Source organism: Streptacidiphilus fuscans (assembly GCF_015690355.1).
GTDB lineage: Bacteria > Actinomycetota > Actinomycetes > Streptomycetales > Streptomycetaceae > Streptacidiphilus > Streptacidiphilus fuscans.
Genome location: NZ_JADPRT010000004.1, coordinates 114,298 through 170,627 on the forward strand (window position 1 = coordinate 114,298; position 56,330 = coordinate 170,627).

A 56,330-nucleotide genomic window follows, 5' to 3' on the forward strand; every position below is an offset into this window, starting at 1 on the left:
CGAGGCCACCGAGGTCGACGACGAGGCCGGCGAGGTCACCGAGGTCGACGAGGTCGTCGAGGCGGAGGAGCAGCCCCAGGCTGACGCCGCCGAGGAGACCTCGACCGAGGGTGGTTCGGAGGCCGCGGCCGGCTGACGCCGGTGCGCCCCGACCGCATCGGCCCCCGGGCACCCGCCCGAGGGCCCCAGTAATCACGAAGCGCTCCCGCTCGTCCCGCCGTGAGGCGGTCGCGGGCGGGAGCGGACCGACGAGGAGAGTACGGCGACATGCCGAAGAACAAGACGCACTCCGGTGCCAGCAAGCGCTTCAAGCTCACCGGCTCCGGCAAGGTGCTGCGCCAGCGCGCCGGTCGCCGCCACCTGCTCGAGCACAAGTCGTCGACGCTGACCCGCCGTCTGGCCGGCACCGTCGAGGCTGCCCCCGCCGACGCGAAGAAGATCAAGAAGCTTCTCGGCAAGTGATCGCTGCCCGACCAGGGCACGCCGATCCTTTTCGACCACATCAGTAACCGGACCGTGTGACAACGACCACGGTCCCTTTGAAGGAGTAAAAACGTGGCACGCGTCAAGCGGGCAGTCAACGCCCACAAGAAGCGCCGGGTCGTCCTCGAGCTGGCCAGCGGTTACCGTGGCCAGCGCTCGCGCCTGTACCGCAAGGCGAAGGAGCAGGTCACCCACTCGTTCGTCTACAACTACAACGACCGGAAGAAGCGCAAGGGCGACTTCCGTCAGCTGTGGATCCAGCGCATCAACGCCGCTGCCCGCGCGAACGGCATGACCTACAACCGCCTGATCCAGGGCCTGAAGGCTGCCAACATCGAGATCGACCGCAAGATGCTGGCCGAGCTCGCCGTCAACGACTCCGCCGCGTTCGAGGCGCTCGTCGAGGCCGCTCGCAAGGCCCTGCCGGCCGACGTCAACGCGCCGAAGGTCGCCGCTGACGCCGCCTGAGTGACAGGCATCGCACGTCTGTAGTGCTGTGGGCCCGCAGGGGGTAACCCCCTGCGGGCCCGTTCTGTGGCTGCGGCGGTGGCGTCCTTCGCCCCCCGCACGGCCGTCTTCTGTGGAGTGATCACCGCGATGTCCCTGCCGTTCTCGCAGTCCCAGCCCGAGCTCACCTCGCTGCGCTCGCCCCGAGTCAACGCCGCAAGGCGGCTCTCCCGGCGCGCCCAGCGCGGCAAGGAGCGGCGCTTCATCGCCGAGGGGCCGCAGGCCGTGCGCGAGGCGGTCGACTTCGGGACGCTGCCCGACGGCAGCCACTCGGTCGTCGAGATCTACACCACCTTCGAGGCCGCCGAGCGTCACGCGGACCTGATCGCCCGGGCCCGGGCCGAGCGGGTCCCCGTGCTGACCGCGACGGACGAGGTCATCGCGGCCGTCTGCCAGACGGTCACCCCGCAGGGGATCGTGGCGGTTTGTCGCTTTGTCGACGCCACGTTCGCCTCGGTGCTGGCCGCCAAGCCGCGCCTGGTCGCGCTGCTGGCCAACGTCCGCGACCCCGGCAACGCCGGCACCGTCCTGCGCACCGCCGACGCCGCCGGCGCGGACGCGGTCGTGCTGACCGACGCCTCCGTCGACCTGTACAACCCCAAAGCCGTGCGCGCCTCCGTCGGCAGCCTCTACCACCTGCCGGTGGCCGTCGGCGTCCCGGTGGAGGAGGCCGTGGCCGGACTGCGCGAGGCCGGGATCCGGGTGCTCGCCGCGGACGGCGCGGGCGACCGCGACCTCGACGCCGAACTGGACGAGGGCACCCTCGGCGCGCCCACCGCCTGGCTCTTCGGCAACGAGGCCTGGGGCCTGCCGGAGGAGACCCGGGCGCTGGCCGACGCGGTCGTCCGGGTCCCGATCCACGGGCACGCCGAGAGCCTCAACCTCGCCACGGCCGCCGCCGTCTGCCTCTACGCCTCGGCGCGCGCCCAGCGTGCACCCGGAGGGTGTCGTTCCTGACTGCCGTGGGTAGGGCGGAAGTCGCTAGGCTCTGAGCCGAGGGCGACCGTGCTGTCGAAAACACGGTCGCGGGGCCGCGCATGCACGCGCCCCGGGTGCAGGGCCTGGATCACGGGGCCTGGAGGGGAGGCGCGGCCATGGGGAGTCCGATACCGGGACAGCGCGGTGTCCGCGTTCCCACAGCCCGCACCGCTCCCGGGGTTGACGCAGCCGTCGTCGTTCCCGCGGTTGATGCCCCCTGCGAGTCGACCCTCGACCCCGAGGACCTGCCCGACGGGCTGTTGGTCGCCGACGAGCACGGCGTCGTCGTGGTCTTCAACCGCGCCGCCGCCCGGATCACCGGCCTGCCGCGCGACGCCGTCCTCGGCCGTCCGCTGGCCGAGGCGCTCCCGCTTGAAGACCTCGAAGGCCGCCGCTGGTGGCAGGTGACCGACCCGTACGGCGGCCTCGCCATCCGCACCCGCCAGCCCGAACGCAATCTGCTGCTGCCCGGCCCCGGCGGACGCGAGATCCTGGTCTCCGCCCGCTACCTCCGCGCCGACGGCCGCACCGGCCCGGTGCGACGGGTGGTGGTCGCGCTGCGCGGCACGGAGGCGCGACGGCGCACGGAGCGCAGCCACGCGGAGCTGATCGCCACCGTCGCCCACGAGTTGCGCTCGCCGCTGACCAGCGTCAAGGGCTTCACAGCGACCCTGCTGCAGAAGTGGGAGCGGTTCACCGAGCCGCAGAAGAAGCTGATGCTGGAGACGGTCGACGCCGACGCCAACCGGGTCACCCGGCTGATCGCCGAACTGCTCGACATCTCCCGGATCGACTCGGGTCGGCTGGAGGTGCGCCGCCAGCCGGTCCGACTGGACGTCGCGGTGCGGCGACATGTCGACGGACTGGTCGCGGCGGGCGTGCCGGAGGAACGTTTCGCGGTGCGTTTCGCGGAGCCGCTGCCGCAGTTGTGGGCCGACTCCGACAAGCTGGACCAGGTGCTGGGCAACCTGCTGGAAAATGCGGTGCGACACGGTGAGGGCACTGTCACCATCGAGGTGGAACCGGCGAAGTCCGAGGAGGCCTCGGGCCGTGTGCGCGAAGGGACGGCGGTGACGGTGAGCGACCAGGGGCCCGGCATCCCCGAGGAGTCGATCCCGCGCGTCTTCACCCGCTTCTGGCGCGGCAGCAAGCGCGGCGGCACGGGGCTGGGGCTCTACATCGTCAAGGGCATCGTCGAAGCGCACGGCGGAACGATCCGCGTCGACCGTGGGCCCGAGGGTGGGGCGAGTTTCCGATTTATTTTGCCTGCGGGCATTCCAGAGGTTCTTGCCTGAAGGCACTTTGGGTTCGTTGCACTATCCAGGGGCGCGGGGCTCTGCTGATATGCGGTTCCTCCCCCTGCCTTCGGCGGGGGGACCCCCAGCGCGGGCGCGACAAGCCACCCTCCCAGGATCAGTGGTTTCTCGCGCAGTTCCTCGCGCCCCTGAGGTCCGAGGCGGCGAACCGTCTGCCCACCCCAACCCATTAGACTCAACTTTTGGCCGCGCTTTGCCGCAAACGGGAAGAGAGAGATGTCCGCACCCAACAAGTCGTACGACCCGGTGGAGGTCGAGGCCTTGAAGCCGGAGGAGATCGAGCGCCTGCGCGACGAGGCGATCGCCGCCTTCGCCGCTGCGACCGATCTCGACGCCCTGCACGAGGCGAAGGTCGCCCACACCGGTGACCGTTCCCCGCTCGCGCTCGCCAACCGCGAGATCGGCGCACTGCCGCCGGCGGCCAAGGCGGACGCGGGCAAGCGCGTCGGCGCCGCCCGTGGCGCGGTCAACAAGGCCCTCGCTGAGCGCCGCACGGCGCTGGAGGCCGAGCGCGACGCGCGCGTGCTGGTCGAGGAGGCCGTCGACGTCACGCTGCCCTACGACCGCGCCCCGCGCGGCGGCCGGCACCCGCTGACGACCTTCGCCGAGCGGCTGATGGACGTCTTCACGGCCATGGGCTACTCCGTCGCCGAGGGCCCCGAGGTCGAGGCCGAGTGGCTCAACTTCGACGCTCTCAACATGGGCCCGGACCACCCGGCGCGCTCCACCCAGGACACCTTCTTCCTCAAGGACGCCGACTCCGTCGTCCTGCGGACGCACACCTCCGGCGTGCAGATCCGCTCGCTGCTGGCCGCCGCCGAGCCGCCGGTCTACGTGATCTGCCCGGGTCGCGTCTTCCGCAGCGACGAGCTGGACGCCACGCACACGCCCGTCTTCAGCCAGATCGAGCTGCTGGCCGTGGACGAGGGCCTGACCATGGCGGACCTCAAGGGCACCCTGGACCACATGGTCCAGGCGCTGTTCGGCGAGGGCATCACCACCCGCCTGCGCCCGAACTACTTCCCCTTCACCGAGCCGTCCGCCGAGATGGACATGGTCTGCTTCGTCTGCCGTGGCGAGTCCGTCGGCAACCCGGACCGTCCCTGCCGGACCTGCTCCTCCGAGGGCTGGATCGAGCTCGGCGGCTGCGGCATGGTCAACCCGCGGGTGCTGGTCGCCTGTGGCGTCGACCCCAACAAGTACAGCGGCTTCGCGTTCGGCTTCGGCATCGAGCGCATGCTCATGTTCCGGCACAACGTCGAGGACATGCGAGACATCGTCGAGGGTGACGTGCGGTTCACCCTCCCGTTCGGGATGGAGATCTGATGCGCGTCCCGCTTTCCTGGCTGCGGGAGTACGTCGACCTCCCCGCCGGTGAGACCGGCCGAGACATCCAGACCAAGCTGATCCGGTCCGGCCTGGAGGTCGAGACCGTCGAGCAGCTCGGCGGCGACCTCAAGGGCCCGCTGGTGGTCGGCAAGGTCCTGGCCATCGAGGAGCTGGAAGGCTTCAAGAAGCCGATCCGCTACTGCCAGGTGGACGTCGGCAACGCCAACGGCACTGGTGAGCCGCAGAACATCGTCTGCGGCGCGCGGAACTTCGCCGTCGGCGACAAGGTCGTCGTGGTGCTTCCCGGCGCGGTGCTGCCCGGTCCGTTCCCGATCGCGGCGCGGCAGACCTACGGCAAGACCTCCGAGGGCATGATCTGCTCCGCCCGCGAGCTGGGCATGGGCGACGACCACGACGGCATCATCGTGCTGCCGCCGGAGTACGAGCCCGGCACCGACGCGATCGAGCTGCTGGAGCTGGTCGACGAGGTGCTGGACATCGCCGTCACCGCCGACCGCGGCTACTGCCTCTCGGTCCGCGGCGTGGCGCGCGAGACCGCGATCGCCTACGACCTGCCGCTGCGCGACCCGGCCCTGATCGACGTGCCGCCGGCCAACTCCTACGGCCCGCTGGTCAAGGTCGAGGACCAGGCGGCCTGCGACCGCTTCGTCGCGCGCAGCGTCATCGGCCTGGACCCGGCGGCCAAGTCGCCGATCTGGATGCAGCGCCGGGTGCAGAAGGCGGGCATGCGCCCGATCTCGCTGGCCGTCGACATCACCAACTACGTGATGCTCGAAATGGGTCAGCCGCTGCACGCCTACGACAAGCACCGCGTCGAGGGCGGCATCACGGTCCGCCGCGCCGTGGCGGGGGAGAACCTGCGCACGCTGGACGGCGTGGAGCGCACCCTCGACCCCGAGGACCTGCTGATCACGGACAACAGCGGCCCGATCGGCATCGCCGGCGTCATGGGCGGCGCGGGCACCGAGATCGCCGACCCGGTCGTGGACCCGGAGACCGGCCAGGTCACCGGCACCACCGAGGTCGTCATCGAGGCCGCGCACTTCGCGCCGGTCTCCATCGCCCGCAGCGCCCGGCGCCACAAGCTGCCCTCCGAGGCGGCCAAGCGTTTTGAGCGCGGCGTCGACCCGGAGGCCGCCAAGGCCGCCGCGCAGCGTGCCGTGGACCTGCTGGTCCTGGTCGCGGGCGGCACCGCCGAGGCGGGCGTCACCGACGTCGTCGCCCCGCACCCGGTCCACGCGATCACCATCGCCGCCGACCACCCGGACCGCGTCGCGGGCCAGGAGTACGGGCGCGAGACCGTCGTCCGCCGCCTCCAGGAGGTCGGCTGCACGGTCGTCGGCTCGGACGTGCTGACGGTCACCCCGCCGAGCTGGCGTCCGGACCTCACCGACCCGAACGACCTGGCGGAGGAGGTCATCCGCCTGGAGGGCTACGAGAACCTGCCCTCCACGCTGCCGAACGTCCCCGCGGGCACCGGCCTGACGGAGATTCAGCGGCTGCGCCGCCGGATCGGCCTGGCGCTGGCCGCTGCCGGGTACGTCGAGGTGCAGAACTACCCGTTCATCGGCGAGGCGGTCCTCGACCACCTCGGCATCGAGGCGGGCGACCCGCGCCGCGAGACGGTGAAGATCGCCAACCCGATCTCGCACGAGGAGCCCTCGCTCCGCACGACGATCCTGCCGGGCCTGCTGGGTGCGCTGCACCGCAACATCGGCCGTGGCACGACGGACGTCGCGCTCTTCGAGCTGGGCCGGGTCTTCCGCGTCGACGGCACCGCCGACACGCTCTACAGCGCGCCGCGCCTGCCGGTCGACCGTCGTCCCACCCAGGACGAGATCGCGCAGCTGGACGCGGCCCTGCCGCGTCAGCCGTACCGGGTCGGCGTGGTGCTCGCGGGCAGCCGCGACCCGCAGGGCTGGTGGGGCAAGGCCCAGGCCTGGACCTGGGCCGACGCCGTCGAGGCCGCGCGCACGGTCGCGGACGCGGCGGGCGTGAAGCTGACGGTCCGTCAGGACCAGCACAGCCCCTGGCACCCGGGCCGCTGCGCCGCGCTGTACGCGGGCGAGCGCCTGGTCGGCCACGCGGGTGAGCTGCACCCGCGCGTCATCAAGGCGCTGAACCTGCCGGAGCGCACCTGCGCGATGGAGCTGGACCTCGACGTCCTCGTCGAGGACGGCGCGGTCAAGCCGGAGGGTCCGAAGATCTCCACCTTCCCGGTGGCGACCCAGGACGTGGCCCTGATCGTCGACGACGCGGTCCCGGCGGGTGACGTCGAGGCGGCGCTGCGGGACGGTGCGGGTTCGCTGCTGGAGTCGCTGCGGCTGTTCGACGTCTACCGGGGCGAGAGCGTGGGCGCGGGGCGCAAGTCCCTTGCGTACGCGCTGCGATTCCGCGCTTCGGACCGCACGCTGACCGCGGACGAGGCGTCCGCGGCCCGCGAGGCGGCGGTCGCCGAGGCGAGCGCGCGCGTCGGAGCGACGCTCCGCGGCTGACGCTTTGCCGTGAGGCCCGCCCTTTTCCCGCTCCGCGGGGGAGGGGCGGGCCTTTCGTTGCACTTTGCCTGCCCGGGGCGCGGGGAACTGCGCGACAAGCCACCCGCACAGGTAGCAGGCCGAACGTGCAGGGCCATCTGCACTGGGTGGTTGCTCGCGCAGTTCCCCGCGCCCCTGAATAGTGCAACGTCCCCAGTAGTTAAATGATCCTTGAGTGCTCAAGTATCTGCTAGCGTGGGCGCATGCCCGTCCGCCCGGCGACTGACTCGCTCGACACCGCGCTCCGCCTCACCCGCGCGCACAACGCCATGGCCAAGCAGCTCGACGCGGCCCTTGCCAACCGGCACGGTGTCAGCTACGCCGACTTCCAGATCCTGCTGCACCTCGGTGCCGCGCCGAACGCGCGCCTGCGCCGTGTGGACCTCGCCGAGGCGTTGGGGCTGACGGCGTCAGGGGTGACGAGGGGCCTCGGGCCCCTGGAGCGGATCGGGTTGGTGGACCGGGAGAAGGACCCGCGCGACGCCCGGGTCGCGTACGCCGCGCTGACCGAGACCGGGCGCGCGCTGCTTGTCGAGATGACCGTGAGCGCGGAGGAGGTCGCCGCCGACTGGTTCACGCCGAACTGTTCCACCGCCGAGGTGGCCACGCTGTCCGCGCTGCTCGGCGCGCTCGGCGGGGGTGGGCGGCCGCAGCCCGGGAGGGCGGCGGGTGGTTCACTGGACGAGCAGGGCGACGACGAAGGGCGGAAGCGACGGTGACCGGACACGGTGGGCTCGCCGAGGTCACGGCGCTCGGCTATGTCGCCCCGCTGCGTGCGGGCGGTTCGCTGCCCGCGATCGTCGAGACGGACGACTGCGGCACCTATGTGGTGAAGTTCCACGCCGCCGCGCAGGGGCGGAAGGCGCTGGTCGCCGAGGTGATCGTGGGGGAGCTGGGCCGCAGGCTCGGCCTGCGGGTGCCGGAGCTGGTGCTGGTGCGGTTCGATCCGGCCGTCTCCGCCGCCGAGCCGGACCAGGAGGTGCAGGACCTGCACCGGGCCAGCGAGGGGCTCAACCTCGGGCTCGACTACCTGCCCGGCGCGCGGGACTTCCGGCCCGGCCGGGACGGGACCGACGCCGGGGTCGACGTCTCCGCCGAGGAGGCCGGTCGTGTGGTCTGGTTCGACGCCCTGGTGGGCAATGTCGACCGGACCGTCCGCAACCCCAACCTGATGGTCTGGCACCGCCGGCTCTGGCTGATCGACCACGGCGCCGGGCTGATCTTCCACCACCGCTGGGAGACCGCCGAGGACGGCGTGGCGAAGGCCTACGACATGTCCGCGCACGCGCTCGGCGGCTACGCCCCCGACGTCCTGGCCGCCGACGCCGCGCTCGCGCCGCTGGTCACGGAGGCGCTGCTGCGCGAGGTGCTGGCCGAGGTCCCGGACGCGTGGATGGAGCCCGAACTCGACCCCGAGCTCGGCCTGGCGACGCCGGACGCGCTGCGCGACGCCTACGTCGCCCACCTCGCCGGGCGCGTGGCGCGCTCGGACGAGTGGATCCCGCGCTGCTTCGCGACTCCGCAGGAACTCGCGGACCGCGAGGAGGCCAAGCGCCGCGAGACACTGGCCGGACGGCCCGCCTGGCTCCAGCACGTGCGCTGAGGCCGCGCCGCAGCCTGGCCCGCTCCCTCGGACGAGCCATCTGATCGCTCGATCGGATCGATCCGATCGATGTGTGCTTTGCCAGGCACTACGCGCGCGGTATTGGGTAGGTTCAGCCCATGCGGATCACGGTGGTCGGGGCAGGTGCGATAGGCGGGTTCGTCGGCGCGCGGGTCGCCGCCTCGGGCGTGCCGGTCAACGCCGTCGCGCGGGGTGGGACGCTCGCCGCGCTGCGGCAGCATGGCTGGCGGGTCGAGCACCGGGACGGCCTGCTGACCGCTCCCGTGCACGCCGTCGATCCCGGCGAGGCCGCCGCGCTGGGGACGCAGGACGTGGTGCTGGTCGCGGTGAAGGCGCAGTCGCTTCCGGCGGTTCTTCCGGCGATCACTCCCTTGCTCGGCCGCGAGACGGTCGTCGTCCCGGCGCTGAACGGGGTGCCGTGGTGGTTCTTCGACGGCTTCGGCGGCCCGTGCGAGGGGCGGCAGTTGGAGAGCGTCGATCCGGGCGGCGCGGTCGCCGCGGCGATCCCGACGCGTCATGTCGTCGGCAGCGTCGTGCACATGAGCTGCGCGACGCCCGAACCGGGCCTGGTTCGCCATGTCGCCGGGACCGGGCTGATCCTGGGCGAGCCGGACCACCGCGACTCCGAGCGGCTGCGGCAGCTGGTCGACCTGTTCCGCGCGGCCGGGCTGGACGCCACCGCGTCGTCGTCGATCCACACCGACGTCTGGTACAAGCTCTGGGGCAACATGACCACCAACCCGGTCTCCGCCCTCACCCGCGCCACCGCCGACCGGATCCTCGACGACGAACTCGTGCTCGCCTTCTGCCATGCGGCGATGCGCGAGGCCGCCGAGATCGGCGCGAGGATCGGCTGCCCGATCGCTGAGACGCCCGCCGACCGGACCGTGGTCACCCGCAAGCTTGGCGCCTTCCGCACCTCGATGCTGCAGGACATGGAGGCCGGTCGCCCGCTCGAACTCGACGCGCTGGTGGGCGCGGTACGGGAGATCGGGCTGGTCGTGGGCGTGCCGACGCCCTCCGTCGACGCCGTCCTCGGGCTGACCCGGCTGGCCGCGTCCTGTCGGCCTCTGGCCTAGCGGGCGCTCAGGCACCACTCTTGACCAAGGATCACTTCCCGTATGCGTATGCGTACGGGAGTGCGAACGTTCGGCTCACGTGAGGGGTGCTCGGTACATGAAGGCGATACGACTGATCATCGCCGCCGCTGCTGCGGCGTTCGCAGGGTTGCTGATCGCGGACAACAGAGGTGACAGTCCCAAGTACCACGTCACCGTGCTCAACCACGGCATTGGCACGGTCAGCACGCTGGACGCGTTCATCGCCGGACTCGTGCTGGCACTGCTCTTCGGGCTGGCGATGGGCCTCGGATTCGGTGGCCGTTCTCGACGTTGAGGTGGAGGGGGGACACGCGTTGCTCGGCTGGCATCAGTATCTGACGACAGGTCAAGAAGCAGAACTGGAGCGGATCCGGCTGGAGTCGACCGTCTGGGAGCCCGCCGGAAGGCGGCTGCTGGAGCTGATCGGGGACGGGCGCGGCAGGCGCGCGCTCGACGTCGGCTGCGGCAGCCTCGGCTGGCTGCGGCTGCTCAGCGACTGGACCGGTGAGTCCGGCGCGGTGCTCGGGGCGGACGCCGACCGGAGGCGGCTGGAGCATGCGGCCGGCCTGGTCGAGGAGGAGAGCCTGGTCAACGTCCGCCTGATTGTGGACGATCCGTTCGCCTCGGAGCTGGAGCCGCGCGGCTTCGACCTCGTCCACGCGCGGTTGGCGCTCGCCTCGCTCGGCCGCGCGGAGGAACAACTGGCCGGCCTCCTGGGGCTGGTGGCGCCGGGCGGCGTGTTGGTGCTGGAGGAGCCCGACACCTGCTCCTGGCGCTTCAACGCCCCGACTCCGGCCCCGGCAGCGGAGCGGTTGATCGGCCTGGTCCGTGAAGCCGCGGCGGCGACGGGCGGCGATCTGGACGCGGGACGTCAACTCCCCGCCCTGTTCCGGAGGCTGGGCCTCACCCCGCATCTGCGCACCGAGGTCCTGGCCCTCGAACCGGGTCACCCGTACCTGAGGTCGCCGCTCCAGCTCGCGGAGACGCTCCGTCCCCGGCTGCTCGCCTCCGTCGACGAGGAGGCGCTCGACGCGCTGATCGCCGCTGCGACGGGGGAGTTGGCCGATCCGGAGCGATGGGGCACGTCGTTCACCATGGTCCAGTGCTGGGCCCGCGTCTGCCGTTGACGGCCGCCGGTTGACGCCCGGGTCGGCCCACGGCGGGCGACGCGCGTGGGGCCCGGGGGCTCGTCGTACCCCCGGACCCCACGCGCTGGTGACGCTGACAGGATTCGAACCTGCACCGTGCGGTCCCTCAGACCGCTGCCTCTTCCGTTGGGCCACAGCGCCGTGCTGCCTTGCCACCGTGTCGGCGGGCTGTCGTGCGTAGCGTCGGTGCGATTCGAACGCACACTGTTCCGGTCCTGAACCGGATCCCTCTGCCGTTGGGGTACGACGCCATGACATCCGAGAGGCCGCCCGGTGACGGGCCGCTGCTGCGGTGCTGATATCGACTCTACGGACGGGGAATTCGCGCGGCGAACGGTTTTCAGGCTCCCGGTGGCCTGGTTCGGAGGCGGCGCCGAGCGGGCAGGACAGGGACGGCACCACCCCACCAGCCGCAGTCGCCACAAGGGAACCCATGCGCATCGACCGACTCGACCACCTCGTGCTCACCGTGCAGGACATCGACGCCACTGTCGACTTCTACACGCGCGTCCTCGGCATGGCGGAGGTGACCTTCCGCGAGGGCCGCCGCGCGCTGGTCTTCGGCAGCAGCAAGATCAACCTGCACCAGGCGGGCGCGGAGTTCGAGCCGAAGGCCGCCCGCCCGACATCTGGCAGCGCCGACCTCTGCTTCATCGTCGGCGAGCCGCTCGACCAGGTCCTCGCCGAGCTCGCCGCGCAGGGCGTCCCGGTCGAACAGGGCCCGGTCGAGCGCACCGGCGCGACCGGGCCGATCGAGAGCGTCTACGTGCGCGACCCCGACGGCAACCTCGTCGAACTGAGCAACCTCCGCGTGACGAAGGCCGGGTGACGCGTCCCGCCCGCGGACTGAACGCCGCCGCTCAGTGCGGGATCTGGTCGATCAGCTCGCGGGCGCCCTGGCGGAGCAGGGCGAGGGCGGTGGCCATGCCCAGCTCGTCCGGGGTGAGCGCGCCCGCCCACTCGTGGGCGTTGACGACCTTCTTGCCGTCCGGGGTGAAGACCTTGGCGCGCAGCGAGAGGCTGCCGTCGGCGGCGCAGGCGGCGTAGCCCGCGATCGGGGAGTTGCAGTGGCCCTGGAGCGCGTGCAGCATCATCCGCTCCGCGTGGGCCTCGCGCCAGGTCGGGACGTGGTTGAGCGGCCCGATGGCGTCGATGGTGTCGGTGTCGTCGACGCGGCACTGCAGGGCGAGGATGCCCGCGCCGATCGGCGGGCACATGGCGTCCACGTCGAGGATCTGGCTGATGCGCTCCTCCAGCCCGATCCGGTGCAGACCGGAGACGGCGAGGATCAGCGCGTCGAACTCGCCCGCGTCCAGCTTGGCCAGGCGGGAGTTGGCGTTGCCGCGGATCGGCGTGCACTCCAGCCACGGGTGGGAGTCGGCGAGTTGGGCGACCCGGCGGACCGAGCTGGTGCCGACCTTGGCGCCGTGCGGCAGCTCGTCGAGGGTGAGCGGGGTGTGCCCCTCGGGCAGGACGACGGCGTCGCGGATGTCGTCACGCTCCAGATAGGCGGCCACGGTGGTGCCCTCGGGCAGCGGCCGGTCGCCGGGCATGTCCTTGAGGCAGTGGACGGCCAGGTCCGCCTCGCCGGAGAGCAGGGCGGCGTCGACCTCCTTGGTGAACGCGCCCTTGCCGCCGAGCTGCGACAGCGCGCCCTGCCAGCGGTCGCCGCTGGTGGTGACGGGAACGACCTGCGTCACCAGGCCCGGATGCTCTCGGTGCAGGAGCCCACGGACCCGCTCGACCTGGGCGAGGGCCATGGGGGAGGAGCGGGACACGATCCGGATCGTCGAAGCCATGGCAGCGACGATACTCCGTCAGTTTCCGCCGTCCGCACACCCTCCCCGGCCGGCCGTGGCCGGGGAGGACGGCTCACAACTGTCAGTACTGGTAGAAGCCGCGGCCGGACTTGCGGCCCAGCAGGCCCGCGTCGACCATGCGCTGGAGCAGCGGCGGGGCCGCGTACAGCGGCTCCTTGAACTCGTCGTACATCGACTCGGCGATGGAGACGATGGTGTCCAGGCCGATCAGGTCGCACAGGCGCAGCGGGCCCATCGGGTGGGCGCAGCCGGCCTCCATGCCCTTGTCGATGTCCTCGGCGGTGGCGATGCCGGACTCGAACATGCGGACGGCGGACAGCAGGTAGGGCACCAGCAGCGCGTTGACCACGAAGCCCGCGCGGTCGCGGGCGCGGATCGGCTCCTTGCCGAGGGCGTCGCGGGTGAAGGCCTCGGCGCGGGCCACGGTCTCGGCCGAGGTGGTCAGCGTCGGGATGATCTCGACCAGCTTCTGGACCGGCGCGGGGTTGAAGAAGTGCACGCCCAGGACCTGCTCCGGGCGGCTGGTTGCGGAGGCCAGCTTGACGATCGGGATCGACGAGGTGTTCGAGGCGAGGATCGCGTCGCGGCGCTCGACGACCCGGTCCAGGGTCTCGAAGATGGCGATCTTGATGTCCTCGCGCTCCGCGACGGCCTCGACGGTGAGGTCGCGGTCGGCGAACTCGGCGAGGTCGGTGGTGAAGGAGATGCGCGCCAGCGCGGTGTCGCGCTCCTCCTGGGTGAGCTTGCCGCGCTTGACGGCGGTGTCGAAGGAGGTGGTGATCCGGGTGCGGCCCAGCTCCAGCGCCTCACCGTTGGCCTCGGAGACCTTGACGTCCAGGCCGGAACGGGCGAACACCTCCGCGATCCCGGACCCCATCAGGCCGCAGCCCACCACTCCTACACGCGCGATGTCGCTCACTCGTGGCTTCCTCAGTTAGTCGGTTCGTCGGTGCAATCCACGCAACGGCCCGACGTTACCTCCTGTCCCCTCCGCGTGTCCGCCGCCGGTAGGGCCGGGACCGCCTCAGGATGGGCTGATCGAACAACCTGATTACGGATACGACGGACACGACGGACGGGAGGGAGCCGCCATGGGACTCCGGAGCCTTCAGGGACAGTCGGCGCTGGTCACCGGTGCGGGACGCGGGATCGGACGGGAGATCGCGCTCGGGCTCGCCGAGGAGGGCATGAACCTCGGCCTGCTCGGACGCCATCGGGACAGCTTGACCGAGACGCTGCGGCTCTGCGCCCGCCACGGCGTGAAATGCATCGCACTCGCCGCGGACGTCTCCCACCCCGGGCAGGTCAAGTCCGCGGTCACCAGCATGCAGCGCGACCTGGGCCGGATCGACCTGCTGGTCAACAACGCGGGCCAGGTCGACCGCGCCGAGGTGCCGCTCTGGGAGGCGGACCAGACCCAGTGGTGGCAGGTGATGGAGACCAACCTGCGCGGCCCGTTCAACCTGCTCCGCTCCGTACTGCCCGGCATGGTCCAGCGCGGAAGAGGCCGGGTGGTCAACCTCAACTCCGGTTTCGCGCTGCGCCCCGACGGCCGCTACACCGCGTACGCCACCTCCAAGGCGGCCCTGCTGCGGCTGAGCGACAACATCGCGGAGTCGCTGCGCCCGCACGGCGTGACGGTGTTGGACATCTCACCCGGCGCGGTGGCCACCGAGATGACGGCGAGCATGCCGATGTTCGACGGCATGGTGCACTGGGGCAGCATCCCGTACCTGGTCAGCACCGTCGTCGACGCCGCCCGCGGCCGCTTCGACCCGCTCCACGGCCGCTTCCTGCACCTCGGCCAGGACAACCTGGAGGACCTGCTGCGCGACGCGGAGACGATCCGCGAGTCCGACGCCCGCACCTTGCGCCTGCGCACCTACGGCGAGGAGGATCCGCTCGCTGCGTACGCGTGAGCACTGTCGGTGACGGTCGAAAGACGTCCGCTGCCTCGCCGCGACCTCAACGACCGTCCACCCCCTTTGAGCCACGTCTGGCGACCTCGCTGTATATGCATGCCCTTCATTGCATGAATGTGCCATCCTCCGTATAGTTATCCCGACGGAAGCTGGTCGGGTTCGAGGAGGCAGGCTGATGGCATCCCAGGCGACATTCCGCGCGGCGGTAGCCGGCGCGAGCGGGTACGCCGGGGGCGAGGTGCTGCGACTGTTGCTCGCTCACCCCGCGATCGAGATCGGCGCGCTGACCGGCGGGTCCAACGCCGGGGCGACGCTCGGTGAACTGCAGCCGCACCTGTGGCCGTTGGCCGACAGGGTGCTGGAGCCGACCACGCCGGAGACGCTGGCCGGGCACGACGTCGTCTTCCTCGGGCTGCCGCACGGCCAGTCCGCCGCCGTGGCCGAGCAGCTCGGCCCGGACGTGCTGGTCGTCGACTGCGGCGCGGACTTCCGGCTGCACAGCGCCGAGGACTGGGAGAACTTCTACGGCTCGCCGCACGCCGGCACCTGGCCCTACGGCCTCCCCGAACTGCCCGGCGGGCGCAAGGCCCTGGAGGGCAGCAAGCGGATCGCCGTCCCCGGCTGCTACCCCACCTCCGTCTCGCTCGCGCTCTTCCCCGCCTACGCGGCCGGAATCGCCGAGCCGGAGGCCGTGGTCGTCGCCGCGTCCGGGACGTCCGGCGCGGGTAAGGCGCCCAAGCCGCACCTGCTCGGCAGCGAGGTGATGGGCTCGATGAGCCCCTACGGCGTCGGCGGCGTCCACCGGCACACCCCCGAGATGACGCAGAACCTCTCCGCCGTCGCGGGTGAGCGCGTGGCCGTGTCCTTCACGCCCACCCTCGCGCCGATGTCGCGCGGCATCCTGGCCACCTGCAACGTCAAGGCCAAGCCCGGCGTCACCGCCGCGCAGGTCCGCGCCGCCTACGCCGAGGCGCTCGACGGGGAGCCCTTCGTCCATCTGCTCCCGGAGGGGCAGTGGCCCGCCACCTCCTCCGTCCAGGGGTCCAACAACGCGCTGATCCAGGTCGCGTTCGACGAGAACGTCGGCCGGATCATCGCCATCGCCGCCATCGACAACCTGGTCAAGGGCACCGCGGGCGGCGCAGTCCAGAGCATGAACATCGCCCTCGGCCTGCCCGAGGAGCTCGGCCTTCCGCAGACAGGAGTCGCACCGTGAGCCAGAACGTGACCCACGAAAGCATCGGCGTCACGGCGGCTCGCGGTTTCCGCGCGTCGGGCGTCACCGCCGGGATCAAGGCCTCCGGCGCGCCGGACCTGGCGCTGGTCGTCAACGACGGCCCGTCGCTCGCCGCCGCGGGCGTCTTCACCTCCAACCGGGTCAAGGCCGCTCCCGTGTACTGGTCGGAGCAGGTCACAAAGGGCGGCACGATCAGCGCCGTCATCCTCAACTCCGGTGGAGCCAACGCCTGTACGGGTCCGCTCGGGTTCCAGGACACCCACGCCACCGCCGAGAAGGTCGCCGAGGTGCTGGGCCTTAACGCGGGCGAGGTCGCCGTCGCCTCCACCGGCCTGATCGGCGTCCGGCTGCCGATGGACAAGCTGCTGCCCGGAGTCGAGACGGCCGCCGCCTCGCTCAGCGAGGACGGCGGCGAGCAGGCCGCGATCGCGATCAAGACCACCGACACCGTCCACAAGACCGCCGTCGTCCACGGCACCGGCTGGACCGTCGGCGGCATGGCCAAGGGAGCGGGCATGCTCGCCCCCGGACTGGCCACCATGCTCGTCGTGCTCACCACCGACGCCCTGGTCGAGGCACCGGAGTTGGACGCCGTGCTGCGCGGCGCGACGGCGAAGACCTTCGACCGGGTCGACTCCGACGGCTGCATGTCCACCAACGACACCGTGCTGCTGCTCGCCTCCGGCGCCAGCGGCATCGTCCCGGACGCCGACGAGTTCGCCGCCGCCGTGCGCGAGGTCAGCGCCGATCTGGCCCGCCAGCTGATCGGCGACGCCGAGGGCGCCAGCAAGGACATCCGGATCGACATCGTCAACGCCGCCACCGAGGCCGACGCCGTCGAGGTGGCCCGCTCCATCGCCCGCAACAACCTGCTCAAGTGCGCGATCCACGGCGAGGACCCGAACTGGGGTCGCGTGCTCTCCGCGATCGGGACCACCTCCGCAGCGTTCGAGCCGGACCAGCTCGACGTCGCCATCAACGGCGTCTGGGTCTGCCGCGACGGCGGCGTCGGCGAGGACCGCGAGCTGGTGAGCATGAAGGACCGTGAGGTCGTCATCACCGCCGACCTCAAGGCCGGGGACCAGTCGGCCACCGTCTGGACCAACGACCTGACGGCCGAGTACGTCCACGAGAACAGCGCCTACTCCAGCTGAGCGACCGCAGACAGCTGAGCGACCGCAGACAAGGCGAGGACTGAGAACAGTCGTGCAGATCGCACCCAAGGGCGAACAGGCCCGCAACAACACCGCGTTGCCCAAGGCGATGACGCTCGTGGAAGCGCTGCCGTGGCTGGAGCGCTTCCACGGCAAGACCGTCGTGATCAAGTTCGGCGGCAACGCCATGGTCGACGACTCCCTCAAGGCGGCCTTCGCCCAGGACGTCGTCTTCCTCCGCTACGCCGGGCTGCGCCCGGTCGTCGTGCACGGCGGCGGACCGCAGATCAGCGCCCAACTCGCCAAGCTGGGGCTGGAGTCCACCTTCACCGCCGGGCTGCGGGTGACCACGCCGGAGACCATGGACGTGGTCCGGATGGTCCTGGCCGGACAGGTCCAGCGCGAGCTGGTGGGGCTGCTCAACGCGCACGGCCCCTTCGCCGTCGGCATGACCGGCGAGGACGCCCACACCATGACCGCGGTCAAGCGGTTCGCCGACGTGGACGGCGAGCAGGTCGACATCGGCCTGGTCGGGGACATCGCCCATGTCGAGGTGGGCGCGGTCCGGGCGCTGCTGGACGACGGCCGGATCCCGGTCATCTCCTCGGTGGCGCGCGGCGCGGACGGCCACGTCTACAACGTCAACGCGGACACCGCCGCCAGCGCCATGGCCGTGGCGCTCAAGGCGGAGATGCTCGTCGTGCTGACCGATGTCGAGGGCCTCTACGTCGACTGGCCCGCCTCCGACGACGTGATCAGCCTGCTCACCGTGAGCGAGCTGGAGAAGCTGCTGCCGACGCTGGCCAGCGGCATGCTGCCGAAGATGGAGGGCTGCATGCGCGCGGTCCGCGAGGGCGTCGGCACCGCGCGCGTGCTGGACGGCCGGGTCCAGCACAGCCTGCTGCTGGAGATCTTCACCGACGAGGGCATCGGCACCATGGTCGTGCCGGACGCCGCCGAGACGGACGAGACCGTCATGAACGGAGGACTGGCATGACCGGCACCGGGAACGAGGAACTGACCGCCCGTTGGCAGCACGCGCTGATGGACAACTTCGGCACCCCGCGGATCCCGTTGGTCCGCGGCGAGGGCGTGCACGTCTGGGACGCGGACGGCAAGCGCTACACCGACTTCCTCGGCGGCATCGCGGTCAACTCCCTGGGCCACGCCCACCCGGCGATCGTCGCCGCGGTCACCCAGCAGGTCGGCACGCTGGGCCACGTCTCCAACCTCTTCGTCGCCGAGCCGACGGTCCGGCTGGCCGAGCGGCTGGTCGCCCTGAGTGGTCGTCAGGACACCCGGGTCTACTTCTCCAACTCCGGCGCCGAGGCCAACGAGGCCGCGTTCAAGCTGAGCCGGCTCACCGGCCGGACGCACCTGGTCTCCGCGACCGGCGCTTTCCACGGCCGGACCATGGGCGCGCTCTCGCTCACCGCGCAGCCCAAGAAGCAGGACGGCTTCCACCCGCTGCCGGGCGACGTCACCAACGCCCCCTACGGCGACGTGGACGCGCTGCGGGCGGCGGTGACGGAGGAGACCGCGGCCGTCTTCCTGGAGCCGATCCAGGGCGAGAACGGCGTGGTCGTGCCGCCCGCCGACTACCTGCTCGCGGCCCGCGAGATCACCCGGGCCACCGGCACGCTGCTGATCCTGGACGAGATCCAGACCGGTATCGGCCGCTGCGGCCACTGGTTCGCCTACCAGGCGTTCGAGGGCGTGGACCCCGACGTGGTCACCCTGGCCAAGGGCCTCGGCGGCGGACTGCCGATCGGCGCGACGCTGGCCTTCGGCGAGGCGGCGCAGCTGTTCCAGCCGGGCCACCACGGCAGCACCTTCTCCGGCAACCCGGTCGTCTGCGCGGCGGCCAACGCGGTGCTCGACACCATCGAGTACGACGGCCTGCTCGACCAGGTCACCAAGGTGGGGGAGCGGCTCCGCACCGGCGTCGAGGCGCTGGGCGACCCCTTGGTCGACCACGTCCGCGGCGCGGGACTGCTGCTCGGCGTCGTGCTGACCCGCCCGGTGGCGGGCGAGGTGCAGGCGGCACTGCAGCGGGCGGGCTTCCTGGTGAACGCCGCCACCCCCGACACGGTCCGGCTCGCGCCGCCGCTGATCCTCACCGAGCGTGACGTCGACGCCTTCCTGGCCGTGCTCCCGGGTGTGCTCCGCTCCGTCAAGTAAGGAACAATTGCTCCATGACCGAACCCCATCGCGACGCACCTGCGGTGCAGCTGCCGCAGACGCGCACGGCGCGGCACCGACGGATCGTGGAGCTGCTGACCCGTCAGCCCGTCCGCTCCCAGAGCCAGCTGGCCAAGCTGCTCGCCGACGACGGGTTGCTGGTCACTCAGGCGACGCTCTCGCGCGACCTGGACGAACTGGGTGCGGTCAAGATCCGCAACTCCGACGGCGCGCTCATCTACGCCGTCCCGGCGGAGGGCGGCGACCGCACTCCGCTCGCCCCGATGGGCGAGTCCGCGTCGGAGAGCCGGATGGCACGGCTGGCCGCGGAGCTGCTCGTCTCCGCGACGTCCTCGGGCAACCTCGTCGTCCTGCGGACGCCGCCGGGGGCGGCGCAGTTCTTCGCCTCCTCGATCGACCAGTCGGGCGTGGAGGAGATCATCGGCACGATCGCGGGGGACGACACGGTCCTGGTCATCAGCCGCGACCCGCAAGGCGGGGCGGACCTGGCGGAGTATTTGCTCAGGCTTGCGCAGTCCTGATCCATTTGCAGGACGAGGAGGTTGCGCTTACCTGAGGGGCGCGGGGAACTGCGCGAGCAACCACCCTGTGCGGATGGCCCCGCGCGTTGAGGATCATCTGCTCATCAGTGGCTTGTCGCGCCCACGCGGCGGAGCCGCATATCAGCAGAGCCTCGCGCCCCTTAGGCGTTGCCACGAACGGTCGCAGGAATCGGACGGGACGGTTGCAGGGTCAGACCCGTGTGTGGCTTCACCTCGCCCGGCTCGGTCTCGACGCGCCACTTCCGTGCCAGCACGGCAAGCACGAGCACGGCCTCCACCAGCGCGAACCTCGCGCCGAGGCACGTGCGTTGGCCGCCGCCGAAGGGGAACCAGGCGTGGTCGGGGATGACGTCGGGGGCGTCCGGGGCCCAGCGTTCGGGGCGGAACGCGTCCGGCTGCGGGAAGTTCCGGGGGTCGCGCTGGACGGACCACTGGCTCGCCCAGACCGTCGTGCCCTCGGGGACGGGACGGCCGCCCAGCGTCGCTCCGGGGCGTGGGACGGCCGTGATCAGCCAGATCGGCGGGTAGAGGCGCAGTGACTCCTTGACGATCGCCTGGGTGAACGGCAGCCGGGCGTAGTCGTCGAAGCCGGGCAGCCGCCCGTCCAGCACCTCGGTCAGCTCCGCGTCCAGGCGCGCACGCGCCTCCGGGGAGCCGGAGAGGAGGTGCCAGGCCCAGGTCAGGGTGGTCGACGTGGTCTCGTGGCCGCCGATGTAGAGGGTGACGGCCTCGTCCCGCAGCTCCTGCTGCGACAGGGGCGCGCCGTGCTCGTCCCGGGCGGTGAGCAGGCGGCTGAGCAGGTCGTCGCGTTCCCGGCCCGCTGCTGACGCGGCCTGGTGCTCGTCGATGATGCGGTGGATCTCCTCGTCGAGCCGGGCCACGGCCGCGCGCAGGCGCCGTCGGCCCGGGGTCGGGACCCACGACGGCAGGAAGACCGTGACGCCGCGCAGCTCCGCGCCGATCGCCTCCTGTGCCACCGCCATCGCGCCGGCGACGACCTCCTCGCGTCCGGCGGTCTCCACGCCGAACAGCGTGCGCACGGCGATCCGTTGCGTCAGCCGGGTCATCTCCTGCTGCACGTCGACGGCCTGACCGTCCGTCCAGGACGACGCCGTCGCGTCCGCGCACTCGACCATGGTCGCCGCGTAGCTGCGCACCTGACGGGGGCGGACGGAGGGCTGGACCAGGGCGCGCTTGCGACGCCAGTCCGCGCCCGTGCTGGTCACCACGCCTTCGCCGAGCACCTGGTGCATCGCCCAGCCCAGGTCGACGGGGCTGAAGGTGACCTCGACCCCGGCCAGCAACTCGCCGACGTCCTCGGGCCGGGAGACCAGCAGGCTGGGCTTCGGGCCCAGCGACCACGGGACCCAGTCGCCGTAGTCGTCGCGTAGGTGGCAGAAGAACGCGAGCGGGTCCCGCGCGAACGCGGGCAGGTTGCCGAGCAGCGGCAGACCGCGCGGGCCCGCAGTGACGGAGGCGTGGATTCCGTTGGCAGGAGCGTGAGTTGACGTCACGCGGCCATGGTGCCCTGGCTCGCGTCAGGGCACCAGAGGCACTTCGGGGGGTCTCAGGCGGGGGCCTCAGTGGGGGATTCAGCGGGGGTCTCCGCCGCCAAGTCCTGCGTCTCGCGGGTGAGTTCCTCGATCCGCTCACCCGGCAGGGCCACCGCGACGGCCCAGGCGTAGACGGCGACGCTGAAGACCGCGACCGCCACCATGTCCCAGCCGAACGGTAGCCACGGGTGGGCCCAGGGCCCGAAGTCGCTGACCCAGGTGATCAGGCCCATGCCGACCAGGTAGACCGGCAGCCACTGCGCGGCGCGGAAGTCCAGCCGCACCTCGACCGGATTGGTGTGCAGCACCCGGGCGAGCGCGAGCAGCACGTAGCCGATGCCGACGGCGACGCCCAGCTTCCAGACGGTGTCCCAGCCGCTCCAGAAGATGATCAGGTTGGCCACCACGAAAGCCGCAGGGGCCAGCACCCCGCCCGCCTTCAGCCTGAACGGCCGTGCCAGGTGCGGCAGTCGGGACCGGAACACCCCGAACGCCAGCGGCGCGCCCGCGTACATCAGCACACTCGCCGACGTCACCAGGTTGACCAGCGAGTTCCAGCTCGGGAAGGGCAGGAAGGCCACGCAGCCGACCACGAACGCCGCCACGATGCCGACCCACGGCACCCCACGCCGGTCCAACTTCTCGAAGGCGGACGGCACATAGCCGTTGCGGCTGAGCCCGTAGGAGATCCGGGAGGCGGCGGTGGTGTAGATCAGGCCGGTCCCGGCGGGGGAGATGACGGCGTCGAGGTAGAGGACGGCGGCCAGCCAGCCCATGCCCACCACCGAGACCAGACCGGCGAAGGGCCCGGAGATCCCCGCGTATGCCAGGTCCGCCCAGTGGTGGATGGCGCCGCTCGGCAGCGCGCCGATGTAGACGATCTGGAGCAGGACGTAGAGCAGCACGCCCAGCACCATCGAGCCGACCACGGCACGCGGGATGTCCCTGCCGGGGCGCCTGCTCTCCCCGCCGATCTGGATGGCCTGTTCGAAGCCCATCAGCGCGAAGATGATCCCGCTGCCCGGGACGGCCAGCAGCACGCCCTTGGCGCCGAACGGCGCGAACCCGCCGCCGGCCGTGAAGTTGGCGGGGTGGAAGCCGGCGATCGCCAGCAGCAGCACGACCAGCATCGGCACGCCGACCTTCCACCAGGTCGCGGCGTTGTTGGCGCGGGCCAACGTCTTGATGCCCATCAGGTTGATGCCGCAGAAGACGGCCATCAGCAGCACCGCGACCACCAGGCCGGACGCGGTCAGCAGGCCCTGGCTGTTCTCGAAGCCCCTGGCCCAGCTGTAGTGGTTCGCGTAGCCGATCATCGCCATGACCTCGATCGGCGCGGTGGTCGCCACCGAGAGCCAGGCGAACCAACCGAACGACGCACCGGCCGCGCCGCCGAAGGCCAGGTGCGGATAGCGGGCCGTGCCGCCGGATATGGGGAACATGCCGCCGAGTTCGGCGTGGACGAGGGCCAGGATGATCATCGCCACGGCGCCGATGCCCCAGGCGACCAGCGCCGCCGGACCGGCGGCGGTGACCGCGTTCTTCGCGCTGAAGAGCCAGCCCGAGCCGATGATCGAGCCAACCGAGGCCCACAACAGGCCGATCAGCCCGACCTCGCGCCGCAGCGTTCGGCCGTGGCCTCTGCCGTCGGGGTCGGCCTGCCCGGAATCCGTGGAGCCAGTGGACGGTGCGGAGGTTCTGCTCATGGTGGTGCTCCTCTTTGCTATGCACGACCTTCGGCGGCGGCAGCGGCGGAGACGGCGGCGGGCGCGAGTGCGGGCGCGGGCGCGGGCGCGACCAGGGTGGCGATGATCTCCTCGACCATCTGCTCGGTGATGTCGGGGTGGACGTAGGCGAGCCGGGCGACCGTCTCGCCCTCCCACACGGTCGGTGCGACGAAGGCGATCTGACGCTGCATCAAGTCGTCGCACCAGGCCCGGTAGTCGTCGCCGCTCCAGCCGACGCGGCGCAGCACCACGACCGAGAGCTCCGGCTCGCGGACCAGCTCCAGCCCCTCGGTGCGCCGCACCAACTCGGCCGTGAACCGGGCGATCCGCAGCCCGTGCTCCACCGCCGCGCGGTAGGCGTCGGTGCCGTGGACGGCGAGCGAGAACCAGAGCGGCAGCCCGCGCGGGCGGCGGGTGAGGTGGTAGGCGTAGTCGCTGGGGTTCCACTCGTCGTGGTCCTCGGCGCCGTCGCCGTGGATCGCGTCCAGGTAGGAGGCGTCCTGGGTGTGCACGGCGCGGGCGAGGCGCGGGTCGCGGTAGAGCAGCGCGCCGCAGTCGAAGGGCGCGAAGAGCCACTTGTGCGGGTCGATGACGACGGAGTCGGCGCGCTCGATGCCCGTCATGGCCGCGCGGATCTCCGGTGCGAACAGCCCGGCGCCGCCGTACGCGGCGTCGACGTGGAGCCAGAGCCCGTGCGCCGTGGCCTGGTCCGCGATTCCCGCCAGGTCGTCGATGATGCCCGCGTTGGTGGTTCCTGCGGTGGCGACCACGCCGATCACCCGACCGTCCGCTGCGGCGGTGCGCTCGGCCTCGGCGAGGGCCGCCGCCAGCGCGCGGCCGGTGAGCCGGTGGTCCTCGGTGGGGACCACCAGCGGGTCGACGCCGATGATCGAGAGCGTGTTGGCGACGGAGGAGTGGGTCTGGTCGCTGACCGCGATCCGCAGCGGCGCGCGGCGGTCCAGGCCGAGTCGGCGGCGCGCGGTGTCCCGGGCGACGACCAGCGCGGACAGGTTGCCCGCGGAGCCGCCGCTGACGAAGCAGCCGCCCGCCTCCGCGGGCAGTCCGGCCAGGTCGGCCAGGAGCCGCAGCACCTGGTTCTCGGCGGCGATCGCCCCGGACGCCTCCAGCCAGGAGACGCCGTGCAGGGAGGCGGCGGAGACCACCATGTCGAAGAGGGCGGCGGCTTTGGTCGGCGCGCCGGGTATGAAGGCCAGGAAGCGCGGGCTGTCGCAGGAGACGACGGTCGGCTCGACGGCCTCGGTGTAGCGGCGCAGGACGTCGGCCGGATCCGCGCCCCGGGCGCCGATCGCGCCCTTGAGCTGGACCTCCAGCTCGGCCGCCGCGCCGATCCGGCCCAGCGGGGCCGGATCCAGACTCAGGCGGTCGACCAGGTGCCGGACGATCGTGTCGGTGAGGGTGGGGTCGAAGGCGTGCAAAGGGTCGGTCCTCCCGGCGGAACTACCGGCGGCCGAAGCGGGGCGTGCCCTGTGCGGGGATCCCTTGGGGGAGCCTTCGCGGGAAAGCCGTTCGGTGCCGGTCTCACTTTTGGATCTGGCTCAGACCCAATGCCGGGAGGTTAAGGGGGCTGCTCGACGGGGTCAATCCCCTGCGTCGAGATTGGGTTCTCCGCCGCTCGCCGCAGCCGTGCCGGAACCGCCTCCCGGGGTGAGGCGGTCCAGCAGCGCCGTGAACTGGGCAGCGCTCTCCAGCAGATGGCGTCGCATCGACGCCTCTGCTGCGGCTCCGTCCCCGGCGAGCACGGCCAGCGCGGTGGCCAGATGCTCCTCGCGGAAGACCTGGGCGAGATCACGGCCCTCGGGGTAGACCACGCCCCAGTCGGTCTGCAACCAGAGGGAGTTGCCGCCGACGAACATCTCCGTCCGGGCCCGGGTCACGGCCTCGCGCAGCACCTCGTTCCCCGCCGCCGCGGCGACGGCCAGATGGAACCGCGAGTCCATCCGGTGGTAGCCGGCGAGGTCGGTGACCTCCTCGTCGAGCATGCGCACCAGCGCCCGCCGGGCGGCGGTCGGGCCCCGCTCGGCCGCGAGCCGGGCCGCCAGTGGTTCGATCGCGGCCCGGTACTCCATGTAGTCGCGCAGCGAGGCCCGCAGCTCGGCGAGGGCCTCGGCCTGGACGGACGGCGCCGCTTCGGCGTCCTCCGCCGCGCGGACCCGGGTCCCGCCGGCGCGTCCCGGCGTGGTCACCACCAGCCCCTCGTCGGCCAGTTGGCGCAGCGCCTGGCGGACGGTGTTCCGACCGACGCCGAGCGCGGCGGCCAAGTCCCGCTCGGTGGGCAGCCGCGCGCCGGGCGCGAACCCGCCGAGGGTGATCCGCGTCCGCAGCGCGTCGGCGACCACGGCGTGCGAGGGAGCACGCTGCTCCGCGGGGCCGAGCTCGACCTCCGTCGGCTCCCACGCGGTCGGAGTGTCCAGCGCGTCGGACGGTTGGTCCGTTCCCATGGCTACGGCCTCCCCGGCTCCGTGGGCGTCACGGTGATGGTCTTCGGTCTTCGGATCTGTCTTCGGATCTGCGGGAGCCATTGACGGCGCTCCGGGCCCGTGCCAGTCTCGCATGGGGCACTTTGGATCCATAGGGATCCAAAAATTCTCGCGGGATGTCGCCGTCTCAGACGGTCAGACGGTCACGCGGTCATATGGCCGCGCATATGGCCGAAGATCAGGCTGGTCTCGGTGTGGGCGACGGCCGGATGCGCCGTCAGGTGGTCCAGCACGAAGTCGCGCAGCGCGTCGGTGTCCGGGACGGCCACGTGCAGCAGGTAGTCGTCCGCACCGGCCAGGTGGAAGGCGGTGAGCACGCCGGGCAGCAGCGGGATCTCCGCGGTGAAGCTGGAGATCCGCTCCTTGGTGTGCGCGTGCAGCCGGACCGAGATCATCGCCTGGATCCCGAGCCCGAGCGCCGCCGGGTCCACGTCCGCGTGGTAGCCGCGGATGACCCCGCGCTCACGCAGCGCCCGGATCCGGGCCAGGCAGGTCGACGGGGCGATGCCGACCTCCTCGGCGATCGCGTTGTTGGGCATCCGCGCGTTCTCGGCCAGCAGCCGCAGGATCGCGCGGTCGACGGGGACGAGTTCGGGCTGCGGATTCTTCGGCATGCGGCCCATGCTGCCCCTCCCGGCCGAACAAGTACATGCTGTGCACGGCTGCTTGCGAATTTCCTTCGGAACAGTGGCCTTGGACTCGGTGAATCTTCACCCTGGGACCACCCCACAGCCTGGACGAGGAGGTCCCCACCCATGCCCCCCGTGCCGCCCCTCCCCACCCGCTCCGCCGCCCGCTCTGCCGGCCACCCCGACACCCGGGCCGTGCACGCCGGACGCGCCGACCTGCGCGCCCTCGGCGTGCACGTCCCGTCGATCGACCTCTCCTCCACCAACCCGCTGCCCAGCGTCGAGATCGGCGGCGACAGCTACGAGGCGCTGGCCACCGGCGGACTGCTGCCGGAGGGAGGCACCGCCGTCTACCAGAGACTCTGGAACCCGACCACCGGCCGGTTCGAGGAGGCGCTGGCCGAGCTGGAGGGCGCCGAGCAGGCGGTCGCGTTCAGCTCCGGCATGGCCGCGATCACCGCCTGCCTGCTGGCCGCGCGCGCCGAGGGCCGCGGGCACGTCGTCGCCGTCCGTCCCCTCTACGGCGGCACGGACCACCTGCTCGCCACCGGCCTGCTCGGCACCGAGGTCACTTATGCCGACGCCGACGAGGTCGACGCCGCGATCCGGCCCGATACCGGCCTGGTCGTCGTCGAGACGCCGGCCAACCCGACCCTCGAACTCGTCGACCTGGCCGCGCTCGCGGCCCGCTGCGGCGATGTGCCGCTGATGGTCGACAACACCTTCGCCACCCCGGTGCTCCAGCAGCCGATCCGGCTGGGCGCGACCCTCGTCGTCCACAGTGCGACCAAGTACCTCGGCGGCCACGGCGACGTGCTGGCGGGCGTGGTGGCGACCTCGGCGGAGTGGGCCCAGAAGCTCCGCCCGGTCCGCGCGGTCACCGGCGGGATCCTGCACCCGCTCGCCTCCTACCTGCTGCACCGCGGCCTGCAGACGCTGCCGCTGCGCGTCCGCCACCAGAGCGACAGCGCGGGCAAGCTCGCCCTGTGGCTGGCCGAGCAGCCCGCCGTCGAGCGCGTCTTCTACCCCGGCCTCCCGGACTGCGACCCGCTGGGGCTGGTCGGCACCCAGATGTCCGCGCCGGGCTCGGTGCTGGCCTTCTCGCTACGCGGCGGCTACGCGGCGGCGGCCTCGGCGGCCGAGCGCTGCGAGCTGGTCACCCACGCGGTCTCACTCGGCGGCGTCGACTCGCTGATCCAGCACCCGGCCTCCCTCACCCACCGCCCGGTCGCCCCGGAGGCCCGCCCGCACGCGTCGGTACTCCGCCTCTCCGTCGGCCTGGAGGACATCGAGGACCTCTGCGACGACCTCGCCCGGGCGCTGGCCTGACGTCTCCGCCGGACGGTCCGACGCCGAGCCCCGCCGCTGGCCAGCGGGGCTCGGCGAGGCCCTAACTGGGGCTCTCGGGCTGCTCGACCGGGAAGAGGATCGGGCTGAGCAGATAGCGGGCGCGTTCCGGGGTGGGCTCGTTGGCGAGGAGTGGCACGATCGCCTGCTGCAGCGCGCCGATGAGCGTGGTCAGTTCCTCCCGGCTCAGCCAGATCCCGTGCTGGCGGTAGCCGACCAGGTCGGCGAGGGGGTCGGCGGCGGGCTGGTCCAGGTAGCCGCTGAACTCGGCGATCAGGGTCGCCATCGCCGCCGTGAACGCGTGCCGGTGGTCGTCCGCGGTGAGTGACGCGAGGGTCTCGGCGTCCACGGAGGCCTTCTCCTGGCGCAGGCGGTAGCCGCGTTCGACCGCGCCGCGGACGCGGCGCTCCTCGGCGACCTCCAGTACGCCCGCGCCCGCGAGCTGGTCCACGTGCCGGTAGACCGTGGCCTTGCTGGTGTCGGGGATCCGCTCGCACAGCTGACTGGTCGTCAGCGTCCGTCCGCCGCGCAGGGCGTGGATGATGCGCAGGCGGACCGGGTGCGCGAAGAGTTCCAGGGAGTCCATCGTCGAATGCTCTCATGCGTGCTACCTTTCTCAAAGGTGAGAACAATCGAAGGGGGCACCTTATGGAGACAGCACAGCAAGCGGCCCAGCAAGCAGCGATGGCCGTCGGGCTGGCGGTCGTGGACCTGGCGATGCGAGGCGAGTTCGCCGCGATCGAGGCGCGGTTCGCGCCGAGGCTGCGGGTGGCTCTCCCCGCCGGCGGGTTGCGCAAGGCGTGGGAGACCGAGATCGGCGTGATCGGGGCGGAGCTGCGGCGCGGCGAGCCGACGGCTGAGGACATCGCACCGGGCCTGGTCCGCGTCAGGGTCCCGCTGACCGGTCGGCACGGCGGGCTGACGGTGCTGATGGGCATCGACGCCGAGGGCGCGTTGCAGGGCCTGCGGCTCGACGGCGCGGGCGGCGGCGGATCCGCGTGGGCCGCGCCCGCCTACGCCGACCCGGGCCGCTTCGAGGAGCGCGAGGTCGTTCTCGACGCCGGCCTCGGCCCCGTGACGGGAGTCCTCACGCTGCCGCGCGTCGGCGCGGAGGCCGCGCCCAGCGCGTCGGCCGCGTCGGCCCCGTCCGCCGCGACTGCCGGGCCCGCGCCGGGCGTGGTGCTGCTCTCCGGCGCGGGGCCCTTCGACCGGGACGGGACCGCCGGGCCGCTCAAGCCGCTCAAGGACCTCGCCTGGGGGCTGGCGAGCCGCGGCGTCGCGTCGCTGCGCTTCGACAAGGTGACCGGTGTCCACGCCGACCGTGTCGCCGCCACCCCTGGATTCACCCTGGCCGACGAGTACGTCCCGCACGCCGTCGCCGCCGTCCGCGCGCTGCAGGGCGCCCCCGGAGTCGATCCCGCGCGCGTCTTCGTGCTCGGCCACAGCGCGGGAGGCAAGGTCGCGCCGCGTGTCGCCGCCGCGGAGCCCTCCGTGGCAGGGCTGGTCCTGTTCGCCGCCGACGCGGCTCCGATGAACCACGCCGCGGTGCGCGTCTTCCGGCACATCGCCGCGCTCACCCCGGGGCTGGGGGCGGAGGCGGAGGCGGCCATCGCCGAGCTGGAGCGCCAGGCGGCCCGGGTGGACAGCCCCGACCTGGCCGCCGACACCCCCGGCGCGGAACTTCCGCTCGGCCTCTCCGGCGCGTACTGGCTCGATCTGCGCGGCTACGACCCCGTCGCCACCCTCGCGGCACTGGACATGCCCGCGTTGCTGCTCCAGGGTGGGCGCGACTACCAGGTGACGGTCGCCGACGACCTCGCCCTCTGGCGTGCCGGTCTCGACGGGCGGCCCGGGGTGACCGTCAGCGTCCACGAGCGGGCCGACCACCTCTTCTTCATGGGGGACGGCCCGGCCACGCCCGCGGATTACGCGGTCCCCGGACACGTCGACGGCGGCGTGGTCGCGGAGATCGCGGAGTGGATCACTGCGCAGCGGCTTTGAATTTCATACGGGGGCATGCATAATTATGCCTAGCGCCGCGAGGCTACGCCCGCAGTCGCCATGTGCCTTCCGTGGTCGCCCCGGCGGCCCCGGATGCATACCCCCGTCTGCCCTGTGAGTGATTGGAGATAGCCGTGACCGAGCGCGTCGTACTTGCCTACTCGGGCGGTCTGGACACGTCCGTCTGCATCGGCTGGATCGCCGAGGAGACCGGCGCCGAGGTGATCGCCGTCGCCGTCGACGTCGGCCAGGGCGGCGAGGACCTGAACGTCATCCGCGAGCGCGCCCTCGCCTGCGGCGCCGTCGAGGCCGAGGTCGCGGACGCCCGCGACGAGTTCGCCGACGAGTACTGCCTGCCGGCCATCAAGGCCAACGCGCTCTACCAGGGCGAGTACCCGCTCGTCTCGGCGCTCTCCCGTCCGGTGATCGTCAAGCACCTGGTCGCCGCCGCCAAGAAGCACGGCGCCACCACGGTCGCCCACGGCTGCACCGGCAAGGGCAACGACCAGGTCCGCTTCGAGGTCGGCATCTCCAACCTGGCCCCCGAGCTCACCTGCATCGCCCCGGTCCGCGACTACGCGATGACCCGCGACAAGGCGATCGCCTTCGCCGAGGCCAAGAACCTCCCGATCGTGACCACCAAGAAGTCCCCCTACTCGATCGACCAGAACGTCTTCGGTCGCGCCGTCGAGACGGGCTTCCTGGAGGACATCTGGAACGCCCCGATCGAGGACGTCTACGACTACACCCAGAACCCGGCGACGCCGCGCGAGGCCGACACCGTCGTCATCTCCTTCGAGGCGGGCGTCCCGGTCGCCATCGACGGACGGAAGGTGACGGTCCTTCAGGCGATCGAGGAGCTCAACAAGCGGGCCGGCGCCCAGGGCGTGGGCCGCCTCGACATGGTCGAGGACCGCCTCGTCGGCATCAAGTCCCGTGAGATCTACGAGGCTCCGGGCGCGATCGCGCTGATCACCGCGCACCAGGCGCTGGAGAACGTCACCGTCGAGCGCGAACTGGCCCGCTACAAGCGGCAGGTGGAGCAGCGCTGGAGCGAGCTGGTCTACGACGGCCTGTGGTTCTCCCCGCTCAAGCGCGCCCTGGACGGCTTCGTCGACGAGGCCAACCAGTCCGTCACCGGCGACATCCGGATGGTCCTGCACGGCGGCCGGGCCGTCGTCGACGGCCGCAAGTCCGGCGAGTCGCTCTACGACTTCAACCTGGCCACCTACGACACCGGCGACACCTTCGACCAGTCGATGTCCAAGGGCTTCATCGAGATCTTCGGCATGTCCTCGAAGATCGCCGCCAAGCGTGACCTCCAGGGCTGAGCACGATGGCTGAAAAGGCTGAGAAGGAAGACGTCCGGCTCTGGGGCGCGCGGTTCGCCGACGGCCCGTCGGAGGCGCTGGCCGCGCTTTCGGCGAGTGTGCACTTCGACTGGCGGCTCGCGCCCTACGACATCGCCGGTTCCAGGGCCCACGCCAAGGTCCTGCACCGGGCCGGGCTGCTCACCGACGACGAGCTGACCCGGATGCTGGACGGGCTCACCGCCCTGCTCGCCGACGTCGAGTCGGGTGCCTTCACCGGCACCGTCGCCGACGAGGACGTGCACACCGCGCTGGAGCGCGGCCTGCTGGAGCGGCTCGGCCCCGAGCTCGGCGGCAAGCTGCGCGCGGGCCGGTCCCGTAACGACCAGATCGCCACGCTCGGCAAGATGTACCTGCGCGACCACGCGCGGATCATCGGCGGCCTGATCCTGGACCTCCAGCAGGCGCTGGTCGGCCTCGCCGAGGCCCACCCGGGCGTGGCCATGCCCGGCCGCACCCACCTCCAGCACGCCCAGCCCGTCCTCTTCGCCCACCACGTGCTCGCCCACGTCCAGGCCCTCGGCCGGGACGCGGAGCGGCTGCGCCAGTGGGACGCGCGGACGTCGGTCTCGGCGTACGGCTCGGGCGCGCTGGCGGGCTCCTCGCTCGGCCTCGACCCGCAGTACGTCGCGGCGGAGCTGGGCTTCGAGGGCGGCTCGGCGGGCAACTCGATCGACGGGACGGCGTCCCGTGACTATGTCGCCGAGTTCGCCTTCATCACGGCGATGATCGGCATCAACCTCTCCCGCATCGCGGAGGAGGTGATCATCTGGAACACCAAGGAGTTCGGCTTCATCACGCTGCACGACGCCTTCTCCACGGGCTCCTCGATCATGCCGCAGAAGAAGAACCCGGACATCGCGGAGCTGGCCCGGGGCAAGTCCGGCCGCCTGATCGGCAACCTGACCGGCCTGCTGGCCACCCTCAAGGCGCTGCCGCTGGCGTACAACCGGGACCTCCAGGAGGACAAGGAGCCGGTCTTCGACTCCTGCGACACCCTTAAGGTGCTGCTCCCGGCGTTCACCGGGATGATGGCGACGCTGACGGTCCACGAGGAGCGCCTGGAGGAGCTGGCCCCGGCCGGGTTCTCGCTGGCCACGGACATCGCCGAGTGGCTGGTCAAGCGCGGCGTCCCCTTCCGGGTGGCGCACGAGGTCGCGGGCGCGTGCGTGAAGTTCTGCGAGCCGCGCGGCATGGAGCTGTGGGACCTGACGGACGAACAGTTCGCGGAGATCAGCCCGGAGTTGACCCCGGACGTCCGCGAGGTCCTCTCCGTCCACGGCGCGATCGCCGCCCGCAACGGGCGCGGCGGCACCGCGCCGGACGCGGTCGCGGTCCAACTCGCCGAGGTCAAGAGCAACCTGACCCTCCAGCAGGAGTGGCTCGACGCGAAGCGCTGACGCGTCGGCAGTCCCGACAGCCGTGCCAGGCCGGTCATGTGACCGGCTCGGCACGGCTGTCGCATACATCGCCACCTGTAGGGGCGCAGGGAACTGCGCGAGAGGCCACCCTGTGCGGACGGCCCTGTCCATTGAGGACCATCTGCCCCGGGTGGCTTCTGGCGCTGCAGCTACCTCGCCGGCATCAGCTGACCGTCAGGCCGCCTTGCCGACAGTGCTCTCGCTCTCGGCGGCCTTGGCCGCCTTCGCGGCCAGCAGCTTCGCCTTGGTGGCGTAGATGTCCACGTACTCCTGACCGGAGAGGTCGAGGATCGCGGAGACGATCTCGTCCGTCACTGCCCGGAGCACGAAGCGGTCGCGCTGCATGCCCTCGTAGCGGTCGAACGTCAGCGGCTTGCCGAAGTGGATCTCCGGGCGGACCCGGAACGGCCGGCGCCAGCGCATGCTGCCGTTGGCCTGGACCTCGTCTGTGGCCACCAGGCCGACGGGGATGACCGGCGCGCCGCTGGCCAGCGCGAGGTGGGCGACGCCGGTGCGTCCGCGGTGGAGGCGGCCGTCGGGGCTGCGGGTGCCCTCCGGGTAGATGCCGAAGAGGCGGCCCGCCGCCAGCTCGCGCATGCCCGTGTCGATCGCGGCCGTGGAGGCGCGGCCACCGCTGCGGTCGACCGGGACCGCGCCGACGCCGCGGAAGAAGGAGGCCATCAGTCGGCCCTTGACGCCGCGGCCGGTGAAGTACTCCTCCTTGGCGACGTAGTGCACCTGACGCGGCGCGGCCAGCGGGAGGAAGACCGAGTCGCAGAACGACAGGTGGTTCGGCGCGATGATCGCGGGGCCGTCGAGGGGGATGTTCTCGACCCCGGTCACCCGGGGCCGGTAGACCGTGCGGACCACGGGGCCGACCACGATCTTCTTGAGCAGCCAGTAGAACACCGTTCCTCCGTCATCTGTGCCTGGCGCGGGCGCGATGCGCAGGATCCTAGTCGCCTCCCGTTACCGACGGGTACACCGGGCGACGTGCTCTCGGTTACATTCCGTTGATCGCTTGATTACAGCTGAGTGTCCCAGCCGTTCCTGTGGGTTTGCCCTCGTTCGGGTGGCGGTCGGGCCGGCGTGCTGCCGAGGCGGCGTCAAAGGCCGTTGTCCCAGGCATGGACAGTGCGTATGCGATCCCTGAGTTCGAGGTCCCGGCCGGACTGCGGCTGCCGCGACGCGCCACCTGCCCGGAGGCGCGCGTCCTCGCGCGGGAGCGTGCCGCGGAGGTGCGCGCCGCCGTCGCGCTGCTGCCTGCCCGGTGCGCGGAGCTGGTGGGCGCGCTCCTCGACGAGCCCACCACCGACTACGGCGAACTGGCCGCGCGGCTGCGGATGCCGCGCGGCAGCATCGGACCGACGCGCTCACGCTGTCTCAGTTGCCTGAGACGGCGTCTCGCGCCGCTGTCAGCCCTGTAGCTCACCCGCCGCGGCCGGCTCGCCCAGCCACCCGCCGATGCCCGCGCTCACCTGCTGCGCCGTCGGGCCGTCAGCCGCCCAGGCCACGTACGCGTCCGGGCGCACCAGCACCACCCGGCGCCTCAGCCTCGGCGAGGTGACGTGCAGCAGCCGGTCCGACCAGCCGTCTTCGGGGGCGTGACCGTCCCCGCTGACCAGGACGAATTTCCCTTCCCGCAGCGCCTCGTAGAGCCGCGACGGGCCCTTGCCGTCCGGCTCCGCGTCGCGGGACAGCTCCAGATCGGGGGCGCGCGTGCCGACGTACCGATTGGAGCCGGTCGGAGCCTGCTTGCGGTACGAGATGCCGATGCCGGAGATCTCCAGCCCGCCGCGTCGGGTCAGCGGACGCAGCCGGCTGCCGACGCCCTTCATCAGCGTGCGCGCCAGCCGGGGTGCCGGTTCGTCACCGATCGACAGCCGCAGCAGTCCGCCGGAGGTGCGCAGGACGTGCGCCCCGACCGGGTGCCGCTCGGCCTGGTAGCTGTCGAGCAGGTCCCGCCTGGCCCAGCCGCGCAACGCGGCGGCCAGCTTCCAGCCCAGGTTGGCGGCGTCCTGCAGGCCGGTGTTCATGCCCTGGCCGCCGGCGGGGGAGTGGCAGTGCGCCGCGTCGCCCGCGAGGAAGACCCGGCCGACCCGGTAGGTCGGTGCCTGCCGCTCGTCGCTGTGGAACCGGGAGAGCGCGCGCGGCTCGTGCGGGCCGAAGTCCTCGCCGAGGATCTTGGTGGTCACCTGGCAGAGCCGGTCGAAGTCGACGGGGGCGCGGTCCGGCTGCTGGTCGTGCCGGTCCCAGGTGAGGATCCGGTACCAGCCGTCCCCGTAGGGCGCCATGAAGGTGAAGCCGTCCTCGCTCGCGCCGACGTTCAGCAGGCTGTCCGGCTCCCGCTGGAGCCGGACGTCGGCGAGCATCACCGACTGGATCGCGGACTCGCCCGGGTACGGAACGCCCAGCAACTCGCGCACGGTGCTGTGGACGCCGTCGGTACCGACGGCGTACGTGCTACGGAAGGTGACGGTGTCCCCGTCCACCGTGGCGTCCACCTCCACGCCGAGGGCGTCCTGGCGCAGCGCGGTGACCTGCGCTCCGCGCACCAGGGTGACCCCGGCGTCCAGGGCGCGGCGCTGGAGCACGGCCTCGGTGTTGTACTGAGGGGTGATCAGCACCAGCGGGAAGCGGCTGGGCAGCTGGCGCATCTCCACCTTGAGCCTGCCGAAGATCTGCAGGTTGTCGATCTGAGCCCCGGTCTCCAGCAGCTCCTCCGCCAGACCGCGGGCGTCCAGCTGCTCCAGCGTCCGCGCGTGGACGGCGAAGGCGCGGGAGAGGTTGGACTCGTCCTTCCGCTTCTCCAGCAGCGCCACGCGCAGTCCCGCCGCGGCGACGTCCCCGGCCAGCAGCAGGCCGGTCGGCCCGGCGCCGACGACGACGAGGTCGTAGTCGGTCCCGGTGCTGTGGCCCTGGCTCTCGCCCTCGCTCTTGCGTGTGCTCGTGCTCATCGCTCGTTGCTCCCCCGAAGACGTGGTGAGGCGGTTCGGCGGCGCCGCAGTCAGGGCGCTCCGTTCGAGTGTGGCGTGAGGAGTGTCACTCTGGCCCTAACTCGGCTGTGTCGCAAGGAAAGCCGCTCCAGCGGGGGAACAGGTCCGGCGACCGCGCAGGTTGCAATCGGAGTACCGCGGGGTAAAGGGCTCTGGAACGTTCGCCGGTGGCACCGCATGATCGTCGGGCGGACCACACCTCCGGTCAGGGCATCCCGGTCGCTTCCCCTCAGTTCCGCGCGGCCGGGCTCACGAGAAAGGGAGGAAGCGCACATGGGCATGAGCGTGACCACCTCGGTCGCCACCGAGGACGACGCCGAGCGGATCCTGAAGCTCCAGTACCTCTGCTACCAGGGCGAGGCCGAGCTCTACGGCGACTGGGCCATCGACCCGCTGACGGAGAGCCTGGAGAGCGTGCGCGCCGAGCTGAAGAACCGTCACATGCTGGTCGCCCGCCTCGGCGACGAGGTCGTGGGCGCGGTCCGCGGCTGGGTCGACGCGGACGGCATCGGCAGGATAGAGCGGCTCTGCGTCCACCCACGGATGCAGCGCCACGGCCTCGGCACCCGCCTGGTACGCGCCATGGAGACCCTCCTCACAGCGGAGGACCCGAGCCCGCGCTCCTTCCGCCTCTCCACCGGCCACCGCAGCGTGGGCAACCTGCGGCTGTACCAACGGCTGGGCTACCGCCGCGTGGACGTGGAGGAGGTCAACAGCCGCCTGAGCTTCGTCGGCCTGGAGAAGTCCGTGGAGGCGCAGAACTTGGCCGCGACGGCTTAGCGGCAACACCTCAGGGGCGCGACAAGCCACCCGCGACAGGTGGTCCTCGCGCCCCTAGGGGATAAGTACAACTTCTTTCTTGTCAAAGAATCCGTTTTGGATGATCCAGGGATCATCTGCTTAACTAGGTCCATGACTTCGAACACGACCTTCCTCCTCACCGGCGCGATGCCGGCAGGTGGTCGTGGCATGCGCGCGATGACGCGCATGTGTTGTCGAATGTGCTTCGGCTGCTGAGCCCTGCCGCTCAGTCCCCTTCCTGCCTGTAGAGCCACGCTCCGGGCTGCCCTCGCGCGAGTGCGAACGTCCTCGCGCCGACCCACGGAAACACCTGTGATCACCACATCTGACCTGCGTAAGGTCTACCGTGCCCATGGCCGGGACACCGTCGCGCTCGACGGCGTCGATCTCCACGTCCGCACCGGCGAGGTCTACGGCGTCGTCGGTACCAGCGGCGCCGGGAAGAGCACCCTCATCCGCTGCGTCAACCTGCTGGAGCGGCCCTCCTCGGGCAGCGTCCAGGTGGACGGACGCGAGCTGACCTCGCTCTCCGCAAGCGAGCTGCGGGCCACCCGCCGCTCCATCGGGATGGTCTTCCAGCACTTCAACCTGCTGGCCCGCCGCACGGTCGCCGAGAACGTCCAGCTGCCGCTGGAGCTGACCGGGCTGACCCGGCGCGAGCGCGCCGCCAAGGCGGCCGAGCTGCTCGACCTGGTCGGCCTCGCCGACAAGGCCCGCGCCTACCCGGCGCAGCTGTCCGGCGGGCAGAAGCAGCGCGTCGGCATCGCCCGCGCGCTGGCCGGGGACCCGAAGGTGCTGCTCTCCGACGAGGCGACCTCCGCGCTCGACCCGGAGACCACCCGCTCCGTCCTCCAGCTGCTGCGCGAGCTCAACCAACAGCTGGGCCTGACCGTCCTGCTGATCACGCATGAGATGGACGTCATCAAGTCCGTCTGCGACTCCGCCGCGCTGATGCGGGCGGGCAAGGTCGTCGAGTCCGGCACGCTGAACGAGCTGCTCGCCCGTCCCGGCTCGGAGCTGGCCCGCGAGCTGTTCCCGCTCGGCGGCGGCACGCCGGTCGCCGGTGACGAGCCGTTGCAGGGCAGCACCCTGGTCGACATCACCTTCCAGGGCGACGCGGCCGTCCAGCCGTTCATCTCGCAGCTGGCCCGCACCTACAACGTCGACGTCAACATCGTCGGCGCGGCGGTCGAGACGATCGGCGGTCGCCAGGTCGGCCGGATGCGCGTAGCGCTGCCCGGCAGCTTCGAGGAGAACGTCGTGCCGATCGGCTACCTGCGTGAGCAGGGCCTGCAGGTTGAGGTGGCAGCGTGAACTGGTCGGACATGCAGCCGCTGCTGGTGCAGTCGACGCAGGAGACCTTCTGGATGGTCGGCTGGGCGACTCTTGCCACCGTCGTGGTCGGCCTGCCGCTCGGACTGCTGCTGGTGCTGACCCGCCGGGGCGGGCTGCTCCAGAACGCGGCGGCCAACAAGCTGATCGGAGCGATCGTCAACATCGGCCGCTCGCTGCCGTTCGTGATCCTGATCGTGGCCATCATCCCGTTCACCCGCTGGGTGACCGGCACCACGCTGGGATGGCAGGCGGCGACCGTGCCGCTGGCCGTCGGTGCGATCCCGTTCTTCGCCCGGCTGGTCGAGACGGCCGTCGGCGACGTGGACGGCGGGCTGGTCGAGGCCGTGCAGGCGATGGGCGGTTCGACCTGGACGGTCGTCCGCAAGGCGCTGTTGCCCGAGTCGCTGCCGGGCCTGATCTCGGCGCTGACCACCACCGTCATCGCGCTGATCGGCTACTCGGCCATGGCCGGAACGGTCGGCGGCGGCGGACTTGGCACGCTGGCCATCAACTACGGCTACATGCGCTTCGAGACCACCTTCATGTGGGTCATCGCGGCCGAGCTGGTCGTCCTGGTGACCCTGGTCCAGCTGGTCGGCGAGGGCCTCGCCCGCAGCCTCGACCACAAGCGCGGCACCACCTCCCGGCGGTTCACCCTCGGAGGCTCGCTCCGACGGTCCGTCACCACTCCCACGACTTCCGTGGTCCCGGCGTCCGACGACGACGCGACAGCCACGGACACCCCCGCGCAGGAGCCGGTTCCCACCGGCACCACGCGCTGACCCACCCGCACCGCAAGCACAACCAAGGAAGGGCACTTTTCGTGCGTACCTCCGTGAAGCTCACCACCACCGTCCTCGCCACCGGCGCCCTGGCCCTCTCGCTGGCCGCCTGCGGTTCCGGTTCGACCTCCGGCAGCGCCTCCGGCTCGGCCGCGGACGCGAACAAGCCGTTGATCGTCGCCGCCTCGCCGACGCCGCACGCGCAGATCCTCGACTTCATCGCGAAGAACCTCGCGCCCAAGGTCGGTCTGAAGCTCCAGGTCCAGGTGGTGACCGACTACGTCACCCCGAACCTCGCCGTGCAGGACGGCTCCGCCGACGCGGACTACTTCCAGCACCTGCCGTACCTCCAGGACTTCAACAAGAGCCACGGCACCGACCTCGTCTCCGTCGAGGCCGTCCACCTGGAGCCGCTGGGCCTGTACTCGAACAAGGTGAAGTCGGCGAAGGCGCTCGCCGACGGGGCGACCATCGCGGTGCCGAACGACGCCACCAACGAGGGCCGCGCCCTCAAGCTGCTCGCCGACAACGGCCTGATCACCCTGAAGCCCGACGCGGGCATCACTGCGACGCCGGACGACATCGCGAGCAACCCGAAGCACCTCAAGTTCCAGGAGATCGACGCGGCCCAGCTGCCGCGCACCCTGAGCGACGTCGACGCGGCCGTCATCAACGGCAACTACGCGCTCGACGCCCACCTCAGCCCGACGAAGGACGCGCTGCTGCTGGAGAAGGCCCAGGGCAACCCCTACGCCAACATCCTCGCCGTCAAGGCCGGGAACCAGAACGACCCGCGCGTCAAGAAGCTCGCCGAGCTGCTGCACTCGCCGCAGGTCAAGCAGTACATCGAGCAGACCTTCGGCGGGGCGGTGATTCCGGCCTTCTGACGGAGCGAGTAGCCTCGATCTCCCACAGCCGTCAGTGCCTGTTCGCCCCGGAGCCGTTCGGCGCGCCGGGGCAAACAGGTGACGGCGGCCCCCACCCTGGAGCATGATCGTTCCATGAGCAGCAGCGATACGGCGACCGGTCCGTCCGGGTCCGGGTCCGCGGAGACCGCGGGGTCCGCGTGCGGGTTCCCGGACATCACCATCAACACCGATCGCCTGGTGCTGCGCGCCTTCGAGCCCGAGGACGCCCCGGCTCTGGCCGAGATGATGAACGACGAACTGGTCCACCAGTGGACCACCGTGCCCCACCCCTACACCGCCGCCGACGCCCACGCCTGGGTCCACGGCCGCGCCGCCCGCGAGCGCGACACCTGCCGGGGACTGGTGCTGGCGGCGGTCGAGTTCCTGACCCAGCGTCTGATCGGCACCGTCCGGCTCCGCGCCACCGACTGGCGTCTGCGCAGCACCGAGGCCCAGGTCGTGGTCGCCCCCTGGGCCCGCGGCGAGGGCTACGCCGGAGAGATCGTCCACGCGGTCGCGCAGTGGCTCTTCGAGGACCAGAAGTTCGAGCGGCTGGAGCTCCGCACCGCCGCCGGCAACATCTCCGCCCAGCAGGTGGCCCAGAAGCTGGGCGCGATCAGCGAGGGCGTGCTGCGCAGCTCCTGGCTGGTACGCGGCGCCGACGCGACGCCCGACCGCGAGACCCGCTCCGAGCTGATCGTCTGGAGCCTGCTGCCGGAGGACCTGTCGGTGGACGACCTCGAACCCGACTGGTCCTGAGTCCCTCTCCTCGGCCCCCGGCGGAGCTCACAGCTTTCCCGGGGTGATCGCCGCCCCCGAAACCGTTAGCCTGTCCGTCGCGGACGCCGGGAGCTCGCTCGCGCCGTCGCGCGCTGTTCGCATGCCCGCCCGACGCACGCGACGCCCGACCCGGACGACACGCCCGGGCTGCGCGTCGACGCCGAACCCGCACAGAACCGACACACCGACACATCGACCGCGCTGACGCCGGCTGGGGGGACTCGCGGAGAGCATGGAGAGGCGGAACCGCCGTGGCTGACCGCGTCACCGTCATCGGCTGGGACGGCTCGCCGCTCAGTCAGTCCGCGCGCGCCGCGCTCGACGCGGCCACGCTGGTGGCCGCGGGCGGCAACCAGCTGCAACAGCTCGACCTCGGCAAGGGCGTCGAGCGGATGGTGCTGGGCAGCGTCGAACTGGTGGCCCGCAGGATCGCCGAGCACCGAGGTGCGGCCGTCGTGGTGGCCGAGGGCGACCCCGGGTTCTTCGGCGTGGTGCGCACGCTGCGCCGTCCCGAGTTCGGGCTGGAGATCGAGGTCATGCCGGCCGTCTCCGCCGTCGCCGCCGCCTTCGCGCGGGCCGGGATGCCGTGGGACGACGCGCAGATCGTCAGCACCCACAACCGGGGACTGCGCCGCGCGGTCAACATCTGCCGCGCCCACCCGAAGGTCGCGGTGCTGACCGCGCCCGGCGCCGGCCCCTCCGAGCTCGCGCTGATGCTGCGTGACGTGCACCGCACCTTCGTGATCTGCGAGGCGCTCGGCACGCCCGAGGAGAACGTCACCGTCCTCACCTCCGACCGGGTCCCCAACCACCTGTGGCGGGACCCGAACGTGGTGCTGGTCGTCGGCGGGCCCGCGCGCACCGAGTCGCTGCCGCCCTCCGGCTGGCTCGCCGGTCGCCCGGTCGACTTCCCCGGCCCCGCGCGCGGCTGGGCGCTCCCCTCCGAGCAGGCCGGGTACGAGCGTGAACTCCCGGCCCCGGTGCGGGCATTGGTGCTCGCCCGGCTCGGCCCGCGCCCCGGTGACCTGCTGTGGGACATCGGCGCGGGCGACGGCGCGGTCGCCGTCGAAGCGGCCCGCAGCGGCGCGGCGGTCATCGCCGTCGACCGCGACGCGGACGCCTGCGCCCGCCTCGACGTCAACGCGCGCCGCGCGGGCATCGAGGTGCAGACCGTCCCGGGCAGCGCGCCGGAGGCCCTCGCCGACCTCCCCGAGCCGGACGTGGTCCTGGTCCGCCACGGCGCGGACATCCTGCGCGCCTGCCTGACCCGCCGTCCGGAACGCGTCGTCGCGGTCCCGCGCACCCTCACTCAGGCCGAGGAGCTCCGACACGCCTTCGCGGCGGCCGGGTACTCGGTCGCGGGCACGCTGCTGCAGTCCTCACCGCTGGACGCCTCCGGCGAGCTGGGCGCGGCGGTGCCGAGGTATGTGCTGTGGGGGGACCGCTAGCGCCGGTCGAACGTCTGTGCGTCCATGAGGCAAGACCGTGGCACTGCCCGTCACTGACGGCAGGTAGGCTGACGCTCTGTTCTTACGGGGCGAGCGCAACGTGGCGGAAGCCACAGCGCGGGCGGGCGTGCTCGTTGGCCATCGCCCCTGATGGGACGGAAGAATGCCGGTTGAGTCCGGGGCGATCGTGCCGGTTGCCCCGGTTCTGTCGTTCTTGTTGCGGCAGGCCGGTGCTCTCCGGCCCACCGCAGCGAGGCGAGGACCGGAACGGTGGGTGTCGCGGTCGTGGACCGCGTCGCCGCGCACGCCAGGCGGCCCTGGAAGGAGCCAGTGACATGAGCGAATCCGGCAACGTCCCGAACGGGGGGCAGGTCTCGGGCGCCGAGCCGGAGCAGGTGCCGCAGGCGGACAGCCGCCCTGCGTACACCTTCCTCGACGAAGTGGACGACGAGGAGGAGCTGCTCATGCCCGGTCCGCAGGACGCCTGGAACGAGGCCACGGTGAGGGGTCAGGGCGCGCCGATGCCCGCACCGCACGCCGCGCCGGTCCCGCCGTCCGCCCAGATCCCGCACGCCGCGCAGCCGATGCAGGCGGCGCACTTCCAGGGCGGCGTGCCCGGTCAGGAGATGTACCTCCAGCAGCCGGTGCTCGCTGAGCCGTCCGGGCTCGCGGCCCACGCGGCGCAGGTTCCGAGCCCCGGCCAGATGATCGACCCGCTGACGGACCCGCTGCCGCAGCTGTTCAACGAGCCGCTGACCGGTCCTCACGCCGATCCGGTGCCGTACGCCGTGGAGCCGGTCGCGCCCGTCGCCCCGGTCGTGCCCGTCGTGCCCGAGCCCACGCCTACGGGTGACGTCGCGTACGCGCAGGAGCACGCCGGTGCGCCCGCGCCGTCCTGGCCGCCGGTCGCGCCGCCCGTGCTGCACGCCGAGGCCATCCCGGACGTGCTCAACGGCGTCCCGGCCGAGGCGATGGCGCAGGCACCTGTGCAGGCGCAGCCGGAGTTCCAGCCGGACGTTCAGCCCGACGCCCAGGCGGCGTACGCGGCCGAGGCCCAGCCCGGCGTCGAGCAGGCGCAGGCGTCGGGTCCGGGCGTCGCGGAGCAGCAGGCGCAGCGCCGTCCGCTGCACGCCGGTCCGCCCATCCCCGACCCGTCCCTGATGACGGGCCAGGTCCCGGTCCGCTCGCTGGCCGACCGTGGGCCCAGCGGCGCGAACTCCGGTCTTCCGTCCGGTACGCCGCCGCACGGCATCCCGGTGCCGGTGGTTCCGGTTCCCGCCGGTGCCACCAACGGTGCGCCCGAGTACCTCGACCAGACCGCCGCAGCGGAGCCCGCCCACGCTCAGGTCCAGGTCCAGGTCCAGGTCCAGGACCACGCTCAGGCCCTGGTCGACCCGACGCAGGCTCAGGCAGGCGCGCCGATCGCCGTGGCGACCGCCATGCCCACGCCCATCGTCCCGCCGCAGATGCCGTCCCCGGAGAGCACGCTGGGCGGCAACGCCGCGTCCGCGCAGCAGCACGCCGAGGCCGTCGCGGCACCGGTCGCGCCTGAGGCACCCGTGGTGCACCAGCCGGAGCAGCCGGAGCAGGTCGAGCAGCCCGCCCAGGTGCCGGCGAGGGACGAGCCGACGGCCATGCCCGTCGCCGAGGCTCCCGTCGCGGAGGCGGTGATTCCGGCGCAGGGCGCGCGCGTTGACGGTCCGCAGAGCCGGATCGCCAGCTTCATCGCGCCGCCGTCCGGTGCACCGGTGGAGGTTCCGGCCGTCCCGGTCGAGCCGGAGGTCACCGCGCAGGGCACCGGTGTGCTCACCGTCGACCCGGAGCCGGTCGCCGTGCAGCCTGACGCCACGTCCGAGGCCCCGGCCGAGACGCAGCCGCAGGCTGCTGTCGCCGAGCAGGCGAACGAGCACGTGAACGAGATCGTGAACCAGAACGACGTCCCGACCGAGTCGCCGGCCGTCGAGAACGTTGTGGAGCCCGCCGTCGAAACCGTCGCCGAAACCCCCGTCGAGTCCGCTGCTGCCGTCGAGGCGCCTGTCGGCGCCCCGATCGTGATCGAGCCCGCTGCCGCCGAGGCCCCCGCTGACGCCGCCCAGCCCGAGGCCGTCACCGCGCCCGAGCAGCCCGCCGAGGCGAAGCCGGAACCGGCCGAGGACGCGACCCCGGAGCCCGACACCCAGGCCGCCGCCGAGCAGGCCGCGCAGCCGGAGCAGCCGGTGGAGGCCGCGCAGCCCGCCGCCGCGCCTGAGCCGGACGCCGTCACGGTCGCTGCCGACGCCGAGACCCAGCCCGAGGCGCAGCAGCCCGTGGCCGCCGTCGAGGCGGACGCGAAGCCTGAGGCGGTCGAGGATGCCGAGGACGCCGACGAAGCGGAGGACGAAGAGGTGGACGGCGAAGCAGCACCGGCCTACAACGAGGACATGCGCGAGGCGGTCCACCGCGTCATGCGTGAGCGTCGCGACATCCGCAACGGCTTCCGCACCGACCCGATCCCGCACGAGGTGCTGATCCGCGTCCTGGAGGCCGCCCACACCGCGCCCAGCGTCGGATACTCGCAGCCCTGGGACTTCGTGGTCATCCGCTCCGCGAAGACCCGGGCCCGGATGCACGAGCTGGCGGAGCGTCAGCGCGACGTCTACGCCGACTCCCTCCCCAAGAGCCGCGCCAAGCAGTTCAAGGAACTGAAGATCGAGGCGATCCGGGAGACCCCGGTCAACATCGTCGTCACCGCCGACCGTACCCGCGGTGGTCGCCACACCCTCGGCCGTCACACCCAGCCGCAGATGGCGCCGTACTCGGCCGCGCTCGCGGTGGAGAACCTCTGGCTCGCCGCGCGTGCCGAGGGCCTCGGTGTGGGTTGGGTCAGCTTCTTCGACGAGGAGGAGCTCGTCCGCGAGCTCGGCCTGCCGGACCACCTGGAGGTCGTCGCCTACCTCTGCGTCGGCTACGTCAACGAGTTCCCCGACGAGCCGGAGCTCGCGCAGGCGGGCTGGGCGAAGAAGCGTCCGCTCTCCTGGGTGGTGCACGAGGAGACCTACGGCCGCCGCGCCCTGCCGGGCGAGGAGCCGCACAGTGTGCTGCAGGAGACCCTGCGCGGCATCCGCCCGCTGGACGCCAAGGCGCTCGGCGAGGCGTGGGACCGGCAGAAGCGGATGACCAAGCCGGCCGGCTCGCTGGGCATGCTGGAGATAATCTCCGCTCAGCTCTGCGGCCTCTCCCGCAAGTGCCCGCCGCCGATCCCCGAGCCCGCGTGCGTCGCGGTCTTCGCGGGCGACCACGGCGTGCACGCCCAGGGCGTCACCCCGTGGCCGCAGGAGGTCACGGCGCAGATGGTCGGCAACTTCCTGGCGGGCGGCGCGGTCGTCAACGCGTTCGCCACCCAGCTGGGCGCCGAGGTCTGCGTGGTCGACGTGGGCGTCGCCTCCGAGCTGCCCCCGGCGATCGAGTCCGGCCGCACCACCGGCCTGCTGCCGCGCAAGGTCCGTCCGGGCACGGCCGACATGACGCAGGGCCCCGCGATGTCCCGCGAGGAGGCCATGCGCGCGCTGGAGGTCGGCATCGAGACCGCCCGCGACCTGGTCGCGGCGGGCAACAAGGCGCTGGTCACCGGCGACATGGGGATCGCCAACACCACCGCGGCGGCGGCGCTGATCTGCGTCTTCACCGGCGAGGACCCGGCGGTCGTCACCGGTCGCGGCACGGGCATCGACGACGAGACGCACGCCCGCAAGGTCGCCGTCATCCGTCAGGCCCTGGAGCTGCACCGTCCGGACCCGGCCGACCCGATCGGTGTCCTCGCGGCGGTCGGCGGCTTGGAGCACGCGGCCATCGCGGGCTTCCTGCTGGGCGCGGCGTCGCTGCGCACGCCGGTGATCCTGGACGGCGTGATCGCCGGTTCGGCGGCGCTGGTCGCCAAGGCGATCGCCCCCGAGGTGCTCGCCGCGTGCATCGCGGGCCACCGCTCGGCGGAGCCGGGTCACAAGGCGGCGCTGGCGAAACTGGGTCTGCGTCCGCTGATCGACCTCGACCTCCGTCTCGGCGAGGGCACGGGTGCGCTGCTGGCGCTGCCGCTGGTCCAGTCGGCGGCGCGGGCGATGCACGACGTCGCCACGTTCGACTCGGCCGGGGTCACCGAGAAGCACTGACGCCCTGACGGGCGGCAGAATCGCTTCTGCATGGGAACGTGCGGTGGGTCACCTTTTGCTGCCGCATGTGGTTGCAGCACGCTAGGGGCGCGAGGAACTGCGTGACAAGCCACCCTGTGTGGTGAGTCGCTGATCGAGCAGGGCCATCCGCATCGGGTGGGTTTCTCGCGCAGTTCCCCGCGCCCCTGATTGTTCCCTTCGCCGTTCTCACGTTCTCCGGAGTGCAACTGATGCCCACCGCCCCGCTCGACGACGACACCACCCCGCCGTACCCCGTCGGATTGCGACTGGCCGGCCGCAGGGTCGTCGTGCTCGGCGGGGGACAGGTGGCCCAGAGGCGGCTGCCGGCCCTGCTGAACGCGGGCGCCGACGTGGTCGTGATCGCGCCGGAGACGACGCCCGCCGTGCAGGCGATGGCCGACGCCGGTGAGCTGCGCTGGGAGCAGCGCGGCTACCTGCCCGGTGATCTCGCGGACGCGTGGTACGCGCTGATCGCCACCTCCGACCCGGAGACCAACGCCACCGCCGCGGCGCACGCCGAGACGCTCCGCGTCTTCTGCTCGCGTGCTGACGACGCGTCCGCCGCCTCGGCGTGGACGCCCGCCAGCGGGCGGCAGGAGGGGACGGTCGTGGCCGTGCTCTCCGGCGACCCACGCCGGTCCGCGGGGCTGCGGGACGCGATCATCGGCGGGCTGCGCGACGGCAGCCTCGCCGCCGCACACCACCGCGGCCGCACGGCCGGGGTCGCGCTCGTCGGCGGGGGACCGGGCGACCCGGACCTGATCACCGTGAAGGGCCGCCGCCTGCTCGCCGAGGCCGACGTCGTCGTCGCGGACCGGCTCGCCCCGCGCGAGCTGCTTGAGGAGCTGCCGCCGCACGTCGAGGTGATCGACGCGTCCAAGATCCCCTACGGCCGGTACATGGCCCAGGAGGCGATCAACAACGCGCTGATCGAGCTTGCCAAGGCGGGCAAGTTCGTGGTCCGGCTCAAGGGCGGCGACCCCTACGTCTTCGGGCGCGGCATGGAGGAGCTGATCGCCTGCACCGAGGCGGGCGTGCCGGTCGTCGAGGTGCCCGGCATCTCCAGCTCCATCAGCGTGCCTGCTGCGGCCGGGATCCCGGTGACGCACCGGGGCGTGACGCACGAGTTCTCCGTCATCTCCGGCCACGTCGCGCCCGAGGACGAGCGCTCGCTGGTCGACTGGGACGCCGCCGCCAAGATGCGCGGCACCCTGGTGCTGCTGATGGCCGTCGAGCGGATCGGCGCCATCTCCGCCGCGCTGGTCGCGGGCGGCCGCGCGCCGGAGACGCCGGTGGCTGTGGTTCAGGAGGGGACCACCGCCGCGCAGCGCGTCGTCCGGGCCACGCTGGCCGACGTCGCCGCCGTCGTCGAGGCCGAGGGCATCCGGCCGCCCGCCGTCGTCGTGATCGGTGACGTCGTCGCCTTGGCACCGTGAGCCGTAGCGGGCAGGATCGACCCGTGGCCGAGCTCATCACCATCAAGGACCCGGAGGACCCGCGCCTCCACGACTACGTCGCCCTGACCGACGTCGAACTGCGCCGCCGCCGCGAGCCGGCGGAGGGCCTGTTCATCGCCGAGGGCGAGAAGGTGATCCGGCGTGCCCGGCTGGCCGGGTACCGGATGCGGTCGATGCTGCTGTCGGCCAAGTGGATCGACCAGATGAAGGACGTCATCGACGAGGTCCCGGCCCCGGTCTACGCGGTCACCCCGGCCGTCGCCGAGCAGGTCACCGGCTACCACGTGCACCGCGGCGCGCTCGCGTCGATGCAGCGCAAGCCCGCCGCGTCGGTCAAGGACGTGCTGGCCGGGGCGCGGCGGGTCGCGGTCTTCGAGGACCTGGTCGACCACGCCAACACCGGTGCGGCCTTCCGCAACGCGGCGGCGCTCGGCGTCGACGCGGTCCTGCTCAGCCCGCGCTGCGCGGACCCGCTCTACCGACGCTCCGTCAAGGTGTCGATGGGCGCGGTGCTCAGCCTCCCCTACGCGGTCCTCGACCCGTGGCCGGACGGGCTCACGCTGCTGCGCGACGAGGGCTTCACCATCGCCGCCCTCTGCCTCGCCGACCGGGCGATCCCGCTGGACGAGTTCGTCGCCCGCAGGCACGAGCGCCTGGCGCTGGTCTTCGGCACGGAGGGCAGCGGCCTCTCCACGGCGGCTCTGCGTGCGGCCGACGAGTGGGTCACCATCCCGATGGCCAACGGCGTCGACTCGCTCAACGTGGCGGCGGCCTCCGCCGTCGCCTTCTACGCCACGCGACGGTAGGACACGTCCGCTTGGGCGCTAACGGTCGGCCGCAGCCCAGCCAGGGTCGCGGCCGGTCACGCCGAGCAGGCGGTGCAGCGGTGGCGCGTCGTTCGGCACGGTGACCGGCGGGCCGAACAGGCCCGGCAGTCCTGCCGGGTTCTGCTCGGCGATGGACCAGGCCCAGGCGTAGGCGGCGTTGATCGCCGGGTCGTCGGTGCCGTCGTGCGCGGGGAAGGGCTGCCCGGTGGCGGCGGCCAGGTCCCAGCCGTGGACGAGCACCTCGTCCAGCCCGGCTGCGCCCGCGATCTCCGCGGGCAGGTCCAGCCCGCCGACCGTGGTGACGCCCGTCCAGGCCTCGGTCGGCTCCCAGGCCGCCGCCAAGGCGTCGAGCCGCTCCGGCAGGCGGTCGCGCCAGTCGTCGCCGAGCCGTGACGCGTCCGGCGTCCTGGCCCGGCCCCCGTCGGGCAGCTGCTCCTTCCGGGCCGCCGCGGCGAAGGCGAGGCAGAGGCCGTCGATATGGTCGAGCAGCGCGGCGACGGTGATCCCGCCGCAGGGCGTCGGCGCGTCGAGCTGCTCGTCGCGCACACCTCGGACGACGTGGCCGACCAGCGTCGTCGCGGGGCGGAAGTCGACGGGGTCCGCGGGGTGGGGTCCTGCAACCGGCGTGGTCATGGGTGGGTCTCCTCGTGCTGGGCCGTCCTCCGAGTCTCTCTCCGTCCGCCCGGCTCGGCCACGCGTTTGACGCCGATCAGCACCCGGTAGCGCTCGCGCGCCCGGAAGTCGGCAAGGGACCAGACGGCCGGTCGGCCGATCTCGCGGCAGAGGTGGAGGACGCGGTCCGGGGCGAGGCAGACGCCGACGTGGGCGCCGTAGGGGTCGGCGGTCGGGCCGAAGAGGAGCAGGTCCAGCGGTCGGGCGGTCGCGACGACGGTCGTGGCCGTGTCGTCCGACCACAGGTCGCTGGAGCGCAACGGCGGTACCCGCAGCCCGAAATGGGCCAGCACGGCATAGGCGTAGAGCTGGCAGTTCGCGCCTTCGGCGAGTTCAGGCCGGTCGGCGACGGCGGGGGAGCCGGGGTAGCAGGAGCCGACGTACGGCACGTCGACCAGCTCGTCCGGCAGCAGCGCGGAAAGCCCGCCCTGCCAGGGGAGTTCGCCCGGGACCACGCCCGTCCCGCCGCTCAGCCCCGCGTCGCGGAGGCGGAGGGCGAGCCGTCGGCGGCCAGGGCGGTGCCGGTCGCCGTGGCAGCGGCAGTGGTGGTGGCGGAGCCGGACGCCGAGGTGGTGGGCGAGGCGACGCCGGGCGCGGACGCCGCCGTGCTTCCCGGCCAGGTCTCCGTCATGGTGCCCTTGGCGGCGACCGTGTAGCGGGTGGTGCTGACCGTGCGGGTGCCGGTCGCCGGGGTGCTCTCCGCGCGGACCACCGCGCCGTTCTGGATCTGCCAGCTGCTGTTGCCGTTGGGGTTGCCGGTCGAGGCGTGCGCGGCCAGCAGCACCGGGTCGCCGCTCGACGTGACCTGGTACAGCTCGATCATGTCCTCGGGCACCGCCTGGACCCGGCGGGTCAGCACGACCACGGCCGCGGGCCGGCCCAGATAGCGGGCGGGCAGCACCGTGGTCAGGGTGACCGGGGAGCCGGGCCCGGTGCCGTGGCCTGCGCGCAGGTCGATCCGGGAGCCGTCGGCGGGGTCCTGGTACGAACGCCCGCCCCAGTCGATCGCGGTGACCGTCTGGGTCGACGGGTCACCGGCCGACATCGCGACCAGCCCCTGGGACGCGTCCTGGGCGACGGATCCGGCGGAGGCCGTCGCCTGCGCGGCCACCGGGCTCGCCGGGGCGGAGCCCTTGGGCGAACGGCTCTCGCAGCCCTGGGCGGTGGCGATCGCCAGCGCCACGCCGACGGTGACGGTGATGAAGACGATCAGGCGCTGCCGCAGCAACCGCCGCCGCGCGGCAGGACCGCCGGGACGGTTGGCGGGCCGGTTGGCCGGACGGTTCGGCGGGGGCGTGCGCTGCGCTCCACGCGGGGGCGCGGGACGGCGCGCGGGCGTGGGCTGCGGCTCACGTGCCGTCGCGGACGCCGGACGCCGGGCCCCGGACGGGCGGGCAGCGGCGGACGCGGATCCGGACGCCTTTCCGGACGCCGCTCCGGAGGCGGATCCCGTCGCCGCCGCGGCTCCAGCTCCCGCACTCGCGCCGGACGCGGCGCCCGCGCCCGACTCCGCGCCCGCACGCGGAGCCTGCGCGCCGGGACGTGCCCCCTGCGGACGCCCCTCCCGCACGCCGGGACGCCGGGCGTCGCGCGGCGACCCCGCCATCCGCTGGGCGTCCCGCTGGGCCTCACGTTGCGCCTCGCGCTGGGCCTGCCGCTGCGCCTCACGCTGAGGGTCCCGGTGCTGGTCCCGCTGCGGATCGCGGTGCGGGTCGTGCGGGCGGGCGCGCGAGTCGCGCTGTGTGTCCGGGAGGGTGTCCTGCTGCGCCTCGTGCCCGTCGCGCTGCGGGCGCGCGGGGTGCTGCGCCGGCGTCGCGATGCTGCGGCCGATCGCGGCTCCGCGCGCGGCCAGTTCCCGCAGCTTGTCGTGGACCTGGGCCGGGGTCGGCCGGTCCGCCGGATCCTTGGCCAGGCAGGCGCGGATCAGCGGAGCCAGCGCCGCCGGAACCTCCGTCAGATCCGGCTCCTCGTGGACGACCCGATAGAGCATCACTTCCGAGCTGCCGGAGCCGAACGGGGTGTCCCCGGTGGCCGCGTAGGCCAGCGTGCTGCCGAGCGAGAAGACGTCCGTGGCGCCCGTCACACCGACGCCGCGCACCTGCTCCGGCGCGAGGAAGCCGGGGGAGCCGACGGCCGTGCCCACGTGCGTCAGTGTGCTCGCGCCGCTGGACCAGGCGATGCCGAAGTCGATGATCCGCGGGCCCTTGGGCGAGAGCAGGATGTTGGACGGCTTGAGGTCGCGGTGCACCACACCCGCGTCGTGGACCTGGGACAGGCCGTCGGCCAGCGCCGCGCCCACCGCCGCGAGTTCGGGCCAGGGCAGCGGACCGTCGTCCCCGACCCGCTTGTAGAGGGAGGGCCCGGGGACGTAGACCGTTGCCAGCCACGGACGTTCGGCGTCGATGTCGGAGGCGACGAGCCGGGCGATGCAGCCGCCGCGGATCCGGGAGGCGGCGGCGACCTCACGCGCGAAGCGGGTGCGGAACTCCTGGTCCTCGGCCAACTCGGCCCGGATCAGCTTGAGGGCGACCTTCTGGCCCTTGCGGTCGGCGCCGAGGTAGACGTCGCCCATCCCGCCGCTGCCGAGACGGCGGTGCAGCCGGTAGGGGCCGACGAGCCGCGGGTCCTCCCGTCGGAGCCGCATCATCGCCACCTTGCCGTCCCGTCCCACCGTCAGATCGCCGCCGTGAGGCGGGTGCTGATCTGTGTCTCGTGCGTCTGTCGTGTGTCTGTCGTTCGTCCTACGGTCGTCCGGTCCGCCCGTCCGGTCGGTTCGCGCCGTCTGCCAGGGCACAGCTTACGGACTCGCGCCGCCGGTGTGCTGATACGCAACGCAGCCGCACCCGAGAGGCGGACTCAGGGTTCTCCCTGAGGGTTCGGCCGGGGCCTTCTCCACCTCGGGGACGAGATCCACGGCGGGCGGGTCCTCCTCGGGGATGCACCGAGGACCCTGCGTCGGCATGACGACCGGGAATGCGGGGAGTCATACGGTGGTTGTGTGCGGTGGGCGGGACGCTCGTCCCCCGAGGTTCTCCGCCTGCCGCCCTCAGCAGACCGGCTCCGTCCGCGCGCTGGGGTTACACGAGTAAGGACGACGACGGTGACGGGCATGACGACGAAGAGGCGGATGGGGGAGTTGGCGATGGCGATGCAGACGGAGGGCCCGGCGCGGCGGCGCAGGTCGCCCGAGGGCACGAGGAACCCGCTTGTCGCGCTTGCCATCGCCCTGCCGGTCGCGGCGCTGCTCGCCTACGCGTTCGGCGCCTGGCACCAGTTCGCCCTGCAGGCGAACACCGTGGTGCAGCTGATGGGCCACTGAGGCCCGTCCCGACGGCCCTGTGCCGTCCCCGAGAACGGCGGGTGCCGTGTCCGGTCTGTCGGTGAGGGCAGCCCGGGCGCGGTGCTCGCACGCTGCCCCTTCGGCGACCTCCGAGACGGGCAACGCGAAGGCCCCCAGGCTCAGCCTGGGGGCCTTCTTCGGTGCGCGATACTGGGATTGAACCAGTGACCTCTTCCGTGTCAGGGAAGCGCTCTCCCGCTGAGCTAATCGCGCGGGGGTACTGCTCCGGATCATGCTGTGGTGCCCGCTCCCGGAGGAGCAGTGCGCGATACTGGGATTGAACCAGTGACCTCTTCCGTGTCAGGGAAGCGCTCTCCCGCTGAGCTAATCGCGCGGGGGTACTGCCGGTGGTGCTGGTACTGCGGTACTGCCAGGTCGTGCCGTGCTGCACACCCCCGAAGGGGCAGTGCGCGATACTGGGATTGAACCAGTGACCTCTTCCGTGTCAGGGAAGCGCTCTCCCGCTGAGCTAATCGCGCATGGAGGTGGAGACGGGATTTGAACCCGTGTACACGGCTTTGCAGGCCGTTGCCTCGCCTCTCGGCCACTCCACCAGGAAAAGACCGACAAGCGATCTTCCTTCCGAGCGGACGACGGGATTCGAACCCGCGACCCTCACCTTGGCAAGGTGATGCTCTACCAACTGAGCCACGTCCGCGTGATCTCCGGTCGGCTTTCCGCTTACTTTCTGCGGTCCGCGTCCCGGCGACGTGTTGAACTCTAGCGGATTCCGGGCCCAGCTCAAATTCCGTATCCACCTGCGTGCCGTAGTCGGCGGTCCTCCCCACAGGCGCTCCAGCCTGCGGAGACCTAGACTTCCGCCTGCCGTACGTCCCGCAGAAGGCAGAGAGCGCCCGTGATCCACTCGCTTCCGTCGTCCGTTCCGATGGCCCGGTTCGCCGGCCGGGTCGCCACCGGATTGTGCGAGGTCAGCAATGATCCGGCGGTGCTGGACGGGTCCGGTTTCTGGGCCGTGGTCGCCGATTTCGAGGGGCGGATCACCTGCGCCCGTTTCGCGGACGTCCGCCCCGACATCCCGCCGTCGGAACCCGGCGGCTGGCTCGGCCCGGCTCCCCAGGACTGGCACAGTTCGCTCGACCGGGACGCCTACACCTCGGGCGTCCGCCGGATCCGTGAGTACATCGCCGCGGGCGAGGTCTACCAGGCCAACCTCTGCCGCGTGCTGACCGCGCCGCTGCCGGACCCGTCCCGCGCCGACGTGGACGCGTTGACCGCGCGCCTGGCCCACGGCAACCCCGCCCCCTACGCGGGCACCGTGCGGCTGCCCGACCACGGCGTCGAGGTGGCGACCGCCTCACCCGAGCTCTTCCTGCACCGGGAGGGCGACGTCGTCCGCTCCGGTCCGATCAAGGGCACCGGCCGCACCGAGGCCGATCTGCTGGAGAAGGACTTCGCCGAGAACGTGATGATCGTCGACCTGGTCCGCAACGACCTGGGCCGGGTCTGCGTCACCGGCAGCGTCACCGTGCCGGAGCTGTGCGTGGTGGAGAAGCACCCGGGCCTGGTGCATCTGGTGTCGCTGGTCGAGGGGCGGCTGCGTCCCGGTGCGGGCTGGCCGGAGCTGCTGGCGGCGACCTTCCCGCCCGGCTCGGTCACCGGAGCGCCCAAGAGCAGCGCGCTGCGCATCATCGACGCGCTGGAGACGGCGCCGCGCGGGCCCTACTGCGGCGCGGTCGGCTGGGTCGACGCGGACCGAGGCATCGGCGAACTCGCCGTCGGCATCCGTACGTTCTGGGTCGACCGGGCGGATCCGGACGGGCCCTGCGTGCGGTTCGGCACCGGAGCCGGGATCACCTGGGGCTCCGATCCGGACCGCGAGTGGGACGAGACGGAACTCAAGGCGTCCCGCCTGGTCGCGATAGCGTCGGAAACGGAGTCGGCGCAGGTGCCGAACTGAGAGCATGCAGGGACGGGTGCGCCCGGAGCGGTCGCAGTGCATGCGGCAGTGACGAGTTGAGCGTGAAGCGTGAGGAGTGCCACCGTGCAGATCTGGGTCAACGGCCGGCTCCAGGACGCCGAGGAGGCGACGGTCTCGGTCCTCGACCACGGCATGACCGTCGGCGACGGCGTCTTCGAGACGGTGAAGACGACCGACGGCCGCCCCTTCGCGCTGCGCCGCCACATCGACCGGCTTGAGCGCTCCGCACGCGGCCTCGGACTGCCCGCCCCCGACCGCGCCGAGGTCGAACGCGCCTGCGCGGCCGTGCTGGAGGCCAACCCGACGGAGCTCGGGCGGCTCCGGATCACCTACACCGGCGGCCTCGCGCCGCTCGGCTCGGAGCGCGGCGAGGCGGCGTCCACCCTCGTCGTCGCGCTCGGCCCGACCGTCCGGCGGACCGGCGCCACCGCCGTGGTCACCGTCCCGTGGCGGCGCAACGAACACGGTGCGACGGCCGGACTCAAGACGACCTCCTACGCCGAGAACGTCGTCGCCCTGGCCCGGGCCCACCAGCACGACGCCGGTGAGGCCCTGCTCGCCAACACGGCGGGCAGGCTCTGCGAGGGCACGGCCTCGAACGTCTTCGTGGTCGTCGGCGGTCGGCTGCTCACCCCGCCGCTCTCCTCCGGCTGCCTGGCCGGGATCACCCGCGCGCTGGTGCTGGAGTGGACCGACGCCGAGGAGGCCGACCTCCCGTACGAGGTGCTGCAGGAGGCGGAGGAGGTCTTCCTGACCGGAACGCTCCGCGACGTCCAGGGCGTCTCCCGGGTCGACGAGCGCGAACTGCCCGGCGCGCCGGGCCCGGTGACCGCCAAGGTGAGCGAGATCTTCGCCGCCCGCGCCGCCGCCGACCTGGAGCCGTGATGACGACGACGCTGCGCCCGACCGGCCCCGAGACGCGGTCGCCGCTCGGCGGGCGCGGGCGTGACTACGCGATCTGCGTCAACGGACGGTCGGTCGGCGGCGTCGGACTGCGCGTGGCGCCTGGTGACGTGGGCGTGCTGATCAACCTGGCGGTGGACGAGCCGGATCGCGGCCGGGGGCGAGGGACGATCGCCGTCCTGGCCGCCGAGGAGATCCTGCGCTCCTGGGGCTGCCGCCGCGCGGAGCTCTCGGTGCTGCCGGAGCGCTCGCCGCAGCCCGAGCGTGCCATCCGCTGGATCGCGGGCCTCGGCTACGTCCCGGCCGCCCGCAACATGGTCAAGCAACTCCCGGACACCGCACCGCAGTTGCCCGCCGGAACGGTGGGCAGGGCGATGACCGCGGAGGAGTACCCGGTCTGGCTGGCGGAGGAGTCGGCCGGGTACGTCGCCCTGCTGGTCGGCGCGGGGATGACGCCGGACGAGGCGCGGGCCAAGAGCGCGGCCGACCACGCGGCCATGCTCGGCCGGGGCCTCGACACCCCGGACACCGTGATCAGCCGCCTGACCGTCGACGGCGTCCCGGTCGGGGCGCTCTGGATCAACACCTCCGAGACGGACCGCCGACCGCCGTGGGTCTACGACGTGCTGGTGGACGAGGCGTACCGGGGTCGCGGCCACGGTCGGTCGCTGATGCTGCTCGCCGAGGGCCTCACCCTCGCTGCCGGCCAGCACCGCCTCGGCCTCAACGTCCATGCCGGGAACACCCCGGCCGAGCGGCTCTACGAGTCGCTGGGCTACCGCACCACCCGCTGGGTGCTGGGCAAGCCACTGCTCTGAAGCCGCTCAGTCTGTCGGCGTTCGGGCTTTCGGCCCGCAAGCTGGACCCGACCCGCAGGCTGACCGGACGCGTCCCGGTCCGGCCTGCGGGCCGAAGGCTGCTACTCGCCCAGCAGGGCGAGGAGCCGATCGCGCAGGCCGTCCTGGCTCTTGCTGCCGTCGAGGCGCTCGCGGCCGACGACCCAGTTCGGGGTGCCCTTGACGCCGATGGCCTTGCCCTCGGCGTGGTCCGCCTCGACGGTGAAGCTGTGGCGGCCGTCGATCAGCGCGGTGTCCATCTCCTCGGCGTCCAGGCCGAGCTCCGTCGCGACGGCGAGCAGCAGCTTGAGCCCGTTGCGGTCCAGCTCCTCGGTGCGGGCCAGCACCGCCTCCACGAACGGCCAGCCCTTGCCCTGCGCGAAGGCCTCCTCGGCGGCCTCGGCCGCCTGGAAGGAGAACTTGTGCTTCTCCAGCGGGAAGTGGCGCAGCACAATCTCCACGCGGTCGCCGTAGGCGGCGCGCAGCGCGCGGACGTCGTCGAGCGCGGTGGCGCAGTCCGGGCACTGGAGCTCGCACCAGAACTCGACGGTCTTGACGGGCTGGGCGGGGGACGCGGACGCGCCCGAGGAACTTTCGGTCATGCTCGCAAGTCTCCCATTTATGGGCACGATGGTTATGACGCCCGTAGCCCGGGGGCATCACCGACGGCATCCCGG

General features: G+C 72.3%; 50 protein-coding genes, 7 tRNA genes and 1 pseudogene (1 of these 58 running past the window's edge). 37 read left to right on the forward strand and 21 right to left on the reverse strand.

Features of this window, described 5'->3' with window-relative positions; all coding sequences use genetic code 11:
- The 12 genes from infC to I2501_RS11160 all read left to right on the forward strand — a co-directional run.
- Positions 1-136, forward strand: the 3' end of a protein-coding gene (infC, locus tag I2501_RS11105; protein WP_196194122.1) for a translation initiation factor IF-3. Its footprint begins 596 nt before the window's first position; the window shows 136 of its 732 coding nt (coding positions 597-732); its start codon lies off the left edge, out of view; its stop codon occupies positions 134-136.
- Between the two features lie 131 nt (positions 137-267).
- A complete protein-coding gene (gene rpmI, locus I2501_RS11110) occupies positions 268-462 on the forward strand; it encodes a 50S ribosomal protein L35 (protein WP_042364316.1) in 195 nt (64 codons plus the stop codon).
- A 93-nt stretch (positions 463-555) separates the two neighbouring features.
- A complete protein-coding gene (rplT, locus tag I2501_RS11115) occupies positions 556-951 on the forward strand; it encodes a 50S ribosomal protein L20 (protein WP_196193756.1) in 396 nt (131 codons plus the stop codon).
- 129 nt (positions 952-1,080) lie between these two features.
- Complete coding sequence (locus tag I2501_RS11120; RefSeq protein WP_196193757.1) at positions 1,081-1,947, forward strand: TrmH family RNA methyltransferase; 867 nt, start codon at positions 1,081-1,083, stop codon at positions 1,945-1,947.
- A gap of 137 nt (positions 1,948-2,084) precedes the next feature.
- Positions 2,085-3,263, forward strand: coding sequence for a sensor histidine kinase (locus I2501_RS11125; protein ID WP_196193758.1), 1,179 nt, complete (start codon positions 2,085-2,087; stop codon positions 3,261-3,263).
- Positions 3,264-3,500: 237 nt separating this feature from the next.
- Complete coding sequence (gene pheS / locus I2501_RS11130; RefSeq protein WP_196193759.1) at positions 3,501-4,610, forward strand: phenylalanine--tRNA ligase subunit alpha; 1,110 nt, start codon at positions 3,501-3,503, stop codon at positions 4,608-4,610.
- Entirely contained in the window at positions 4,610-7,129 is a 2,520-nt protein-coding gene (pheT, locus tag I2501_RS11135; protein WP_196193760.1) for a phenylalanine--tRNA ligase subunit beta, read from the forward strand. The genes pheS and pheT overlap by 1 nt, the downstream gene beginning before the upstream one ends.
- A 242-nt stretch (positions 7,130-7,371) precedes the next feature.
- The gene (locus I2501_RS11140) at positions 7,372-7,887 is read left to right on the forward strand and encodes a MarR family winged helix-turn-helix transcriptional regulator (protein ID WP_196193761.1); all 516 of its coding nucleotides are present in this window, start codon (positions 7,372-7,374) and stop codon (positions 7,885-7,887) included.
- Entirely contained in the window at positions 7,884-8,771 is an 888-nt protein-coding gene (locus I2501_RS11145) for a HipA family kinase (protein ID WP_196193762.1), read from the forward strand. Before I2501_RS11140 ends, I2501_RS11145 begins: the two co-directional genes overlap by 4 nt.
- A 119-nt stretch (positions 8,772-8,890) precedes the next feature.
- Complete coding sequence (locus I2501_RS11150; RefSeq protein WP_196193763.1) at positions 8,891-9,871, forward strand: 2-dehydropantoate 2-reductase; 981 nt, start codon at positions 8,891-8,893, stop codon at positions 9,869-9,871.
- A gap of 97 nt (positions 9,872-9,968) precedes the next feature.
- Complete coding sequence (locus tag I2501_RS11155; protein WP_196193764.1) at positions 9,969-10,187, forward strand: hypothetical protein; 219 nt, start codon at positions 9,969-9,971, stop codon at positions 10,185-10,187.
- A gap of 19 nt (positions 10,188-10,206) precedes the next feature.
- Positions 10,207-11,019 (forward strand): class I SAM-dependent methyltransferase, encoded by an 813-nt coding sequence (locus I2501_RS11160; protein ID WP_196193765.1) that lies wholly within the window; start codon positions 10,207-10,209, stop codon positions 11,017-11,019.
- A gap of 86 nt (positions 11,020-11,105) precedes the next feature.
- On the opposite strand, the gene I2501_RS11165 is transcribed toward I2501_RS11160, so the two are convergent.
- Positions 11,106-11,181 (reverse strand) — tRNA-Leu (locus tag I2501_RS11165).
- A 37-nt stretch (positions 11,182-11,218) separates the two neighbouring features.
- A tRNA-Leu gene (locus I2501_RS11170) sits at positions 11,219-11,291 on the reverse strand.
- Between the two features lie 182 nt (positions 11,292-11,473).
- On the opposite strand from I2501_RS11170, the gene I2501_RS11175 reads away from it, so the two are divergent.
- Positions 11,474-11,869 (forward strand): VOC family protein, encoded by a 396-nt coding sequence (locus I2501_RS11175; RefSeq protein WP_196193766.1) that lies wholly within the window; start codon positions 11,474-11,476, stop codon positions 11,867-11,869.
- 31 nt (positions 11,870-11,900) lie between these two features.
- On the opposite strand, the gene hemC is transcribed toward I2501_RS11175, so the two are convergent.
- Positions 11,901-12,839: a hydroxymethylbilane synthase gene (hemC, locus tag I2501_RS11180; protein WP_196193767.1), complete on the reverse strand. Its 939-nt coding sequence runs from the start codon at positions 12,837-12,839 to the stop codon at positions 11,901-11,903.
- Between the two features lie 82 nt (positions 12,840-12,921).
- Positions 12,922-13,779, reverse strand: coding sequence for a 3-hydroxybutyryl-CoA dehydrogenase (locus I2501_RS11185; protein ID WP_196193768.1), 858 nt, complete (start codon positions 13,777-13,779; stop codon positions 12,922-12,924).
- Between the two features lie 172 nt (positions 13,780-13,951).
- On the opposite strand from I2501_RS11185, the gene I2501_RS11190 reads away from it, so the two are divergent.
- From I2501_RS11190 to I2501_RS11215, 6 genes are all read left to right on the forward strand, one after another.
- On the forward strand, positions 13,952-14,779 hold the full coding sequence (locus tag I2501_RS11190; RefSeq protein WP_196193769.1) for an SDR family NAD(P)-dependent oxidoreductase: 828 nt from the start codon (positions 13,952-13,954) through the stop codon (positions 14,777-14,779).
- Positions 14,780-14,957: 178 nt separating this feature from the next.
- Positions 14,958-15,998 carry an N-acetyl-gamma-glutamyl-phosphate reductase gene (gene argC / locus I2501_RS11195; protein ID WP_196193770.1) on the forward strand — a complete coding sequence of 347 codons (1,041 nt, stop codon included), beginning with the start codon at positions 14,958-14,960 and terminating at the stop codon, positions 15,996-15,998.
- A 23-nt stretch (positions 15,999-16,021) separates the two neighbouring features.
- Positions 16,022-17,173 (forward strand): bifunctional glutamate N-acetyltransferase/amino-acid acetyltransferase ArgJ, encoded by a 1,152-nt coding sequence (gene argJ, locus I2501_RS11200; RefSeq protein WP_196194123.1) that lies wholly within the window; start codon positions 16,022-16,024, stop codon positions 17,171-17,173.
- 109 nt (positions 17,174-17,282) lie between these two features.
- Entirely contained in the window at positions 17,283-18,170 is an 888-nt protein-coding gene (gene argB, locus I2501_RS11205; RefSeq protein WP_196194124.1) for an acetylglutamate kinase, read from the forward strand.
- Positions 18,167-19,354 carry an acetylornithine transaminase gene (locus tag I2501_RS11210; protein ID WP_196193771.1) on the forward strand — a complete coding sequence of 396 codons (1,188 nt, stop codon included), beginning with the start codon at positions 18,167-18,169 and terminating at the stop codon, positions 19,352-19,354. The genes argB and I2501_RS11210 overlap by 4 nt, the downstream gene beginning before the upstream one ends.
- 14 nt (positions 19,355-19,368) lie before the next feature.
- Positions 19,369-19,896: an arginine repressor gene (locus I2501_RS11215; protein WP_196193772.1), complete on the forward strand. Its 528-nt coding sequence runs from the start codon at positions 19,369-19,371 to the stop codon at positions 19,894-19,896.
- 161 nt (positions 19,897-20,057) lie between these two features.
- On the opposite strand, the gene I2501_RS11220 is transcribed toward I2501_RS11215, so the two are convergent.
- The 5 genes from I2501_RS11220 to I2501_RS11240 form a co-directional block, all read right to left on the reverse strand.
- Positions 20,058-21,431 carry a cytochrome P450 gene (locus tag I2501_RS11220; RefSeq protein ID WP_196193773.1) on the reverse strand — a complete coding sequence of 458 codons (1,374 nt, stop codon included), beginning with the start codon at positions 21,429-21,431 and terminating at the stop codon, positions 20,058-20,060.
- A gap of 53 nt (positions 21,432-21,484) precedes the next feature.
- Complete coding sequence (locus tag I2501_RS11225) at positions 21,485-23,176, reverse strand: APC family permease (RefSeq protein WP_196193774.1); 1,692 nt, start codon at positions 23,174-23,176, stop codon at positions 21,485-21,487.
- 17 nt (positions 23,177-23,193) lie between these two features.
- Positions 23,194-24,633 (reverse strand): pyridoxal phosphate-dependent decarboxylase family protein, encoded by a 1,440-nt coding sequence (locus I2501_RS11230; RefSeq protein ID WP_196193775.1) that lies wholly within the window; start codon positions 24,631-24,633, stop codon positions 23,194-23,196.
- Positions 24,634-24,795: 162 nt separating this feature from the next.
- A complete protein-coding gene (locus tag I2501_RS11235; protein WP_196193776.1) occupies positions 24,796-25,656 on the reverse strand; it encodes a FadR/GntR family transcriptional regulator in 861 nt (286 codons plus the stop codon).
- Positions 25,657-25,838: 182 nt separating this feature from the next.
- On the reverse strand, positions 25,839-26,309 hold the full coding sequence (locus I2501_RS11240) for an Lrp/AsnC family transcriptional regulator (RefSeq protein WP_196193777.1): 471 nt from the start codon (positions 26,307-26,309) through the stop codon (positions 25,839-25,841).
- Positions 26,310-26,450: 141 nt separating this feature from the next.
- Here I2501_RS11240 and I2501_RS11245 point away from each other — a divergent pair, with 141 nt between their 5' ends.
- Positions 26,451-27,653 (forward strand): trans-sulfuration enzyme family protein, encoded by a 1,203-nt coding sequence (locus tag I2501_RS11245; protein WP_196193778.1) that lies wholly within the window; start codon positions 26,451-26,453, stop codon positions 27,651-27,653.
- Positions 27,654-27,714: 61 nt separating this feature from the next.
- Here the strand turns inward: I2501_RS11245 and I2501_RS11250 are convergent, their stop codons facing one another.
- On the reverse strand, positions 27,715-28,257 hold the full coding sequence (locus tag I2501_RS11250; RefSeq protein ID WP_196193779.1) for a helix-turn-helix domain-containing protein: 543 nt from the start codon (positions 28,255-28,257) through the stop codon (positions 27,715-27,717).
- A 62-nt stretch (positions 28,258-28,319) separates the two neighbouring features.
- Here I2501_RS11250 and I2501_RS11255 point away from each other — a divergent pair, with 62 nt between their 5' ends.
- The 3 genes from I2501_RS11255 (at position 28,320) to argH (ending at position 32,442) form a co-directional block, all read left to right on the forward strand.
- Positions 28,320-29,672 carry an alpha/beta hydrolase family protein gene (locus I2501_RS11255; RefSeq protein WP_236046146.1) on the forward strand — a complete coding sequence of 451 codons (1,353 nt, stop codon included), beginning with the start codon at positions 28,320-28,322 and terminating at the stop codon, positions 29,670-29,672.
- A 134-nt stretch (positions 29,673-29,806) separates the two neighbouring features.
- On the forward strand, positions 29,807-31,003 hold the full coding sequence (locus I2501_RS11260) for an argininosuccinate synthase (RefSeq protein ID WP_196193780.1): 1,197 nt from the start codon (positions 29,807-29,809) through the stop codon (positions 31,001-31,003).
- A 5-nt stretch (positions 31,004-31,008) separates the two neighbouring features.
- The gene (gene argH / locus I2501_RS11265; protein ID WP_196193781.1) at positions 31,009-32,442 is read left to right on the forward strand and encodes an argininosuccinate lyase; all 1,434 of its coding nucleotides are present in this window, start codon (positions 31,009-31,011) and stop codon (positions 32,440-32,442) included.
- A 195-nt stretch (positions 32,443-32,637) separates the two neighbouring features.
- Here the strand turns inward: argH and I2501_RS11270 are convergent, their stop codons facing one another.
- Complete coding sequence (locus I2501_RS11270; RefSeq protein ID WP_196193782.1) at positions 32,638-33,372, reverse strand: lysophospholipid acyltransferase family protein; 735 nt, start codon at positions 33,370-33,372, stop codon at positions 32,638-32,640.
- Positions 33,373-33,590: 218 nt separating this feature from the next.
- Here I2501_RS11270 and I2501_RS11275 point away from each other — a divergent pair, with 218 nt between their 5' ends.
- The gene (locus I2501_RS11275; protein WP_196193783.1) at positions 33,591-33,890 is read left to right on the forward strand and encodes a hypothetical protein; all 300 of its coding nucleotides are present in this window, start codon (positions 33,591-33,593) and stop codon (positions 33,888-33,890) included.
- On the opposite strand, the gene I2501_RS11280 is transcribed toward I2501_RS11275, so the two are convergent.
- Entirely contained in the window at positions 33,879-35,420 is a 1,542-nt protein-coding gene (locus I2501_RS11280) for an FAD-dependent monooxygenase (RefSeq protein ID WP_196193784.1), read from the reverse strand. The two genes, I2501_RS11275 and I2501_RS11280, sit on opposite strands and share 12 nt — an antisense overlap.
- A 312-nt stretch (positions 35,421-35,732) precedes the next feature.
- Between I2501_RS11280 and I2501_RS11285 the strand changes: the two genes are divergently transcribed.
- The 9 genes from I2501_RS11285 to I2501_RS11325 all read left to right on the forward strand — a co-directional run bounded on the left by I2501_RS11285 (position 35,733) and on the right by I2501_RS11325 (position 47,942).
- The gene (locus I2501_RS11285; RefSeq protein WP_196193785.1) at positions 35,733-36,239 is read left to right on the forward strand and encodes a GNAT family N-acetyltransferase; all 507 of its coding nucleotides are present in this window, start codon (positions 35,733-35,735) and stop codon (positions 36,237-36,239) included.
- A gap of 333 nt (positions 36,240-36,572) precedes the next feature.
- Positions 36,573-37,574 carry a methionine ABC transporter ATP-binding protein gene (locus I2501_RS11290; RefSeq protein WP_196193786.1) on the forward strand — a complete coding sequence of 334 codons (1,002 nt, stop codon included), beginning with the start codon at positions 36,573-36,575 and terminating at the stop codon, positions 37,572-37,574.
- Entirely contained in the window at positions 37,571-38,377 is an 807-nt protein-coding gene (locus I2501_RS11295; RefSeq protein WP_196193787.1) for a methionine ABC transporter permease, read from the forward strand. Before I2501_RS11290 ends, I2501_RS11295 begins: the two co-directional genes overlap by 4 nt.
- A gap of 41 nt (positions 38,378-38,418) precedes the next feature.
- Positions 38,419-39,264 carry a MetQ/NlpA family ABC transporter substrate-binding protein gene (locus I2501_RS11300; protein WP_196193788.1) on the forward strand — a complete coding sequence of 282 codons (846 nt, stop codon included), beginning with the start codon at positions 38,419-38,421 and terminating at the stop codon, positions 39,262-39,264.
- A 114-nt stretch (positions 39,265-39,378) separates the two neighbouring features.
- Positions 39,379-40,044 carry a GNAT family N-acetyltransferase gene (locus I2501_RS11305; protein WP_196193789.1) on the forward strand — a complete coding sequence of 222 codons (666 nt, stop codon included), beginning with the start codon at positions 39,379-39,381 and terminating at the stop codon, positions 40,042-40,044.
- A gap of 272 nt (positions 40,045-40,316) precedes the next feature.
- Complete coding sequence (gene cbiE, locus I2501_RS11310; RefSeq protein ID WP_196193790.1) at positions 40,317-41,513, forward strand: precorrin-6y C5,15-methyltransferase (decarboxylating) subunit CbiE; 1,197 nt, start codon at positions 40,317-40,319, stop codon at positions 41,511-41,513.
- Between the two features lie 335 nt (positions 41,514-41,848).
- Positions 41,849-45,658, forward strand: coding sequence for a nicotinate-nucleotide--dimethylbenzimidazole phosphoribosyltransferase (cobT, locus tag I2501_RS11315; RefSeq protein WP_196193791.1), 3,810 nt, complete (start codon positions 41,849-41,851; stop codon positions 45,656-45,658).
- A gap of 230 nt (positions 45,659-45,888) precedes the next feature.
- The gene (gene cobA, locus I2501_RS11320) at positions 45,889-47,115 is read left to right on the forward strand and encodes a uroporphyrinogen-III C-methyltransferase (RefSeq protein ID WP_196193792.1); all 1,227 of its coding nucleotides are present in this window, start codon (positions 45,889-45,891) and stop codon (positions 47,113-47,115) included.
- A gap of 23 nt (positions 47,116-47,138) precedes the next feature.
- A complete protein-coding gene (locus I2501_RS11325) occupies positions 47,139-47,942 on the forward strand; it encodes a TrmH family RNA methyltransferase (RefSeq protein WP_196193793.1) in 804 nt (267 codons plus the stop codon).
- Positions 47,943-47,960: 18 nt separating this feature from the next.
- Here I2501_RS11325 and I2501_RS11330 read toward each other — a convergent pair whose 3' ends face one another.
- From I2501_RS11330 to I2501_RS40915, 3 genes and pseudogenes are all read right to left on the reverse strand, one after another.
- Positions 47,961-48,596, reverse strand: a complete 636-nt coding sequence (locus tag I2501_RS11330) for a TIGR03086 family metal-binding protein (RefSeq protein ID WP_196193794.1) — start codon at positions 48,594-48,596, stop codon at positions 47,961-47,963.
- Positions 48,593-49,090, reverse strand: a complete 498-nt coding sequence (locus tag I2501_RS11335) for an NlpC/P60 family protein (protein WP_408022722.1) — start codon at positions 49,088-49,090, stop codon at positions 48,593-48,595. Before I2501_RS11335 ends, I2501_RS11330 begins: the two co-directional genes overlap by 4 nt.
- A 1,378-nt stretch (positions 49,091-50,468) precedes the next feature.
- Positions 50,469-51,279 (reverse strand): annotated as a pseudogene (locus tag I2501_RS40915) (serine/threonine-protein kinase); the annotation flags it as partial.
- A gap of 465 nt (positions 51,280-51,744) precedes the next feature.
- On the opposite strand from I2501_RS40915, the gene I2501_RS11345 reads away from it, so the two are divergent.
- On the forward strand, positions 51,745-51,954 hold the full coding sequence (locus tag I2501_RS11345; protein ID WP_196194181.1) for a hypothetical protein: 210 nt from the start codon (positions 51,745-51,747) through the stop codon (positions 51,952-51,954).
- 162 nt (positions 51,955-52,116) lie between these two features.
- On the opposite strand, the gene I2501_RS11350 is transcribed toward I2501_RS11345, so the two are convergent.
- From I2501_RS11350 to I2501_RS11370, 5 genes are all read right to left on the reverse strand, one after another.
- Positions 52,117-52,188 (reverse strand) — tRNA-Val (locus I2501_RS11350).
- Between the two features lie 49 nt (positions 52,189-52,237).
- Positions 52,238-52,309: transfer RNA gene (locus tag I2501_RS11355), tRNA-Val, on the reverse strand.
- A gap of 73 nt (positions 52,310-52,382) precedes the next feature.
- A tRNA-Val gene (locus I2501_RS11360) sits at positions 52,383-52,454 on the reverse strand.
- Position 52,455: 1 nt separating this feature from the next.
- Positions 52,456-52,529 (reverse strand) — tRNA-Cys (locus I2501_RS11365).
- A gap of 31 nt (positions 52,530-52,560) precedes the next feature.
- A tRNA-Gly gene (locus tag I2501_RS11370) sits at positions 52,561-52,633 on the reverse strand.
- 228 nt (positions 52,634-52,861) lie between these two features.
- On the opposite strand from I2501_RS11370, the gene I2501_RS11375 reads away from it, so the two are divergent.
- From I2501_RS11375 to I2501_RS11385, 3 genes are all read left to right on the forward strand, one after another.
- Positions 52,862-53,893 (forward strand): chorismate-binding protein, encoded by a 1,032-nt coding sequence (locus tag I2501_RS11375; RefSeq protein WP_196194127.1) that lies wholly within the window; start codon positions 52,862-52,864, stop codon positions 53,891-53,893.
- 84 nt (positions 53,894-53,977) lie between these two features.
- Complete coding sequence (locus I2501_RS11380; protein ID WP_196193795.1) at positions 53,978-54,799, forward strand: aminotransferase class IV; 822 nt, start codon at positions 53,978-53,980, stop codon at positions 54,797-54,799.
- Entirely contained in the window at positions 54,799-55,635 is an 837-nt protein-coding gene (locus I2501_RS11385) for a GNAT family N-acetyltransferase (protein WP_196193796.1), read from the forward strand. Before I2501_RS11380 ends, I2501_RS11385 begins: the two co-directional genes overlap by 1 nt.
- Positions 55,636-55,736: 101 nt before the next feature.
- Here I2501_RS11385 and I2501_RS11390 read toward each other — a convergent pair whose 3' ends face one another.
- Positions 55,737-56,255: a DsbA family protein gene (locus I2501_RS11390; RefSeq protein WP_196193797.1), complete on the reverse strand. Its 519-nt coding sequence runs from the start codon at positions 56,253-56,255 to the stop codon at positions 55,737-55,739.
- Between the last annotated feature and the right edge of the window lie 75 nt (positions 56,256-56,330).

Excerpts from the sequence above, each read along its gene's own strand:
- rpmI (WP_042364316.1), top strand. The coding sequence starts at position 268 with ATGCCGAAGAACAAGACGCACTCCGGTGCCAGCAAGCGCTTCAAGCTC.
- I2501_RS11120 (WP_196193757.1), top strand. The coding sequence starts at position 1,081 with ATGTCCCTGCCGTTCTCGCAGTCCCAGCCCGAGCTCACCTCGCTGCGC.
- I2501_RS11125 (WP_196193758.1), top strand. The coding sequence starts at position 2,085 with ATGGGGAGTCCGATACCGGGACAGCGCGGTGTCCGCGTTCCCACAGCC.
- pheS (WP_196193759.1), top strand. The coding sequence starts at position 3,501 with ATGTCCGCACCCAACAAGTCGTACGACCCGGTGGAGGTCGAGGCCTTG.
- pheT (WP_196193760.1), top strand. The coding sequence starts at position 4,610 with ATGCGCGTCCCGCTTTCCTGGCTGCGGGAGTACGTCGACCTCCCCGCC.
- I2501_RS11140 (WP_196193761.1), top strand. The coding sequence starts at position 7,372 with ATGCCCGTCCGCCCGGCGACTGACTCGCTCGACACCGCGCTCCGCCTC.
- I2501_RS11150 (WP_196193763.1), top strand. The coding sequence starts at position 8,891 with ATGCGGATCACGGTGGTCGGGGCAGGTGCGATAGGCGGGTTCGTCGGC.
- I2501_RS11155 (WP_196193764.1), top strand. The coding sequence starts at position 9,969 with ATGAAGGCGATACGACTGATCATCGCCGCCGCTGCTGCGGCGTTCGCA.
- I2501_RS11175 (WP_196193766.1), top strand. The coding sequence starts at position 11,474 with ATGCGCATCGACCGACTCGACCACCTCGTGCTCACCGTGCAGGACATC.
- hemC (WP_196193767.1), bottom strand. The coding sequence starts at position 12,839 with ATGGCTTCGACGATCCGGATCGTGTCCCGCTCCTCCCCCATGGCCCTC.
- I2501_RS11190 (WP_196193769.1), top strand. The coding sequence starts at position 13,952 with ATGGGACTCCGGAGCCTTCAGGGACAGTCGGCGCTGGTCACCGGTGCG.
- argC (WP_196193770.1), top strand. The coding sequence starts at position 14,958 with ATGGCATCCCAGGCGACATTCCGCGCGGCGGTAGCCGGCGCGAGCGGG.
- argB (WP_196194124.1), top strand. The coding sequence starts at position 17,283 with ATGACGCTCGTGGAAGCGCTGCCGTGGCTGGAGCGCTTCCACGGCAAG.
- I2501_RS11210 (WP_196193771.1), top strand. The coding sequence starts at position 18,167 with ATGACCGGCACCGGGAACGAGGAACTGACCGCCCGTTGGCAGCACGCG.
- I2501_RS11215 (WP_196193772.1), top strand. The coding sequence starts at position 19,369 with ATGACCGAACCCCATCGCGACGCACCTGCGGTGCAGCTGCCGCAGACG.
- I2501_RS11225 (WP_196193774.1), bottom strand. The coding sequence starts at position 23,176 with ATGAGCAGAACCTCCGCACCGTCCACTGGCTCCACGGATTCCGGGCAG.
- I2501_RS11235 (WP_196193776.1), bottom strand. The coding sequence starts at position 25,656 with ATGGGAACGGACCAACCGTCCGACGCGCTGGACACTCCGACCGCGTGG.
- I2501_RS11240 (WP_196193777.1), bottom strand. The coding sequence starts at position 26,309 with ATGCCGAAGAATCCGCAGCCCGAACTCGTCCCCGTCGACCGCGCGATC.
- I2501_RS11245 (WP_196193778.1), top strand. The coding sequence starts at position 26,451 with ATGCCCCCCGTGCCGCCCCTCCCCACCCGCTCCGCCGCCCGCTCTGCC.
- I2501_RS11250 (WP_196193779.1), bottom strand. The coding sequence starts at position 28,257 with ATGGACTCCCTGGAACTCTTCGCGCACCCGGTCCGCCTGCGCATCATC.
- I2501_RS11255 (WP_236046146.1), top strand. The coding sequence starts at position 28,320 with ATGGAGACAGCACAGCAAGCGGCCCAGCAAGCAGCGATGGCCGTCGGG.
- argH (WP_196193781.1), top strand. The coding sequence starts at position 31,009 with ATGGCTGAAAAGGCTGAGAAGGAAGACGTCCGGCTCTGGGGCGCGCGG.
- I2501_RS11275 (WP_196193783.1), top strand. The coding sequence starts at position 33,591 with ATGGACAGTGCGTATGCGATCCCTGAGTTCGAGGTCCCGGCCGGACTG.
- I2501_RS11280 (WP_196193784.1), bottom strand. The coding sequence starts at position 35,420 with ATGAGCACGAGCACACGCAAGAGCGAGGGCGAGAGCCAGGGCCACAGC.
- I2501_RS11285 (WP_196193785.1), top strand. The coding sequence starts at position 35,733 with ATGGGCATGAGCGTGACCACCTCGGTCGCCACCGAGGACGACGCCGAG.
- I2501_RS11305 (WP_196193789.1), top strand. The coding sequence starts at position 39,379 with ATGAGCAGCAGCGATACGGCGACCGGTCCGTCCGGGTCCGGGTCCGCG.
- cobT (WP_196193791.1), top strand. The coding sequence starts at position 41,849 with ATGAGCGAATCCGGCAACGTCCCGAACGGGGGGCAGGTCTCGGGCGCC.
- cobA (WP_196193792.1), top strand. The coding sequence starts at position 45,889 with ATGCCCACCGCCCCGCTCGACGACGACACCACCCCGCCGTACCCCGTC.
- I2501_RS11330 (WP_196193794.1), bottom strand. The coding sequence starts at position 48,596 with ATGACCACGCCGGTTGCAGGACCCCACCCCGCGGACCCCGTCGACTTC.
- I2501_RS11345 (WP_196194181.1), top strand. The coding sequence starts at position 51,745 with ATGACGACGAAGAGGCGGATGGGGGAGTTGGCGATGGCGATGCAGACG.
- I2501_RS11375 (WP_196194127.1), top strand. The coding sequence starts at position 52,862 with ATGGCCCGGTTCGCCGGCCGGGTCGCCACCGGATTGTGCGAGGTCAGC.
- I2501_RS11385 (WP_196193796.1), top strand. The coding sequence starts at position 54,799 with ATGACGACGACGCTGCGCCCGACCGGCCCCGAGACGCGGTCGCCGCTC.
- I2501_RS11390 (WP_196193797.1), bottom strand. The coding sequence starts at position 56,255 with ATGACCGAAAGTTCCTCGGGCGCGTCCGCGTCCCCCGCCCAGCCCGTC.